The 52,205-nt window shown below is 57.2% G+C and carries 50 protein-coding genes and 1 pseudogene; 29 read left to right on the top strand and 22 right to left on the bottom strand.

What is annotated here, in order from left to right:
• Positions 1-120: pseudogene (locus ABJI08_RS04780) on the top strand (IS30 family transposase); the annotation flags it as partial.
• Between the two features lie 90 nt (positions 121-210).
• Here ABJI08_RS04780 and ABJI08_RS04785 read toward each other — a convergent pair.
• The 3 genes from ABJI08_RS04785 to ABJI08_RS04795 all read right to left on the bottom strand — a co-directional run bounded on the left by ABJI08_RS04785 (position 211) and on the right by ABJI08_RS04795 (position 5,462).
• Entirely contained in the window at positions 211-843 is a 633-nt protein-coding gene (locus ABJI08_RS04785) for a LysE family translocator (protein WP_348400686.1), read from the bottom strand.
• A 157-nt stretch (positions 844-1,000) separates the two neighbouring features.
• Entirely contained in the window at positions 1,001-2,893 is a 1,893-nt protein-coding gene (gene prpE / locus ABJI08_RS04790) for a propionate-CoA ligase PrpE (RefSeq protein WP_348400687.1), read from the bottom strand.
• 289 nt (positions 2,894-3,182) lie between these two features.
• Positions 3,183-5,462 (bottom strand): NADP-dependent malic enzyme, encoded by a 2,280-nt coding sequence (locus ABJI08_RS04795; RefSeq protein WP_348400688.1) that lies wholly within the window; start codon positions 5,460-5,462, stop codon positions 3,183-3,185.
• Positions 5,463-5,582: 120 nt separating this feature from the next.
• Between ABJI08_RS04795 and ABJI08_RS04800 the strand changes: the two genes are divergently transcribed.
• Genes ABJI08_RS04800 through upp form a run of 6 tightly spaced genes read left to right on the top strand, consistent with a single transcriptional unit; the run spans position 5,583 to position 10,366 of the window.
• Positions 5,583-5,834 carry a hypothetical protein gene (locus ABJI08_RS04800; protein WP_348400689.1) on the top strand — a complete coding sequence of 84 codons (252 nt, stop codon included), beginning with the start codon at positions 5,583-5,585 and terminating at the stop codon, positions 5,832-5,834.
• A complete protein-coding gene (locus tag ABJI08_RS04805; protein WP_348400690.1) occupies positions 5,831-6,238 on the top strand; it encodes a cytidine deaminase in 408 nt (135 codons plus the stop codon). Before ABJI08_RS04800 ends, ABJI08_RS04805 begins: the two co-directional genes overlap by 4 nt.
• Before the next feature lie 3 nt (positions 6,239-6,241).
• On the top strand, positions 6,242-7,546 hold the full coding sequence (locus tag ABJI08_RS04810; protein WP_348400691.1) for a thymidine phosphorylase: 1,305 nt from the start codon (positions 6,242-6,244) through the stop codon (positions 7,544-7,546).
• Positions 7,546-8,754 carry a phosphopentomutase gene (locus ABJI08_RS04815; protein ID WP_348400692.1) on the top strand — a complete coding sequence of 403 codons (1,209 nt, stop codon included), beginning with the start codon at positions 7,546-7,548 and terminating at the stop codon, positions 8,752-8,754. The genes ABJI08_RS04810 and ABJI08_RS04815 overlap by 1 nt, the downstream gene beginning before the upstream one ends.
• Positions 8,751-9,737: an adenosine deaminase gene (locus tag ABJI08_RS04820; RefSeq protein ID WP_348400693.1), complete on the top strand. Its 987-nt coding sequence runs from the start codon at positions 8,751-8,753 to the stop codon at positions 9,735-9,737. The genes ABJI08_RS04815 and ABJI08_RS04820 overlap by 4 nt, the downstream gene beginning before the upstream one ends.
• Positions 9,734-10,366, top strand: a complete 633-nt coding sequence (gene upp, locus ABJI08_RS04825; protein WP_348400694.1) for a uracil phosphoribosyltransferase — start codon at positions 9,734-9,736, stop codon at positions 10,364-10,366. The genes ABJI08_RS04820 and upp overlap by 4 nt, the downstream gene beginning before the upstream one ends.
• A gap of 232 nt (positions 10,367-10,598) precedes the next feature.
• On the opposite strand, the gene ABJI08_RS04830 is transcribed toward upp, so the two are convergent.
• A complete protein-coding gene (locus tag ABJI08_RS04830) occupies positions 10,599-11,120 on the bottom strand; it encodes a hypothetical protein (protein WP_348400695.1) in 522 nt (173 codons plus the stop codon).
• Between the two features lie 289 nt (positions 11,121-11,409).
• Between ABJI08_RS04830 and ABJI08_RS04835 the strand changes: the two genes are divergently transcribed.
• Complete coding sequence (locus ABJI08_RS04835) at positions 11,410-12,063, top strand: SPOR domain-containing protein (RefSeq protein ID WP_348400696.1); 654 nt, start codon at positions 11,410-11,412, stop codon at positions 12,061-12,063.
• A gap of 13 nt (positions 12,064-12,076) precedes the next feature.
• Here ABJI08_RS04835 and ABJI08_RS04840 read toward each other — a convergent pair whose 3' ends face one another.
• Both ABJI08_RS04840 and ABJI08_RS04845 read right to left on the bottom strand, forming a co-directional pair.
• Positions 12,077-13,084, bottom strand: a complete 1,008-nt coding sequence (locus ABJI08_RS04840; protein ID WP_348400697.1) for a hypothetical protein — start codon at positions 13,082-13,084, stop codon at positions 12,077-12,079.
• 120 nt (positions 13,085-13,204) lie between these two features.
• Positions 13,205-14,833, bottom strand: a complete 1,629-nt coding sequence (locus ABJI08_RS04845; protein WP_348400698.1) for an AMP-binding protein — start codon at positions 14,831-14,833, stop codon at positions 13,205-13,207.
• Between the two features lie 158 nt (positions 14,834-14,991).
• On the opposite strand from ABJI08_RS04845, the gene ABJI08_RS04850 reads away from it, so the two are divergent.
• The 3 genes from ABJI08_RS04850 to ABJI08_RS04860 all read left to right on the top strand — a co-directional run bounded on the left by ABJI08_RS04850 (position 14,992) and on the right by ABJI08_RS04860 (position 17,536).
• Positions 14,992-15,909: a DMT family transporter gene (locus ABJI08_RS04850; RefSeq protein ID WP_348400699.1), complete on the top strand. Its 918-nt coding sequence runs from the start codon at positions 14,992-14,994 to the stop codon at positions 15,907-15,909.
• A 185-nt stretch (positions 15,910-16,094) separates the two neighbouring features.
• Positions 16,095-16,709, top strand: a complete 615-nt coding sequence (locus tag ABJI08_RS04855) for a Hint domain-containing protein (RefSeq protein ID WP_348400700.1) — start codon at positions 16,095-16,097, stop codon at positions 16,707-16,709.
• A 191-nt stretch (positions 16,710-16,900) separates the two neighbouring features.
• Positions 16,901-17,536, top strand: a complete 636-nt coding sequence (locus ABJI08_RS04860; RefSeq protein WP_348400701.1) for a Hint domain-containing protein — start codon at positions 16,901-16,903, stop codon at positions 17,534-17,536.
• Between the two features lie 64 nt (positions 17,537-17,600).
• Here ABJI08_RS04860 and ABJI08_RS04865 read toward each other — a convergent pair whose 3' ends face one another.
• The 8 genes from ABJI08_RS04865 to ABJI08_RS04900 form a co-directional block, all read right to left on the bottom strand.
• Entirely contained in the window at positions 17,601-19,796 is a 2,196-nt protein-coding gene (locus ABJI08_RS04865) for a 3-hydroxyacyl-CoA dehydrogenase NAD-binding domain-containing protein (RefSeq protein ID WP_348400702.1), read from the bottom strand.
• Positions 19,793-20,278: a cupin domain-containing protein gene (locus tag ABJI08_RS04870; RefSeq protein ID WP_348400703.1), complete on the bottom strand. Its 486-nt coding sequence runs from the start codon at positions 20,276-20,278 to the stop codon at positions 19,793-19,795. Before ABJI08_RS04870 ends, ABJI08_RS04865 begins: the two co-directional genes overlap by 4 nt.
• On the bottom strand, positions 20,278-21,489 hold the full coding sequence (locus ABJI08_RS04875) for an acetyl-CoA C-acetyltransferase (RefSeq protein WP_348400704.1): 1,212 nt from the start codon (positions 21,487-21,489) through the stop codon (positions 20,278-20,280). Before ABJI08_RS04875 ends, ABJI08_RS04870 begins: the two co-directional genes overlap by 1 nt.
• Before the next feature lie 13 nt (positions 21,490-21,502).
• Complete coding sequence (locus ABJI08_RS04880) at positions 21,503-22,141, bottom strand: glutathione S-transferase (protein WP_348400705.1); 639 nt, start codon at positions 22,139-22,141, stop codon at positions 21,503-21,505.
• Between the two features lie 312 nt (positions 22,142-22,453).
• Positions 22,454-22,666, bottom strand: a complete 213-nt coding sequence (locus ABJI08_RS04885; protein WP_348400706.1) for a hypothetical protein — start codon at positions 22,664-22,666, stop codon at positions 22,454-22,456.
• A gap of 28 nt (positions 22,667-22,694) precedes the next feature.
• A complete protein-coding gene (locus tag ABJI08_RS04890; RefSeq protein WP_348400707.1) occupies positions 22,695-24,470 on the bottom strand; it encodes an acyl-CoA dehydrogenase C-terminal domain-containing protein in 1,776 nt (591 codons plus the stop codon).
• Between the two features lie 18 nt (positions 24,471-24,488).
• Positions 24,489-24,890: a MerR family DNA-binding transcriptional regulator gene (locus ABJI08_RS04895; protein ID WP_348400708.1), complete on the bottom strand. Its 402-nt coding sequence runs from the start codon at positions 24,888-24,890 to the stop codon at positions 24,489-24,491.
• A gap of 267 nt (positions 24,891-25,157) precedes the next feature.
• Entirely contained in the window at positions 25,158-25,535 is a 378-nt protein-coding gene (locus ABJI08_RS04900; protein ID WP_348400709.1) for a MerR family DNA-binding transcriptional regulator, read from the bottom strand.
• A gap of 117 nt (positions 25,536-25,652) precedes the next feature.
• On the opposite strand from ABJI08_RS04900, the gene ABJI08_RS04905 reads away from it, so the two are divergent.
• The 3 genes from ABJI08_RS04905 to ABJI08_RS04915 are packed head-to-tail and all read left to right on the top strand — an operon-like array spanning position 25,653 to position 27,917.
• The gene (locus ABJI08_RS04905; RefSeq protein WP_348400710.1) at positions 25,653-26,075 is read left to right on the top strand and encodes a PaaI family thioesterase; all 423 of its coding nucleotides are present in this window, start codon (positions 25,653-25,655) and stop codon (positions 26,073-26,075) included.
• Positions 26,075-26,596: a PaaI family thioesterase gene (locus tag ABJI08_RS04910; RefSeq protein ID WP_348400711.1), complete on the top strand. Its 522-nt coding sequence runs from the start codon at positions 26,075-26,077 to the stop codon at positions 26,594-26,596. The genes ABJI08_RS04905 and ABJI08_RS04910 overlap by 1 nt, the downstream gene beginning before the upstream one ends.
• A complete protein-coding gene (locus ABJI08_RS04915) occupies positions 26,589-27,917 on the top strand; it encodes an MATE family efflux transporter (RefSeq protein ID WP_348400733.1) in 1,329 nt (442 codons plus the stop codon). Before ABJI08_RS04910 ends, ABJI08_RS04915 begins: the two co-directional genes overlap by 8 nt.
• A gap of 131 nt (positions 27,918-28,048) precedes the next feature.
• On the opposite strand, the gene arsC is transcribed toward ABJI08_RS04915, so the two are convergent.
• From arsC to ABJI08_RS04930, 3 genes are read right to left on the bottom strand one after another with little or no spacing between them, the layout of a single operon-like run.
• Positions 28,049-28,387, bottom strand: a complete 339-nt coding sequence (gene arsC / locus ABJI08_RS04920; protein ID WP_348400712.1) for an arsenate reductase (glutaredoxin) — start codon at positions 28,385-28,387, stop codon at positions 28,049-28,051.
• Positions 28,384-29,442, bottom strand: a complete 1,059-nt coding sequence (locus ABJI08_RS04925) for a quinone-dependent dihydroorotate dehydrogenase (protein WP_348400713.1) — start codon at positions 29,440-29,442, stop codon at positions 28,384-28,386. Before ABJI08_RS04925 ends, arsC begins: the two co-directional genes overlap by 4 nt.
• Positions 29,439-29,780, bottom strand: a complete 342-nt coding sequence (locus ABJI08_RS04930) for a DUF952 domain-containing protein (protein WP_348400714.1) — start codon at positions 29,778-29,780, stop codon at positions 29,439-29,441. Before ABJI08_RS04930 ends, ABJI08_RS04925 begins: the two co-directional genes overlap by 4 nt.
• Positions 29,781-29,891: 111 nt before the next feature.
• Here ABJI08_RS04930 and ABJI08_RS04935 point away from each other — a divergent pair, with 111 nt between their 5' ends.
• The 4 genes from ABJI08_RS04935 (at position 29,892) to ABJI08_RS04950 (ending at position 33,442) form a co-directional block, all read left to right on the top strand.
• Positions 29,892-31,451, top strand: a complete 1,560-nt coding sequence (locus ABJI08_RS04935; RefSeq protein WP_348400715.1) for a bifunctional metallophosphatase/5'-nucleotidase — start codon at positions 29,892-29,894, stop codon at positions 31,449-31,451.
• 64 nt (positions 31,452-31,515) lie between these two features.
• Positions 31,516-31,821, top strand: coding sequence for a DUF1992 domain-containing protein (locus tag ABJI08_RS04940; protein WP_348400716.1), 306 nt, complete (start codon positions 31,516-31,518; stop codon positions 31,819-31,821).
• Positions 31,821-32,498, top strand: a complete 678-nt coding sequence (locus tag ABJI08_RS04945; RefSeq protein ID WP_348400717.1) for an SOS response-associated peptidase — start codon at positions 31,821-31,823, stop codon at positions 32,496-32,498. The genes ABJI08_RS04940 and ABJI08_RS04945 overlap by 1 nt, the downstream gene beginning before the upstream one ends.
• Positions 32,499-32,620: 122 nt before the next feature.
• Positions 32,621-33,442, top strand: coding sequence for a bifunctional allantoicase/(S)-ureidoglycine aminohydrolase (locus ABJI08_RS04950; protein ID WP_348400718.1), 822 nt, complete (start codon positions 32,621-32,623; stop codon positions 33,440-33,442).
• Positions 33,443-33,453: 11 nt separating this feature from the next.
• Here the strand turns inward: ABJI08_RS04950 and bhcR are convergent, their stop codons facing one another.
• Positions 33,454-34,254: an HTH-type transcriptional regulator BhcR gene (gene bhcR / locus ABJI08_RS04955; protein ID WP_348400719.1), complete on the bottom strand. Its 801-nt coding sequence runs from the start codon at positions 34,252-34,254 to the stop codon at positions 33,454-33,456.
• A gap of 199 nt (positions 34,255-34,453) precedes the next feature.
• Here bhcR and bhcA point away from each other — a divergent pair, with 199 nt between their 5' ends.
• The 6 genes from bhcA (at position 34,454) to ABJI08_RS04985 (ending at position 42,209) form a co-directional block, all read left to right on the top strand.
• Entirely contained in the window at positions 34,454-35,644 is a 1,191-nt protein-coding gene (bhcA, locus tag ABJI08_RS04960) for an L-aspartate--glyoxylate aminotransferase BhcA (protein WP_348400720.1), read from the top strand.
• A complete protein-coding gene (bhcB, locus tag ABJI08_RS04965) occupies positions 35,644-36,612 on the top strand; it encodes a beta-hydroxyaspartate dehydratase BhcB (protein WP_348400721.1) in 969 nt (322 codons plus the stop codon). Before bhcA ends, bhcB begins: the two co-directional genes overlap by 1 nt.
• 5 nt (positions 36,613-36,617) lie before the next feature.
• On the top strand, positions 36,618-37,781 hold the full coding sequence (gene bhcC / locus ABJI08_RS04970) for a 3-hydroxy-D-aspartate aldolase BhcC (RefSeq protein ID WP_348400722.1): 1,164 nt from the start codon (positions 36,618-36,620) through the stop codon (positions 37,779-37,781).
• 83 nt (positions 37,782-37,864) lie between these two features.
• A complete protein-coding gene (bhcD, locus tag ABJI08_RS04975; RefSeq protein WP_348400723.1) occupies positions 37,865-38,830 on the top strand; it encodes an iminosuccinate reductase BhcD in 966 nt (321 codons plus the stop codon).
• Positions 38,831-38,902: 72 nt separating this feature from the next.
• Entirely contained in the window at positions 38,903-39,910 is a 1,008-nt protein-coding gene (locus ABJI08_RS04980) for a glyceraldehyde 3-phosphate dehydrogenase NAD-binding domain-containing protein (protein ID WP_348400724.1), read from the top strand.
• Positions 39,911-39,929: 19 nt separating this feature from the next.
• Complete coding sequence (locus ABJI08_RS04985; protein ID WP_348400725.1) at positions 39,930-42,209, top strand: NADP-dependent malic enzyme; 2,280 nt, start codon at positions 39,930-39,932, stop codon at positions 42,207-42,209.
• A 252-nt stretch (positions 42,210-42,461) separates the two neighbouring features.
• Here the strand turns inward: ABJI08_RS04985 and ABJI08_RS04990 are convergent, their stop codons facing one another.
• On the bottom strand, positions 42,462-44,234 hold the full coding sequence (locus ABJI08_RS04990; protein WP_348400734.1) for an SLC13 family permease: 1,773 nt from the start codon (positions 44,232-44,234) through the stop codon (positions 42,462-42,464).
• Positions 44,235-44,376: 142 nt separating this feature from the next.
• Here ABJI08_RS04990 and ABJI08_RS04995 point away from each other — a divergent pair, with 142 nt between their 5' ends.
• Positions 44,377-45,117, top strand: a complete 741-nt coding sequence (locus ABJI08_RS04995) for a YebC/PmpR family DNA-binding transcriptional regulator (protein WP_348400726.1) — start codon at positions 44,377-44,379, stop codon at positions 45,115-45,117.
• 53 nt (positions 45,118-45,170) lie between these two features.
• Here ABJI08_RS04995 and ABJI08_RS05000 read toward each other — a convergent pair whose 3' ends face one another.
• Together ABJI08_RS05000 and ABJI08_RS05005 are read right to left on the bottom strand one after the other, a co-directional pair.
• A complete protein-coding gene (locus ABJI08_RS05000; protein WP_348400727.1) occupies positions 45,171-46,247 on the bottom strand; it encodes an acyltransferase in 1,077 nt (358 codons plus the stop codon).
• A gap of 56 nt (positions 46,248-46,303) precedes the next feature.
• Positions 46,304-47,185 carry a LysR family transcriptional regulator ArgP gene (locus ABJI08_RS05005; RefSeq protein ID WP_348400728.1) on the bottom strand — a complete coding sequence of 294 codons (882 nt, stop codon included), beginning with the start codon at positions 47,183-47,185 and terminating at the stop codon, positions 46,304-46,306.
• 85 nt (positions 47,186-47,270) lie between these two features.
• On the opposite strand from ABJI08_RS05005, the gene ABJI08_RS05010 reads away from it, so the two are divergent.
• The 3 genes from ABJI08_RS05010 to ABJI08_RS05020 all read left to right on the top strand — a co-directional run bounded on the left by ABJI08_RS05010 (position 47,271) and on the right by ABJI08_RS05020 (position 49,981).
• Positions 47,271-47,873: a LysE/ArgO family amino acid transporter gene (locus ABJI08_RS05010; RefSeq protein WP_348400735.1), complete on the top strand. Its 603-nt coding sequence runs from the start codon at positions 47,271-47,273 to the stop codon at positions 47,871-47,873.
• An 87-nt stretch (positions 47,874-47,960) separates the two neighbouring features.
• Complete coding sequence (locus ABJI08_RS05015) at positions 47,961-48,866, top strand: DMT family transporter (protein ID WP_348400729.1); 906 nt, start codon at positions 47,961-47,963, stop codon at positions 48,864-48,866.
• Between the two features lie 56 nt (positions 48,867-48,922).
• Entirely contained in the window at positions 48,923-49,981 is a 1,059-nt protein-coding gene (locus ABJI08_RS05020; protein WP_348400730.1) for a DUF1036 domain-containing protein, read from the top strand.
• A gap of 7 nt (positions 49,982-49,988) precedes the next feature.
• Here ABJI08_RS05020 and betI read toward each other — a convergent pair whose 3' ends face one another.
• Positions 49,989-50,573: a transcriptional regulator BetI gene (betI, locus tag ABJI08_RS05025; protein ID WP_348400731.1), complete on the bottom strand. Its 585-nt coding sequence runs from the start codon at positions 50,571-50,573 to the stop codon at positions 49,989-49,991.
• 142 nt (positions 50,574-50,715) lie between these two features.
• Between betI and betB the strand changes: the two genes are divergently transcribed.
• Positions 50,716-52,167, top strand: a complete 1,452-nt coding sequence (betB, locus tag ABJI08_RS05030; RefSeq protein ID WP_348400732.1) for a betaine-aldehyde dehydrogenase — start codon at positions 50,716-50,718, stop codon at positions 52,165-52,167.
• The last annotated feature ends 38 nt before the right edge of the window (positions 52,168-52,205 follow it).

Below are 52,205 nucleotides of genomic sequence, written 5' to 3' on the forward strand. Positions count from 1 at the left end.
GGCTTTAGCCAAGCCAAACTCAGCGCCGTCGCTCGCCAGCTCAACGAGCGACCTCGAAAGACCTTGCATTACCAAACGCCAGCGGAGAAATTTGAAGCTTGTGTTGCAGCGATCAATTGAAACCACAGGGACAATACGGTCTTTGGAATTGTTTAGCAGAATGCCAGGTTTCGAGAACTGCCTTGCACAGGTAAGCCCTGCTGCAAATTTTTAATCAGCGGGACGTTTGAGAAACAGCCCAGCCACTCCAGAGGAGGCTAAGAAACTACCACCAACCCGGTTCATCCAGCGAAGCATTGATAACTGCCCGACAAAGCGGCGCAAGACATTTGTTCCAAATGCAAACGCTAACCCATTCAACGTTGCTAGAACTGAAAAGGTTATCACCAAAATAGTTGCCTGCCATACATAGCTACTGTCGGGTCCGATGAACTGCGGAATAAAGGCTGCCGAGAAAGCAATGCTTTTTGGGTTCAGTAATGTAACGAAGAAACCATCTCGTAGACCATGCAAAGTTGAGCTGCGCTTCTTTTGAACTGTAATATTTGGTGGTGTCGGTTCAGCAATGAAGAGCTTGATCCCCAGATAAATGAGATATGCCGCGCCAACTATTTTTGCGACAGTAAAAGCCGAAGCAGAGGCTAGGAGGATCGCTCCGGCCCCTGCAAGAGCGGCAGTTGATCCTATGAGTGTGCCAAGCCCTATGCCCATAGCGAGTGGTACTGAGACATGTCGCCCGTCAGATAGTGATCTGGTGATTACCAGCGCGATGGTCGGGCCTGGAATTGCGAGAGCGATAGCGCTAGCACAGGTAAAAAGCAGAAATGAAATAGGGTCAAACATCTCTCAACCCTAGAGATCAAACCAAAAAGCATCAATTACGAATGAGCTGCCGTTCGTGCATTGTGCAGCATCGGTAATGTTGGACTCTCAGCTGACATTGCCACCACATAACAAAGGCCCCGCCGCAGTGGCGAGGCCCCTTTTCATATCCGCCAGATCAATCTTTGGCGTAGCCGATGGTTTGCAGGGCGACTTTGATTTCATCAAGGATCGCGGGATCATCGATGGTGGCGGGCATTTTGTAGGCTGTGCCATCTGCGATATTGACCATGGTGCCGCGCAGGATCTTGCCCGAGCGGGTTTTGGGCAGGCGATCCACCACCACGGCCAGCTTAAAGGCTGCCACGGGGCCGATCTTTTCGCGCACCAGCTTGACCACTTCTTTCACCACATCCGCGTCATCGCGGTTGGCGCCTGAATTCAGGCACATAAAGCCAACCGGCATCTGGCCTTTAAGCTGGTCGGTCACGCCAATCACCGCGCATTCCGCAACGTCGGGGTGGCCCGCAAGCACCTCTTCCATGCCGCCGGTGGACAGGCGGTGGCCCGCGACGTTGATCACGTCATCGGTGCGCGCCATGATGTAAAGATAGCCATCATCGTCCATCATGCCCGCATCGCCGGTTTCGTAGTAACCGGGGAAGGCGTTCAGATAGGATTTCTGGAACCGGTCTTCGGCGTTCCAAAGCGTCGGCAATGTGCCGGGGGGCAGGGGCAGCTTGATGGCGATGGCGCCCAGTGTGCCTGCTTCGACCGGGTGGCCAGCATCATCCAAAATGGTCACTTCGTGGCCGGGCATTGGCACTGTCGGCGATCCCAGCTTGGTTGGCAGTTCTTCGATACCCAGAGGATTGGCCGCGATGGCCCAGCCGGTTTCGGTCTGCCACCAGTGATCCACGACCGGTGTCTTAAGCTGATCCTGCGCCCAGAGAATGGTGTCCGGGTCAGCCCGTTCCCCCGCCAGATACACCTGCTTGAGGCAGGACAGATCATATTTCTTGACGTATTCGCCTTTGGGGTCTTCGCGTTTGACCGCGCGAAAGGCCGTAGGGGCGGTGAAGAACGATTTGACGTTATGTTCGGAAATCACCCGCCAGAATGTGCCTGCATCCGGGGTGCCAATGGGCTTGCCTTCGAACACGATGGTGGTGTTTCCGTGGATCAGTGGCGCATAGCAGATATAGGAATGCCCGACGACCCAGCCCACATCCGAAGCCGCCCAGAACACATCGCCCGGATCGACATTGTAGAGGTTCTTCATGGTCCAGTTCAGCGCAACCAGTTGACCGGCGGTATGGCGGATCACGCCTTTGGGCTGCCCTGTGGTGCCTGACGTATAAAGGATATAGGCGGGATGGTTGCCTTCGACCGGCAAACAGTCGGCAGGTTCAACACCGTATTGGAACCCGTGCCAGTTCACATCTCGACCCTCGATCAGGTCAGCGACTTCCTGTTCGCGCTGATAGACCACGCAAAAATCTGGCTTGTGCGTTGCCAGATCAATCGCGCCGTCCAGCAGGGGTTTGTAATGCACAACCCGACCCGGCTCCAGACCGCAGGACGCGGCGATGATCGCCTTGGGGGTGGCGTCGTCAATACGCACGGCCAGCTCGTTGGCGGCAAATCCGCCAAACACAACCGAATGCACCGCGCCAATGCGCGCGCAGGCCAGCATGGCCTCAAGCGCCTCGGGGATCATCGGCATATAGATGATCACCCGGTCGCCTTTTTCGATACCCTTTTTGCGCAGCGCCCCGGCCAGCGTGGCCACACGGTTGCGCAATTCTACATAAGAGATTTCACGCTTGGTGTGCGTGATCGGGCTGTCATAAATGATGGCAGTCTGTTCGCCCCGTCCAGCCTCGACATGGCGATCAACGGCGTTCCAGCAGGTGTTCACCTTGGCATCCGCATACCATTCGTAAAGGTTGTTGCCTTTGTCAAAAAGCGCCTTGCTTGGGGCTTCGTCCCAATCTATCGCTTCAGCGGCCTGCATCCAGAACGCCTCGGGATCGTTTTTCCAGCTTTGGTAGACGGCTTTATATGACATTGCATTCTCCTCCGAAATACTTGTGAATGTGTTACGCAAGCAGGACCTGATGCGGCAAGTGACATTGCGCTAAGCGCGGCAGATTATCGCAAAATATTTGCAAGAATTTTGTGTTAGCGCCTGCAAATTTTTGCAAAGTCGATATTTTGCACGTAGTTTCTCGGATATTTTGTGCATTTTGCAATATTGCAAATATTTTAGGTGCAAACCGGTCAATCAAAAAAAGAGGGCGAGATTCGCCCTCTATTCGGTATTTGTTTTCTGACGGTCCTGGGCCGGTTTGGCGGCCTTAGCCGTAATGTGTGACCGGCGTTCCGGCAATTGCCGCCATATTCAAAAGGCCACGTGCCGTGATGGACTGGCTGACAATATGAGCGCGGTTGCCCATTCCCATCAGGATGGGGCCAACTTCAAGACCACCAGAGCGCATCTTGAGAATGTTGCGCACGCCAGAGGCCGCATCAGCATTGGCAAAGATCAGCACATTTGCCTCGCCCTTCAGACGGCTTCTGGGGAAAATTCGCGCCCGCAGTTCAGGGTCAAGCGCCGTATCGACGTTCATTTCGCCTTCGTACATGAAATCGCGCGGCTTGCTGTTCAGGATTTCGATGGCGTCGCGCAGGCGTTTGCCGGACCCTTCGCTGTGATTGCCGAATTGCGATTGCGAACACAGCGCGATATTAGGTTCCAGCCCGAAACGGCGCACATGGCGTGCTGCCCCGACGGCGATGCGGGCAATATCTTCGGGCTTTGGCAGTTCCAGAACCTGGGTGTCGGCGATAAACAGCGGCCCGTCTTCGAGGATCATCAACGACAACGCCCCTTGTGGGCTGTGCGTCGCATCACCCAGAACCTGATTGACGTAATTCAGGTGCCAGCGGTATTCGCCGAATGTGCCGCAGATCATGCTGTCGGCTTCTTCGCGATGCACCATGATTGCGCCAATGGCGGTGGTGTTCGTGCGCATGATGGCCTTGGCAAGATCGGGGGTGACTCCCTCACGCTCCATCAGCTCATGATACGAATTCCAATAGTCAAAATAGCGTGGATCATTCTCCGGGTTCACAACGGCAAAGTCGCGATCAGGGCGCACTGAAAGCCCCATACGTTCACACCGCGCCTCGATCACTTCGGGGCGGCCGATCAGGATCGGCGTCTCTGTGGTTTCTTCCAGGACGGCCTGAGCCGCGCGCAATACGCGTTCGTCTTCGCCTTCGGCATAAACAATCCGGCGCGAAGCCTTGCGTGCGGCATGAAAGACCGGGCGCATCAACAGGGCGGATTTGAACACCGACTGGTTCAGCTTGTGCACATAGGCGTCCAGATCATCGATCGGACGGGTGGCAACGCCGGTTTCCATGGCCGCCTTGGCCACTGCGGCAGACACCACGCCAACAAGGCGGGGGTCAAACGGTTTGGGGATCAGGTATTCCGCGCCAAATGTAAGCTGTTCGCCTTTATAAGCGGCGGCAGCCTCGGCACTGGTGGTTGCGCGGGCCATCTCGGCAATTCCGGCCACACATGCCAGCTCCATCTCGTCGTTGATGACCGTCGCCCCGACATCCAGCGCGCCGCGGAAAATGAACGGAAAGCACAACACGTTGTTGACCTGATTGGGGAAATCGCTGCGCCCGGTTGCGATGATCGCGTCAGGGGCAACTTTGCGCGCTTCTTCGGGCATGATTTCCGGCGTTGGATTGGCCAGCGCAAACAGGATTGGCTGTTTTGTCATCCGGGCGACCATTTCCGGTTTCAAAACACCGGGACCGGACAGGCCAAGGAACATGTCAGCGCCATCAACCACATCATCAAGCGTACGCAGATCGCTGTCTTGCGCAAACTCGGCTTTCTGTGGGGTCATATCCTCGGTGCGGCCTTTGTAAACCAGACCATGAATATCGCACAGCCAGACGTTTTCGCGTTTCACGCCCAGTTTGAGCAGCATGTTCAGGCAGGCAATCCCCGCCGCCCCGCCACCAGTGGACACGATCTTGATATTCGCAAAGTTTTTCCCGGCAACTTTCAGAGCATTGGTCGCAGCGGCGCCCACAACAATTGCAGTACCGTGCTGGTCATCGTGAAACACGGGAATGTTCATGCGTTCGCGACACAGTTTTTCGACAATAAAACAATCCGGCGCCTTGATGTCTTCCAGATTGATCGCGCCAAATGTAGGACCCAGCGCACAGACGATGTCAGCCAGCTTTTCCGGGTCAGTTTCATCCACTTCGATGTCAAAGCAATCGATATTGGCGAATTTCTTGAACAGAACCGCCTTGCCTTCCATCACGGGTTTGCTGGCCAACGCGCCGATATTGCCCAGACCCAGCACGGCGGTTCCGTTCGATACCACAGCCACCAGATTGCCGCGCGATGTATATTGCGCTGCATTGGCCGGGTCTTCTTTGATCTCAAGACAGGCTTCGGCCACGCCGGGAGAGTAGGCCAGGCTAAGGTCGCGCCCGTTGGCCAAAGGCTTGGTTGCGCGGATCTCAAGCTTTCCCGGCTTCGGGTTGGCGTGGTAAAACAGAGCGGCCTGGCGCAGTGTTTGGTTGCTGTTTTCGGACATGTCGGACCTCGATGGAAAAGTTTGTTTAGCGTTAAACTAAATTTCGCCCCGGGGAAATGGGCTTTGTTGACGCGACGTGATCCTCTTGCAAATTCTGCATCGCCACTCCAATGTTTCCGGATGAGCAAGGGTGAGACAGACGTACAGGTCAGGGCTGAGATACGCCTGCCGACGCAGAAAGTGCGCGCGGATATCCCCTTTTACACGGAAACGCTGAAAATGCGCATGACTATAACGTGTTCTGACGATAGCCCGGTAACGGCGGTCTGGTCGCAATGCCAGAGCAGCCAATTCACTGACCCAGTCGAAAGCATCGACCGGTCGGAAGTGACTTCGCCCTATGTGTTTACGACGTCCTTGGAGGGATCATGAGTCTGGAAAAAGCCGCTTTTGGTGTGCGTGAAAACGCCTATGCCCCGTATTCACGTTTCAAAGTCGGTGCGGCGATTCGATCTGCGGACGGGACGATATATGCGGGTTGTAACGTGGAAAACATCGCTTATCCCGAAGGCACCTGTGCCGAGGCTGGCGCGATTGCTGCCATGGTAGCCGCCGGTGAAACGCGGCTGACCGAAGTGTTTGTCGTTGCTGACAGTATGGTGCCGGTGTCGCCCTGTGGCGGGTGCCGTCAGAAGCTGGCTGAATTTGGAACCGGGGATGCCAAGGTGACGCTGGCCAATCTGGACGGGGTGCGCGAAACCACAACACTGGCCGCGCTCTTGCCGGGCGCATTTGGGCGCGACCACATGGCCGAAGATCACGGAGATCGTGATTAGGTCATGGATGCGCGCGCGATCATCGCCAAGCTGCGGCGAGGCACAGAGCCTGACCGGGACGAGCTGACATGGTTTGCCGCAGGTTTGGCAGATGGATCGGTCAGCGATGCGCAGGCCGGGGCGTTTGCAATGGGCGTCTGTCTGCGCGGTTTGGGCGAAGAGGGGCGTGTGGCGTTGACACTGGCGATGCGCAACAGCGGCGATACGTTACGCTGGGACCTGCCCGGACCGGTTCTGGATAAACATTCAACCGGCGGGGTAGGTGATTGCGTGTCCCTGGTGCTCGCGCCCGCGCTGGCCGCATGCGGCGCCTATGTGCCGATGATTTCCGGGCGTGGGTTGGGTCACACCGGTGGGACACTGGACAAGATGGAAGCGATCCCGGGCCTGCGCACCGGCTTGGACGAAGCGCGGTTTCGTCAGGTGGTCGATGTGGCCGGATGTGCCATTGTCAGCGCCACGGCCGACATCGCGCCCGCCGACAAACGCCTGTATGCCGTACGCGACGTAACCGCGACCGTCGAAAGCCTTGATCTGATCACGGCGTCGATCCTGTCCAAGAAACTGGCCGCCGGGCTTCAGGGGCTGGTGTTGGATGTCAAAGTTGGTTCGGGCGCGTTTATGAAAACGCCGGACGACGCACGCGATCTGGCCGAGGCGTTGGTGACAACCGCCAACATGGCCGGATGCCCCACGAGCGCTATCATTTCAGATATGAACCAGCCGCTGGCCCCGTCATTGGGCAACGCATTGGAAGTGGCAGACGTCATGGATGTCCTATGTAACAACAAAGGCGGACCGCTGGCCGAGCTGTCCGTTGCGCTGGGCGGTGTTTTGCTGGCAAATGCCGGGCTGGCCAGCGATCTGGAAGACGGCGTGGCGCGCATGGTGGCGACACTGTCCGAAGGGCGCGCGGCAGAGGTGTTCGGGCGCATGGTGGCCGCAATGGGCGGCCCGGTGCAGTTCGCTGACAACTGGCGCCGCTTTCTGCCCGAAGCCACCATTATTCGCGAAGTGCCCGCACCCCAAAACGGCATCGTGACGGCCATCAACGGCGAGGCGCTGGGGCTGGCAGTGGTCGCGCTGGGCGGCGGGCGTCAGGTCGAAAGCGATATCGTGGACCCATCGGTCGGCTTGTCCGAAATTGTGCGGCTTGGAGACCGGGTTCAAAAGGGACAGCCGTTGTTGCGACTTCATGCAGCGCGCGAAGACCTTGCGCAAAAAGCGGCGCAGGCCGTAACGCAGGCCATTGTCATTGGCGACCAGATGCCGGACATACCACCGCTGGTGCATGAAAGGATACGCTGATGGCGCGCGCATTTCTGGTGGTGATGGATTCTGTGGGCTGCGGCGGTGCGCCGGATGCAGACCGCTTTTTCAATGGCACCCTGCCGGATACCGGCGCCAATACACTTTCCCATATCGCGCGCGCCTGTGCTGCGGGTCAGGCTGAGGACGGGCGCAGCGGGCCGCTGCATGTGCCACATCTTGATGCGCTCGGACTGGGAGCCGCGACACGCCTTGCCTCTGGTGCTGAAACACCCGGCCTTGACGCCGAACCAACCGGGCTCTGGGGGGCGGCGACGGAACATTCATTGGGCAAAGACACGCCCTCGGGCCATTGGGAGCTGTCCGGGCTGCCGGTGCCGTGGGACTGGACTTATTTTCCCAACACAACCCCCAGCTTTCCCGCCAAAGTGACGAACCGTGTTTGCGCATTGTCCGGGGTGGACGGCATCTTGGGGAATTGCCATGCGTCGGGCACGGTCATTATTGACCAACTGGGCGCTGAACATGTCAGAACCGGCAAACCGATCTGTTACACATCAGCCGACAGTGTGTTTCAGATCGCGGCGCATGAAGACCATTTTGGGTTGGACCGGCTTTTGGCGCTGTGCCGCGATCTGGCCCCGATGCTTCACGCGATGAAGGTCGGACGCGTGATTGCGCGCCCGTTTATCGGGGACGCAGACACCGGGTTTTCCCGCACCACCAACCGCAAGGATTTTGCAATTGAGCCGCCGGAGCCGATCCTGACCAACTGGGTGCAAAATGCGGGTGGAAAAGTGCACGGGGTCGGCAAAATTGGTGACATCTTTTCGATGACCGGCATCGATGATTGCGTCAAAGGCAGCGATGCGGATCTGATGCAGCATTTGCATAAATGGGCCAGTGTGGCCGAAGAAGGTAGTCTGACCTTTGCAAATTTTGTGGAGTTCGACAGCCTATACGGCCACCGCCGCGATATTTCCGGTTATGCGCGCGCATTGGAATGGTTTGACCGCGAAATCGGAGTTTTCATGGATCAACTGCGTTACGGCGATCTGTTAATCCTGACCGCCGACCATGGCAATGACCCCAGCTGGAGCGGCACCGATCATACACGCGAACGGGTCCCGGTCCTGTGTGCCGGGGCGGGCGCGGGGCAGGCAGGACTTGTTGATTTCGTCGATGTCGCCGCCACCATCGCAACCCATCTGGGCATTACCCCCCCGCGCGGAAGGAGTTTTCTGTGAGCGTCACTGACCTGCCAAAAATCGAATTGCACCTGCATCTCGAAGGCGCCGCCCCTCCGGATTTCATCCGCCAGCTTGCCGGTGAGAAAAAGGTCGATCTGAGCGGTATTTTTGACGCGGATGGCGGCTATGCTTTCGACAATTTCGTGCATTTCCTGCAAGTCTACGAAGCGGCGACCAGCGTGTTGCAGACGCCTGAGGATTTTGCCCGCCTGACCCGCGCCATTCTGGAACAAAGCGCGGCGAACGGCGTGATCTATACCGAAGCGTTTATCAGCCCGGATTTCTGCGGTGGCGGCGATGTGGCGGCGTGGCGCGAATATTTGCACGCTATACAAGAGGCCGCGACCCGTGCCGAAACCGATCTGGGCGTTGTGATGCGCGGGATTGTGACGCCGGTGCGCCATTTTGGACCGGACAAAGCCAAACGATCCGCGCTGTGTGCGGCGGAAACCGCAGGCGACTGGATCGTCGGGCTGGGCATGGGCGGTGACGAAGGGCAGGGCCATCAGGGCGATTTTGCCTATGCGTTTGACATGGCGCGAGAGGCCGGGCTGCACCTGACCACGCATGCAGGTGAATTTGGCGGACCCGAGAGCGTCTGGGAGGCCATTCGCGACCTGAAGGTGGAACGCATTGGCCACGGTGTGCGTGCCATCGAAGACCCGGCGCTGGTGCAGGAACTGGCCGCGCGTCAGATCACGCTGGAATGTTGCCCGGGGTCCAACGTCGTTCTGGGGCTGTACCCGGATTTTGAAGCACACCCGTTGCGCGCGCTGCGCGATGCTGGTGTACCGGTGACGGTGTCCACAGATGACCCGCCGTTTTTTCACACCACCATGCGGCGCGAATATGACATGATCGCACAGGCGTATGGCTGGGAAGACGATGATTTTCGCGCGCTGAACCAAACTGCGCTCAAGGCGGCCTTTTGTGACGAAGCCACCCGAACGCGCATCAGCAAGACACTGGAGACCCCATGAAAGACCACCTGACGATTGTCGATCACCCGCTTGTGCAGCACAAGCTGACATTGATGCGCCGCACCAAGACATCGACCAGCGAATTCCGCCGCCTTTTGCGCGAAATCAGCCAGCTTTTGGCCTATGAAGTCACGCGTGAGCTGCCGATGACAACCAAAAGCATCGAAACGCCGCTTGTCACCATGGATGCTCCGGTGCTGGACGGGCGCAAGCTGGCGCTTGTGTCGATTTTGCGGGCGGGCAACGGCTTGCTGGACGGTATGCTGGAACTGATCCCATCGGCGCGTGTCGGGTTTGTCGGCCTTTACCGTGACGAAGAGACTTTGAAACCGGTGCAGTATTATTTCAAAGTGCCTACCGAGCTGGATGAACGCCTTGTGATTGCCGTGGATCCAATGCTGGCCACTGGCAACAGTTCGGCCGCCGCGATTGACCTTTTGAAACAAGCCGGCGCAACGAATATTCGGTTTTTGTGCCTGTTGGCCGCCCCCGAAGGCGTGGCCCGCATGAAAGAGGCGCACCCGGATGTGCCCATCGTCACGGCGTCGCTGGATGAGCGTCTGAATGAAAAGGGTTATATCCTGCCCGGTCTTGGGGATGCGGGCGACCGTATGTTCGGGACGAAATAAACAAAATTGTCAGACTTCAACGGTTTACTCATATTGGTAGATGCGTCTAGACTGCCCCTACATCTTGTGGGGGCAATATGAAACTGACCAGAGTATTCGCGTTTGGCATAATCGCGGCATCTTTGGGATTGAGCGTGGTTCATGCGCAATCCTTAAGCTCCTTGGAAGCACCGGCAGAGTTCCCGCCGTCGAGCTACAAGGGAAAGCAATATGTAGACAGCCGCGGCTGTGTCTATATCCGTGCCGGTGTGGACGGAAATGTGACTTGGGTGCCGCGTGTGACGCGGGATCGCAAGGTAATCTGCGGCTTTAAACCGACCTCAACCGCCGGTGCAACGCGCGCGGCACCCCCGCCCAAACTAGACAAAAACGTTGTGCAGATTGCACCGGCAGCGGCGCCAACGGCCGGTACGGCATCGTCTGCGACGTCGACAACTGCCAAATCATCGACGACAAAGTCGACAGCGGCCGCTGCACCACGTGCGACAAGCCAACCTAAGACGACGACACAGACCACAACACAGACCGCGCCTCGCAAGACAACGACGACCAAATCGACTGCCAAAGCGCCCTCTGCGGCACCTGCGCCAACAACATATTCTTCGGCAAAACCTGCAACGACGACGACAACAGCGACCACTGCGGCAAAACCAGTGTATAAGTCGACCACGCGCACGCAAACCGCTGCGCCTTCGGGGGCACCCGCGCCGACAACGTTTTCGTCGTCAAAGCCGACAACAACGTCGACCGCCACCACCTCTACTACGGCGGCAAGGCCAACTTATAAGTCGACCACCCGAACCACGTCCACGGCGCCGTCTGGCGCGCCTGCTCCAACGACTTTCTCGTCGACCTCACAACCGACGACGCAGACCACAACCCAGCCCCGCCGCACAACGTCTCAGGCGCCGCGCGCTGCAGGTGGATTGTCGCCCTGTCGCAATGGCACCGCCACCCACAGGGGGCACACGGTACGCTGTGGACCACAAAGCCAAAGCCCTGTCACGCATGGCTCTGGCAGCCCATCGGCTCCGTCGCCCAAAATGCAGTTCGACCAGCAAAGTTCACTGGGCCGTGGCTCGCCGGGGCAGATTGTTCGCGTCGGAGAGGTGCATCCAGACACGCGAGTTGTACCGCTGCATGTTTATGAAAAGAACCTGCATACCAATGTCGCGACCGACATCCCCGATGGGTACCGTCTGGCGTTTGACGATGGCCGCCTGAACCCACGCCGGGCCGAGATGACCTTTTCCGGGATGGCGCAATCAAATCGCATCTGGACTCAGAAAGTGCCGCGCAAGATGGTTGACCGGCGCACTGGCGAAGAGATTGTGATGCCTGCGACAACGACCTATGGCACGTCAACCACGTCCGGGTCTCAGCAAGTGGCGCGCAGCTCTTATTCCCCTGCGACGGCCCCGGTTGTGTCAACAAAATCCGAACCAACCCAAAAAGCGTTGCGCCTGTCCGGAACGCCTTATGTTCAGGTGGGCACCTATGGGTCTGCGCAACAGGCACAGGCGGTTGCAAAAGAGGTTCAGCAGCTTGGTCTTCCGGTGCGCATTGGTAAATATACCCGTCAGGGAACCACCCAGCGCATGGTTCTGGCCGGTCCGTTTGCCAGCTCAAACGCAGCCGGAAGCGCATTGAGCAAAACCCGGAGAGCCGGGTTCAGCGACGCGTTTTTGCGCCAGTAACAGTCATATAGGGTCAGGCGTCGCAGATACCCTGAAGCGCCACCCAATCCCCATCACTCAACACCTCTTGCGGCGCGGTCGTAAACGGATCAGCCTCAATCAGCGGCAGGGTCTCTTCGCCGGACGGATCAAGCGCATAGGCATAAGGGCTTATTCTGAGGCGATTGCTTTCAAACGCTGCGATCAGCGCGCTGTCGTCGGGGCGCACCTGATCCTGCAACACAATGTTTTCGGCATGCGCCCGCAACGTGTCTTCGGTCAGTTCACCAGTTGTCAAAAGCCGGAAACTGGCTGAAATGCCAGCGCCTTGTAGGACACTGCGCAGTGGATCACCCGCCCGCAGTATCTCAGCGACAATAAACCCGGCGGCGACATCGGGTTCTTCAAAGTCTTCCACAGCACTGCGATTAAGCAAGACCACACCGCCGGGCAGGGCCACGGCGCGTTTCACGCCACTGGGCACAATCACCAGCTGACGCAAACCCAGACGTTTTTCCAGTTTTCCCAATGCCGGCACCGCCAGAAGGCCCTGGCAGGATTGCCCGGTCAGCCGCACTGAATGGGCGCGCAACGCGCTGCCAATGTCCTGACGTTTGGCATCTGGAACAACTGACAACGCATGGTTCAGCAAGGCACCGGGCAGCCAGAAAATGGCCAAAGCCGCGATGCCCGCCACGGAGGCAGACAGAATGCCCCACCGTAACCGCCCGCGTTTGGGTCCGGACCGCGACACAGCAGAGCGCAACTTTTCGATGGCCTCGATCATCTCGGCCTCATCACCCGAGATTTCAAGTGTTTCGCCTGCGTCGCCATCCGGGAAGAAAATTGCCGGGCGTTCACCGGGATTTTGGCGGCGCACCGCCGGAATGGACCAATGTGTCAGGGCACGATCCTGCATATCGGAAATCACCAATGTGGCATCTCCGATGGACACAATAACGTCCTTGCGTTGATCTTCGGCAGAGGCGCGCCAAAGGCCGGTGGCCTCAAGCCTCTGATATTTCTCTAGTGCGGTGGTCATGGAGGGCCTGCTCTGCCTCTTCTTGACAGACACCTAGCATGGTTGGACGGGCCGGGGCAACGCACCCTCGCGTTATCGTTTAACCGGATTTGAAGGGGAACTGCGCGCATGGCGAAATGTTCAAATCGACCTGGCCTGTTTTCGCAATTCAAACTTCTGAATTTTCCCGGTCGAAGTTTTGGGCAACTCCTGAAACACAACTTTCTTCGGCGCCTTGAAACCTGCAAGGCTTTGCCGGGCAAAGGCGATGATCTCGGTCTCATCTGCTGCGGCGCCTTCCAGCAATTCGACAAAGGCGCACGGGACTTCGCCCCATTTGTCGTCGGGTTTGGCAACAACTGCCGCCAGATTGATCGCCGGGTGGTGCATCAACACGCCTTCGACCTCGACCGAGCTGATGTTTTCGCCCCCCGAGATGATGATATCCTTGGCACGATCGGTGATCTGCACATAGGTGTCGGGGTGCTGAATGGCGATGTCACCGGAATGAAAATACCCGCCGGAGAACGCCTTTCTGGTGGCGTCAGGGTTCTTCAGATAGCCTTTCATGACACCGTTGCCCCGGATCATGATTTCCCCCTGCGTTTCGCCGTCCATCGGGATCTGCGCCATCGTTTCATCCAGCACCGTCACATGTTCCATAAACGGCATGGCAACACCCTGACGTGCCTTGATACCAGCACGATCATTGCTCTCCAGATCGTCCCAACGTTCTGCATCCCAAAGGCATTCTGTGGCCGGGCCGTATACTTCCGTCAGCCCGTAGACCTGCGTGATGTTAAAGCCCAGCGGTTCAATACGCGCCAGCGTGGCCGGGGCAGGTGGCGCGCCTGCGGTGAACACTTCGACGATGTGATCCACCGGGCGGCGCGTGTCTTCTGGCGCGTTGACCAGCATGTTCAACACTATGGGCGCACCGCCAAAATGGGTCACACCTTCGTCTGCAATGGCATCAAAGATATTGGCGGCCGTGATGTCACGACAGCACACAACCGTGCCCCCCACCATGGGCATCATCCAAGTGTGGCACCAGCCGTTGCAATGAAACAGCGGAACAATGGTCAGATAGATCGGATGCAGCGTGATGCGCCAGCTGATCACCTGACCCATGGCGTTCAGGTATGCGCCGCGATGGTGAAACACCACGCCTTTGGGCGCGCCGGTGGTGCCGGATGTATAGTTCAGCGAAATGCTTTCCCATTCGTCCTGCGGCATAACCCAGCTGAACCCGGGCTGCGCATCCGCCAACAGGGTTTCATATTCGGGGTAACGCCCAGAGGCCGGGTGGCCATTGTTAGGGTCTGCGACCTCAATCAGAATGGGCGCATCGCCCTGCATTTCCTCACATGCGGCTTCGGCAAGCGACAGGAATTCGGTATCGACCAACACGGCTTTGGCGCCACCATGGTCGAAAATATAGGCCACAGTACTAACGTCCAGACGGACATTGATACAGTTCAAAACCGCGCCACAGGCGGGCACGCCAAAGTGAGCTTCGGCGGCGGCCGGGATATTGGGCAACAGTGTCGCCACCACTTCGCCGGGCTCAACCCCAAGCGTGCTCAGCGCTGCGGCCAATCTGGTCACGCGGTCATGGTATTCACGGTAGGTCTTGCGATGTGTGCCATAGACAACCGCCATGTGGTCGGGAAAAACCGTCAACGCCCTCTGCAGCCCCGACAAAGGGGTCAGAGGCACATAATTCGCCGCGCATTTTTCAAGCCCTGCCTCATCCTTCATCCAGCCCATGCGCGCCCCTCCATTGCGTATCCGGTTGATTCCAGGAGCGGTCCGCGCGCCCCGTTTGGCGGTATGAAAGGCGACATTTGCAAATGATGCAACTGATCTGATGCTTGCAATCGCGCTGCGATACTGTTTCCTCTCAAAACAGGTGAGGGAGTGAAGCGATGAGCACGTCGCAACAACCGGGTGTCGGTACGCCAGAGAACCGTCCAACCGCGGCCGCGTTGTCGATGCTGTCGGCGATGGCCCTAATCGGCCTGATCGACAATTTCATTGCGCGTATTTCCGAGAGCATCGGGCTTTGGCAGTTTGTGATGCTGCGATCCTTGTTGATGATGCCTCTGTTGATCCTGATGTCGCGGATTGGATTGGGGCGTCTGCGCCCGATCCGCTGGAAACCGGTCATCGCACGCGGGATCATGTTGTCGACGTCGATGTTTTTGTATTTCGGGGCGCTGGGCCTGATGCCCATTGCCGAAGCGCTGGCCGGATTGTTCACTTCGCCGATTTTTGTTTTGCTGATCAATGCGATCATTCAACGCAAACGTATTGGCCCGTGGCGTATTCTTGCGGTTGTGATCGGGTTTTGTGGCATCCTGATGGTGTTGCAACCGGGTGCGCGCGGGTTTAGTCCAGTCATGATAATGCCGGTAGCCGCCGGGTTCTTTTACGCAATTTCCTCGATCGCGACCCGAAGCTGGTGCGCTGGCGAAAGTGCCACCATTTTGTTGGGGGCCAATATGGTATTGCTGGGCGGTATGGCGACGCTGGTGCAGGTTGGTCTGACTCTGTGGAGGATCGAGGATGGCAGCTTTCTGGCACGCAGCTGGGTCTGGCTGTTTTGGGACGTGCTGCCATTATTGATGCTGCAGGCGGTGGGGTCGTTGGTGGGCGTGTTCTTTATCATTCGGGCCTATCAGCTTGATGAACCATCCAACGTGGCAGTGTTTGAATATTCGATCATGATATTTGCCCCGGTCTTTGCGTGGGTGTTATTTGGTCAGGGTGTTGGCGTCTTGCAGCTTGCCGGGATCGCTATGATTGCATCTGCTGGCGTGATTATTGCCGTTCGGTCACGATAGCGGAAACAACTATCCCGTGACGCCCGGATCACATCGCATCAGGCAACAATGCCGCAAAAGCTCCTGAATTGAGGCTCATTTGTTGCGAATTTTACTCGCTTATTGGTTGAAGTGGATAAATGGCACCCGCAGCCCAAAGGACTGACATGATTGGAAAGCAACCTGGCGACCTTCGCCGGGATATTGTGACAAGGCGCAAACCAGCACCCGATGACCTTGTGTTGACCGGGGCGGGATGTGGTCTGATTCAGGGCACGCAAGTCGGCACGCGCGATGGCTGGGTGCCGGTTGAGACGCTGGTGCCGGGTGCTGAAGTGCTGACTTTTGATGCGGGTTTTCAGACAATGACGTCGCTGATCCGCGATGTGGCGTGGGATGCAGACAGACTGTGCCCCCGCACACTTTGGCCGCTCAATGTGCCTGCCGGAACTCTGGAAAACCGCGACGATCTGTTGGTGATGCCGCATCAGGGGGTGTTGATCGAATGCGAGGATGTTTCCGATCCCTGGGGCGACCCTTACGCAATTGTCCCCGGAGCCGCGCTGGACGTGCTGGCGGGGGTGGAACGTCAGGAACTGTGCGGCGAAGTCGAGGTGTTTTTGCCTGTTTTTGAGGAAGATCAGGTGGTGTTTGCCAATCACGGATTGCTGCTGTTCTGTCAAAGTCACTGGGGCGTGCGCGACGGGAAAGTGCCAACACATGCGACGGCGTCGAATTACAACATGTTGCCTATTGCCACAGCCAGAGTTTTGCTTGAAATGGGCGTCATGTCGGACGATGTCCTGATCGCAAACGAATGAACGCATTCGCTTAACTTCTGATCAGTTTCCAATATTTCGGCAGATTATTCGTCCGACTTACTAAACCAAGGGTTGGGGTGAGCAAGGTTTTGCACCTATGGGTTGACATTTTCTGACCCAACGTCACCCTAGTCCTATATCGCGCTAAATTAATTCTGGCGAAACCGAGAGAACAGCGCTGGGAACACCCTGTGGCATCGAAACGTATTGATTGTGAGTTTGCATTTGTAGGTCTGGGTTGTGCCAATTGCGGTGCAGACGGTCTTTTGGGCGGAACCGAAGTTGCGTTGGCCCAAGGCAGCCGCGATGTTGCCTCGCTTGTGGTCGGGGACCAGGTTCTGACCCTTGAACATGGGGTGCAACATTTGCAGGATATTCAGGCGACCGACATCTGGCGCCATCCCGGAACCTGCCCCAACAATGTGCTACCCTCGTATTTTCCACCGGGCGCCATCGGAAACCGCGTGCCTTTGGTGTTGCAGGATGAAACCATGGTGGCGCTGTCTTGCCCGTCTTACGCCGAGAAAACCGGTCAGCCCATTGCGCTGATCCGTGTTGCCGATATGGATGGGTTCAACGGCGCAACTCGCTTTCAACCAGACGCACCGGCCCGGCTCTTTGTGCTGAAATTCGCGCATGAACAGGTGATTTCGGTGGCCGGTGGTGCGCTGGTTGAATGCCCGTCTGCACACGGGTTTCTGGCGCTTGGGGAACCGGATATGGGCCGGCGGGTGACAGAAACAGACAAGGGTTATCCGAAACTGACCCGCGATCAGGCTGATGTTTTTCTGAGCTGTCTGGAACAGGATCTGGCGGAAAAGACCTGAAGTCCCAAATCAAAAAGGCGCGCCATGATGGCACGCCTTTTCTATGCTTTAGCTAGCGCCTCGATCAGGCAGCTTTTGCCTCGGGTCCGAAACGGCCATAGAAAGTCTGACCTTTGTCCGCCATTTCGCGCAGCAATGGCGGACAAGCAAACCGATCTCCGAATTTGTCCGCCAATGCGTCGCACCGTGCGGCGGCCCATGGCGCGCCGACAATGTCGAGCCAGCTGAACGGCCCACCTGACCAAGGCATAAAGCCCCAGCCCAGAATGGCGCCAACATCCCCTTCGCGGATGTCTTCCAGCACGCCGGCCTCCAGCGCTCGCACCGCCTCCAGAACCTGCGCGAATATCAGACGGTGCTGCACTTCGATCAAGTCTGGCTGTTCGTCCAGCGGTGGGAACTTGTCATCGAAACCCTTCCAATAGCCCAACCGTTTGCCATTTTCGTCATAGTCAAAGAACCCGGCCTTGGCTTTGCGGCCAAAGCGGCCTTCGTCGACCATCCAGAATGTCACGTCATCGGCCACCGACCTAGGATAGGCATCGCCCATGGCTGCCATCGTGGCCTTGGCAATCTTGGCTCCCAGATCCAGCGAGGTTTCATCGACCAGCTGAATGGGTCCAACCGGGAAGCCCAACAGCTGTGCGGCATGATCCAGCAACGGGCGCCCAACCCCTTCGCCCGCCATCATCACACCTTCGTTGATATAGGGGATGATACAGCGGTTGGCATAAAAGAACCGCTCATCGTTGACGACAATTGGCGTCTTTTTGATCTGACGCACATAGTCCAGCGCCTTGGCCACTGCGCGTGGTCCAGTTTCCTTGCCCTTGATGATTTCGACCAGCATCATTTTCTCGACAGGCGAAAAGAAATGGATGCCGATGAACTGATCCGGCCGCACCGACGCCTTGGCCAGTTCGCTGATCGGCAAGGTGGAGGTGTTGGAGGCAAAGATGGCATCCTCGGGGATGATCGCCTCGACCTTTTTGGTCATCTCGGCTTTGACGCCCGGGTCTTCGAACACCGCTTCGATGATCAAATCGACATCGGCCAAAGCCGTCAGATCGGTTGTGGCGTTGATCTTGGCCAGCAATGCGTCTTTCTGCTCGGGCGTTGCCTTTTTGCGTTTGATGCCCTTGTCCATATAGGTCTCGGAATAGGCTTTGCCGCGGTCCGCCGCATCCTGCGACTGATCGATCAGCACCACATCCATGCCTGCCCGGGCCGACACCAGCGCGATACCCGCGCCCATCATGCCCGCGCCCAGAACGCCAACTTTCTTGCAGCGTTGATCAGGTACATCAGGCCGGTTGGCGCCTTTTTCCAACGCTTCCTTGTTGATGAACAACGACTGGATCATGGCCGACGATGACGGGTTCATCAGAACGTTCACGAACCAGCGCGCTTCGATCTTAAGCGCAGTGTCAAACGGCACCATCGCGCCTTCATAAACCGCGCTCAGCAATGCCTTGGCGGCGGGGTACACGCCCCAGGTGTTGCCATTGACCATGGCGCTGGCCCCGACAAAAGTCATGAAGCCAGCCGGGTGATAAGGCTCGCCGCCGGGCATTTTGTACCCCTTGGCATCCCATGGCTTCACCAGATCGGCGTCTTTGGCGTTCAGCACCCAGTCGCGCGCGGCCGCAACCGGATCAGCGACTATCTCGTCAATAATGCCTGCCGCTTTGGCTTTTTTGGGATCAACCATTTTTCCCTGTAACAGGAACGGTGACGCCGCCATTGCCCCCATCTTGCGCACAAATCGCGTGGTGCCGCCCATGCCCGGAAATATACCGACCATGATCTCGGGCAGGCCGATCTTGGCCTTGGGATTGTCGGCACAGAAAATGCGATGCGTTGCCAGCGGCAGCTCCAGCCCAATGCCAAGCGCGGTGCCGGGCAGGGCGGTGACAATTGGTTTGCCACCCTTATCGGTCTTGGGGTCCATTCCGGCCCGTTCAATTTTGCGCAGGAACGTGTGGCCCCGCATGGTGAAATCAAACAGCGCCTGCGCCGGAGCGTCCCCGGCATTTTCCCGGATCGACCCCAAAACGTTCAGGTCCATACCGCCCGCAAACGTATCCTTGCCCGACGTGATCACCGCGCCCTTGATGGCGTCATCGGCAAGAACTTCGTCAATAAAGCCTTCCAGAACCCCAAACGCATCCACGCTCAGCACGTTCATGCTTTTGTCGGCCACGTCCCATGTGATGATGGCAACACCGTCGTCGCCCACGTTCATTGTGAAATCAGTCATGTTTTGTCTCCGATCTGATCAGCCGTCAGCGGGCTGCCATCTTTTCGCGTGAAGGAATAGCCGTCGGTATCCACGTTCACCTTCATGTCGATATCGCTGTAAAAAGCGGTTTCTGTCGGGGTGCGCGTGCCAACCACCAAAAAGGCCGCTGGCACGTCAGTTTTGTTGATCAGGTGATGACCATTTGCATCCCGTGCCGGAAAAGATGCGCAATCACCAGGGTGCCTCACGTGCGCGCCGTTGTCATCCACCAGAACAAGTTCGCCTTCGGTCATGATCAAAAATTCATCCTGCTTCATGTGATAATGGCGTAGCGAGGATTGCGCGCCCGGCGCAAGCCGGACGAGGTTGACCCCAAATTGGGTGATCCCGCTTGCATCTCCGACGGCTTGACTGGAACGGCCCTCAAAGCCATCCGCGAGCTTGCCCGGATAGGAGCACCGAGATGTGGAAGCGATCTGTGACAAATCCAGTTTTGGCATCAGACGCGCTCGATTATTGTGGCGGCGCCCATACCGGACGCGATGCACAAGGTGGCCAAGCCCACCTCTTTGTCCGAGCGTTCCAGCTCGTCCAGAAGCGTGCCGATGATGATGGCCCCTGTGGCGCCCAACGGGTGCCCCATCGCGATCGAGCCGCCATTGACGTTGACCAGCTCAGGATCAACGTCAAACGCCTGCTGGAACCGCAAAACGACGCTGGCAAAGGCTTCGTTCACCTCAAACAGATCGATGTCGGAAATCGCCAAGCCGCTGTCGGCCAGAATTTTCCGGGTGGCAGGCACAGGGCCGGTCAGCATGATGGTGGGATCGGTGCCGATTTTACAGGTCTGGCGAATGCGCGCACGCGGCTTGATGCCGAACTTTTTGCCGAACTCTGCGTTGCCAATCAACACGCCCGCAGACCCGTCAACGATGCCCGACGAATTGCCCGCATGGTGAATATGGTTCACCTCTTCGAGATGTGGATATTTCATCAGGGCAATTTTATCAAAGCCGGGCATGTGTTTGCCCATGTCTTCAAACGACGCCTTCAGCGCGCCAAGGGATTGCATATCCGTGCCCGGGCGCATGTATTCATCATGGTCCAGAATGGACAGACCGTTCATGTCACGCACTGTGATGATCGACTTGTCAAAACGGTTGTCATCCCACGCAGCCTTAGCCCGGCGCTGAGATTCCACGGCCAGCGCATCTGCCTGATCCCGAGAAAACCCGTATTCGGTGGCAATGATGTCTGCCGATATGCCTTGCGGCACAAAATACTGGTCCATTGCGACGGTTGGATCAACCGCAACTGCGGCGCCGTCTGAGCCCATCGGCACACGGCCCATCATCTCGACGCCGCCTGCGATATAGGCGTCACCAGCACCGCCACGCACCTGGTTTGCGGCCAGATTGACCGCTTCCATACCCGAGGCACAGAACCGGTTGATCGCCAGCCCGGGAATGGATTCATCCAGATCCGACGCCATCACAGCTGTGCGCGCCAGACAACCGCCCTGTTCCTTGACTTGAGTAACATTGCCCCAAATCACGTCTTCGACGGCGTGCCCGTCCAGACCGTTTCGCTCTTTCAGGGCGTTCAGCACATTGGCCGACAAGCGTACCGATGTGACTTCATGCAGGGCGCCGTCCTTGCGCCCTTTGCCGCGCGGCGTGCGTACCGCGTCATAGATATAGGCTTCGGTCATGGTCTTCTCCTTGTCAGGCGCGGTCCGCAGGGGAACCGGGCATCAGGTCGTAGGGATGTTTCCATCCCGGCGTGTCTTGAATATTGCTCAGCCAACGATCGATATTAGGCCAGTCAGCGCGCGAAAACCCAAAGGGTTCGGGATAGAACAAATACCCGCAGCAAGAGATGTCCGCATTGGTCAGCCGGTCCGCGACAATCCAGTCGCGCCTCTCAAGATGGGTGTTCAGAACGTCATAAGCCGCCTTGAGGCGTCCCTGATTGAACGCGATGACATCAGCGTTGCGGTGTTGTTCAGGCAGGAAATTCATCAGGAAACGCGTCATGCCAGCCTGGGAAGATAATTTGTGGTTGTCCCATAGTACCCACCGGAAAATCTCGTAGTTTTCGTCACGATCCGCACCACCGAATTTGCCTGACTTTTCAGTGATATACGCCTGAATAGCGCCTGACTGGCTGGTGCGAAAATCGCCATCCACCAAGACCGGTGCCTCGCCCATTTCGTTGACATCGCCGCGATACTGAGGCGTACGGGTTTCGCCGCCAAAAAAGTCAACTTTGACTGGCGCCCAGTCAAGTCCTGACAGCTCCAGCGCCAGCGCGGCTTTGTAGGAATTGCCGCTTTCTCCAAAGCAATAGAGATTGATCGTCATGGGTGCCTCCCTGTGGCAAATGTCGCGGCGGGGGTTTCACACCCCCGCACCCCCGTGGAGTATTTCTGGCAAAATGAAGTCAAAGTGTTTCACAAGTTGTTAAGGTTAATGCGGTTTCCTCTGAGATGCGGAACAGGCTGGAGAGCCGATGGCCGCGCAAGGTGAAGCCCTGCTGTCTGACCTGCGTTCCGCCTGGCGGTCGGGTAAGATGGCAGGGAAATTTGCGTCTTCATTTTGCCAAAAATACTCTCGCCGAAGGCGTCCTGACCCGGCCTCAAGCGCGGAATAAAAAGTTGGCCCGATCATTCCCGCCTACCTCTTTCTTCTTTCCAGTTCGGTATTGAATTGGCGCAGCCGGTGCGCCAGCCCTTCGGCGTCGGTTACCGCGTCGAAGTTTTCGAACAGAAAAGACAATGCCTCACCTTCGTCCAACCCGGCTTCAGACGCAAAGCTGCGCAGTTTTCGATAGCCATCTTCGGTCATGGCAACCGGAAAGCGGCGGGTCAGGCGAAATCGTTTTGGCATAGGTCCTCCCTTACTTTTTCTGACTGGTTCAGAAGGCTTCGGCGTCAAGCGCCATAACTGTGTCCGCACCAGATTGAATGCGCGTCAGGTGCATGCCCGTGGCGGGCAGGCGACGCGCCATATAATAGCGCCCCGTGGCCACCTTGGTTTCATAAAACGCCGTGTCGCTGGCGCCACTGGCAAGCGCTGCGTTGGCCGATTTGGCCATACGCGCCCACATCAGGCCAAGGCAGACATGGCCGAACAGGTGCATGAAATCATAAGATCCAGACAGCGCATTGTTCGGGTTCTTCATCCCGTTTTGCATAAAGTACATGCCAGCGGCTTGAAGGTCCTTGGAGGCGGCCTTGAGCGGGTCGATGAAATCTTTCAACCCGTCGTCATCGGCGTTTTCCTTGCAGAAGGATTTGACCAGATCAAAAAACGCCATGACGTGTTTGCCACCATCCTGCCCAAGCTTGCGCCCAACCAGGTCAAGCGCCTGAACACCGTTGGCACCTTCATAGATCATGGCGATCCGGGCATCGCGGGTGAACTGGCTCATGCCGTGTTCTTCGATGTATCCGTGCCCGCCATATATCTGCTGGGCAAGAACGGTCATGTCATAGCCTTCGTCCGTCAGAAAGCCTTTGATGACGGGTGTCAGCAAGCTGACCAGCCCGTCGGCGTCTTTGTCATCGGCGCGGTGGGCGGCATCGATCATATTTGCGCCCCAAAGAATGAATGCGCGCCCGCCTTCGATAAAGGATTTCTGGTCCATCAGCGAACGACGAATGTCGGGATGCACAATCAGCGGATCAGCCGGGCCATCCGGGTTTTTTGCACCAGTGACATCGCGCCCCTGCAGGCGGTCTTTGGCATAAATCACGGCGTTTTGATACGCCGCTTCGGCCGCTGCCAGACCTTGCATGCCCACACCCAGACGCGCTTCGTTCATCATAGTGAACATGGCACGCATGCCTTTGTGCTCTTCGCCCAGCAAGTAGCCTTCGGCGTCGTCATAGTTCATCACACAGGTCGAATTGCCGTGGATGCCCATTTTCTTTTCGATATTGCCCACGGACACGCCATTTCGCGCGCCGATGGCCCCGGCGTCGTCAACTTTGAACTTGGGCACGATGAACAGCGACACGCCTTTGATGCCTTCCGGCCCGCCGGGTATCTTAGCGAGCACCAGATGTATGACATTGTCGGCCATGTCGTGATCCCCGGCAGAGATAAAGATCTTTTGTCCGGTGATTTTGAACGTGCCGTCGTCCTGCGGTTCAGCTTTGGTCCGCATCAGGCCCAGATCGGTGCCGCAATGCGGCTCGGTCAGGTTCATGGTGCCGGTCCATTCACAGGAAACCATTTTCGGCAGCCATTTGTCTTTTTGTGCGTTCGTTCCATGCACAAGGATCGCCGAGGCGGCCCCGTGTGTCAGGCCCTGATACATGGTAAAGGCCTGGTTTGAGCCGGAAAACAGCTCGCCCACGGCGGTGCCCAGCACATAGGGCATGTTTTGCCCGCCATATTCCTCTGGCATGTCCAACCCGGGCCAGCCACCTTCTTTGACCTGCTCAAATGCCGCCTTAAAGCCGGTGGGCGTGTAGACCACGCCGTTTTCCAGACGGCAGCCTTCCTGATCGCCGACGGTGTTCAGCGGAGCCAGCACATCGCCGGTCAGCTTTCCGGCCTCTTCCAAAACGGCGCCGGTAAAATCGGCTTCCAGCTCGTCATAGCCGGGGATGTCGGAACCGGACACATTCAATACGTCGTGCAGTACAAACTGCATGTCTTTCACAGGGGCGGTATAGGTTGGCATGTCTCTTCTCCCTTGAAACTATTCGGCGGCTTTTTTGTCGTTGGCAAAAGAGTCGAGAATGCGCTCGCCCCATTTGAGCTGTTCCTTGAGGTCATCGATGGCCTCGTTCAGCTCGTCGCGCTGTTCTTCCATGTCCTGCAGGCGCAACTGGGCCACCTCATAGGTGCGTTTCAGCTGTGTCGCTTGCTGGTCGCCCATGTCGTAGAGATTCAGCAACTGCCGGATTTCTTCGAGGGAGAAGCCAAATCGCTTGCCGCGCAGGATCAGCTTCAGGCGGGCCCGGTCCCGTTTGGTGAACAGGCGCTTCTGGCCTTCTCGCACCGGGAACAACAGTTCCTTGGCTTCGTAAAACCGCAAAGTGCGCGGGGTCACGTCATACGTGTCGCACATCTCGCGGATGGTCATCAAAGTTTCGCTCATCGTTTCATCCTTGGCATCATCAGACAGGGGACAAATTGGAATGTGCTTACAAAGATACAATAGTGCTTGACGTTGACGTAAGTAAGACGTCACGTCACTTGGTGATTAACGGGTTCACGAAGGAATGATGAGCCGGAACAGGGTGCTTTTGGGCGGTTTCGCCTTAAAAATATATTGATCAGGGGAGAGGTGTGGTTTGCGATGCGCAGCCGGATATCACGCAGCCGCGCCCTTTTGTGACGTGACGTTGCAACGAGACAGGCGGCTTCAGGCGGATTTTTCCAGCAACTCGACCGTTTCGTCACGCAGTTCTTTCAACTCTTGCATGGCCGTATCCAGCTGTGCGCGCTGTTCTGTCAGCTCTTCGTACTGGCGGTCTGCCATCTCGATAAAGGCCTGCATCTGCGCCTGCGTGCCTTCGTGTTCATAGATCAGCAACCACTGACGGATGTCTTCCAGCTTGATGCCGAATTTACGTCCCCGCATGATCAACGTCATACGCGCTACTTCGCGGGATCCAAAGAATCGCGACCGGCCTTCACGGTCCGGCTGCAGCAGCTCGATATACTCGTAATACCGCAATGTCCGTGGTGTGACGTCAAAGCGGGCGCACATTTCCTTGAAGGTCAGGCGTGTATCGGACATCGTGCAGTTCTCCCTTAGGGGAAAACTTAAGTTGCATTCACGACAAGGGCAACCGCCCCCTTGCCCCTGACAGGCATTGACGCCCATAAATACGCCAGAGCACACCCGGAGCAGACCATGAATCCTGACAAGGCCAGAATTGCCGAGCAATTCATCAATGCCATTCCTCATTGTAAGGCGTTGAATATGACGCTGACCGACATCGGCGATGGGGTGGCCGAGATGAGCCTGCCGTATGATCTGCGCATTGTGGGCGACCCGGAAACCGGCGTCGTGCATGGCGGGGCGGTTTCGGCGCTGATGGACACGTGCTGTGGTGCCGCTGCAATGAGCCATCCCAAATCGCCTTCATCGACGGCGACGATTGACCTGCGTATTGATTATATGCGCCCCGCGACGCCCGGACAGACTATTCGCACCCGCGCCGAATGTTATCGCATCACCCGCAGCGTGGCGTTTGTGCGGGCCACGGCGATGGATGATGATGACACCAGCCCGGTTGCAGCCGCAACCGGTGCCTTTACCGTGGAACTTAAATAATGGCGCGCAAACCCCCTGAACCGGTGCAGGTTGTCAAACAACGACGTGACGCTGCGATGAACGCTTTGGTGCATGGTGTGCCTTATATCCAGTTCCTTGGCATTGAGTTTGAACGCCGCGGAGATGAGCTGACTGCAATCCTGCCATTTGACGAAAAGCTGATTGGCAATCCGATATTGCGGGCGATCCATGGCGGGGTCACGGCTGGATTTCTGGAAACCACTGCTGTGATCGGGCTGGCGTGGTCTGTATTGTGGGACGACATCGAATCCGGTCGGATCGATGCCGAGGCTCTGACGTTGGGACATTTGCCGCGCATGCCCAAGACAATTGATTTTACCGTCGACTATCTGCGCTCCGGCCTGCCACGGGATTCTTATGCCCGCGCTCGGGTCAACCGGTCGGGACGTCGCTATGCTTCGGTGCATGTCGAAGCATGGCAGGATCAACGCGCAGTTTTGTTTGCGCAGGGCACAGGCCATTTCCTGATGCCTCAGCGTGTCCCTGACAAAGATGCCTGAATTCGCTCCGGTCACGCACCGCCGAATCCTGCGCAACGCGTTGCCTATCGTGTTGGCCAATGCCACCGTTCCGATTTTGGGCGCTGTTGATACAGGCGTCGTCGGACAAATAGGAGAGGCCGCACCAATTGGTGCAGTGGGCATCGGTGCGATCATCCTTTCAGGGCTTTACTGGGTGTTTGGCTTTTTGCGCATGGGCACAACCGGGCTGACCAGTCAGGCCCATGGTGCCGGACAGTCTGGTGAAGTGACCGCCTTGCTGGTGCGGGCCCTCATCATCGGGCTGGCAGGCGGCGCGTTGATTATTCTCTGTCAGAGCCTTTTGTTTCAGGGCGCGTTTTATGCCTCGCCCGCCAGCCCCGAGGTCGAAGGCTTGGCACGCGAATATCTGACAATCCGCATCTGGTCGGCACCCGCCGCGATTGGGCTGTACGGTTTAACCGGGTGGCTGATCGCCCTTGAGCGGTCACGTGCGGTGCTGGTCATTCAGGTCTGGATGAATGGTCTGAATATTGTTTTGGACCTGTGGTTCGTGCTTGGTCTGGGCTGGGGTGTTCAGGGGGTGGCCATTGCCACGTTCCTTGCGGAATGGAGCGGGTTTGCGCTAGCGCTTTGGATGTGTCGCGACGCGTTTCAGCAACCGGCATGGCGCGATTGGTCGCGCGTGTTTGACCGCGCCAGCCTGATACAAATGGCCGCCGTGAACCGCGACATCCTACTGCGCTCGCTCATGCTCCAGGGCATTTTCATTTCCTTCCTGTTTTTGGGCGCGGATTTCGGCGACGTCACGCTGGCCGCCAATCAGGTTCTGATGCAATTTCTTCAGATCACCGCCTATGCGCTGGATGGGTTTGCCTTTGCGGTCGAGGCGTTGGTTGGTCAGGCGCTGGGCGCGCGTGATCGTTACGGCCTGCGCCGCGCCGCGCTGTTGTCGAGCTATTGGGGGCTGGGCTGTGTTGTGGTCCTGTCGCTGGTCTTTGCGCTGACAGGAGGCATGATCATCGACATTATGACGACAGCGCCCGATGTGCGTCTGTCGGCGCGCGACTACTTGCCCTGGATGGTGGCTGCACCGTTGATTGGCGTCGCAAGCTGGATGCTGGACGGGATCTTTATTGGTGCCACGCAAAGCCGCGAAATGCGAAATATGATGCTGCTGTCCTTGCTGGTCTATGTCGCGGCGGTGTTCGCGTTGGTTCCGGTCTGGGGCAATCACGGTTTGTGGGCGGCTTTGTTGATCAGCTTTGTTGCGCGCGGTGTCACACTGGGCTGGCGCTATCCCAAGCTAGAAGAACTGGCCGATCCGGTCCCGGCAAAGTGAGGGGAACGCGATAGTCTTAGCGCGATACGCCGGATCATAGCCACAGGCGCGGCCGTGCTTGGTCGCTAAAACGAGACCGACGCAATACCGACGTGATACCGACGCACCACCGATACCCCGAAACCGGACCCTTAAAGGATGCCCAAAACCGCTTCGGGTGGGCGTCCCATGGCCGCTTTGCCTTTGGCCAGAACAATCGGGCGTTCGATCAGTGCCGGGTGTTCGGCCATCGCTTGAAACAGGCGTGCGTCGTCATCATCCTTGGTCAGTCCCAGTTCGCGAAACAGCGCATCCTTGGCGCGCATCATCCCGATCACAGGGCCACCCAACAGCGCGTGAACTTGCTTGATTTCGTCAAGGCCTGGCGCGTCGTCCAGATAGCGGCGAATTGTGACGTCGCCCTTTTCTTCAACCAACGCAAGGGTTTGGCGTGATTTTGAACAGCGTGGATTGTGCCAGATGATTGTCATAGCCACTCTTCCCGTTTGCTGCCAACCGCGTCGGCAACGTTTTTAAAACCATCTCGCTCTAACAAAGCATCAAGCCCTTGGACAATGTCCTGAACCATCGACAAGCCACCATAGACAAGCGCCGTATATAGCTGAACCGCCGAGGCGCCCGCGCAAATCTTGGCAAAGGCGTCTTCTGCGGTGCTGATCCCGCCCACGCCGATCAACGGTATTTTGCCATCGGTCAACTGTGACATGCGCGCCAACACCTTGGTAGAACTGGAAAAAAGCGGCTTGCCCGAAAGCCCGCCAGCCTCGTCTCGATGCGCGCTGGCCAGCCCGTCGCGCGACAAAGTGGTGTTGGTTGTGATAATCCCGTCAATGCCGGTGTCAAACGCCACTTCTGCGATTTCAGCAAGCTCAGACTGTGAAAGGTCCGGTGCAATTTTGAGGAACACCGGTATTCTGGTCTCCAGCCCATTGCGCACATCCAGCACGCCGGTCAGCAACGCCGTCAGCGCCGATTTTCCCTGCAAATCCCGTAGCTTCTCGGTGTTGGGAGAGCTGACATTGACGGTGGCAAAATCCAGATGTTGGCCACAACAGGCCAGCACTTTGGCAAAATCAGCCGCGCGATCTTCGCTGTCTTTGTTGGCGCCAAGGTTCAGACCGATGACAGCCTGCTTTGGCCGGTCAGACAATCGCGCCGCAATGGCGTCCATACCGTCATTGTTGAAACCAAACCGATTGATTGCCGCCTGATCTTCGGTCAGCCGGAACAGGCGTGGTTTCGGATTGCCGGGTTGTGGGTGCGGCGTTGCGGCACCCACCTCGTAAAAGCCAAAGCCAGCCCGCGACAAGCCATTGAGAACAGTGGAATTTTTGTCAAACCCGGCTGCGAGACCAACTGGGTTGGGCAGCGATATCCCAGCAAGATTTGTCTTGAGCCGCGATGACGTTAATTTGCCCGGAGCAGGCGCCAACCCCAACTGCAGCGCGCGCAAGGCCCAGCCATGGGCCGCCTCGGGGTCGATGCTGTGCAACGCCTTCATACCTATGGATTCAAGCACCTTCATATGCCGAGTCCCGCCGGGAACTGATGGGTGTCATCAACAAGCGGCAATGGCTGAGCCCAACTGACATCAGAGATACGCAATTCTCTGAAAAGATGCGGGAAAAGCGCGCCGCCTCGTGATGTTTCCCATTTGAGATCATCACCCAGCGTGTCAGTTTCGACGCCCAGCAGGAACAGATCATCTGCCCCGGCAAAGTGTTTCGCGGCGGTTTCCGCAGCTTGCTCCGCGGTGGAAAAATGAACAAACCCATCGGCAATGTCGACCGGGGCGCCATTTGTCTGGCCGTTGCTGCGCAATTCTGCCCATTCATTGGCCCGGAATATTTTAAAAATCAGCATATGTTGGACATGCAACGCAGCGACCGCAAGGTCAAGCGGTCTAAGCCTTTGACAGCCGCCCCGTTTGAAGGGCAACCTTTCGATATAAATGCCAACAGAGAGGGGATTCTCATGATTGCTCGTTTTATGACGGGGGCGGCGGCGCTGGCTGTAACGGCCGGAATGGCTGCGGCCGACTATTCGCTGACCATCCTGCACACCAATGATTTCCACGCCCGGTTTGAACCGATTTCAAAATATGATTCCGGATGCGGAGAAGAATCCAACGCCGAAGGCAAATGCTTTGGCGGGTCGGCGCGGCTTGTCACGGCCCTGGCGGATGCGCGGGCGCGGTCGAACAATTCCATCCTTGTGGATGGCGGGGACCAGTTTCAGGGCACGCTGTTTTACACCTATTACAAGGGCAAGCTGGCCGCCGAAATGATGAACAATATGGGCTATGACGCGATGACCGTGGGCAACCACGAATTCGACGATGGCCCCGAGGTGCTGCGCGGCTTTATGGATTCTGTGGATTTCCCTGTTTTGATGTCCAATGCGGATGTCAGCAAGGAAGAATTGCTTGCCGACTCGCTGATGAAATCGACGGTGATCGAACGCGGCGGGGAAAAGCTGGGCCTGATCGGGCTGACGCCTCAGGACACGGATGAGCTGGCCAGCCCCGGGCCAAATGTTACGTTCTCTGATCCGGTTGCCGCAGTACAAGGCGAAGTGGACAAGCTGACCGAAATGGGCGTGAACAAGATTATCGTGCTCAGCCACTCTGGCTACCGCGTGGATCAGCGCGTTGCCGCAGAGACCACAGGCGTTGACGTAATTGTGGGCGGGCATTCGAACACGTACCTGTCCAATACGTCTGATAAGGCGCAGGGACCCTATCCAACCATGGTGGGCGAAACCGCCATCGTGCAGGCCTATGCCTATGGTAAATTTCTGGGTGAGCTGAACGTCACGTTCAATGATGCCGGTGAAATCACCGAAGCTATGGGCGAGCCGATCATCATGGATGCGGCCATCTCAGAACATGCGGACACCAAGGCGCGCATCAAAGAAGCTGCCGCACCGCTCGAAGAAATCCGCAACCGGGTTGTGGCCGAGACCGCTGAACCAATTGATGGCGAACGCGGCTCTTGCCGTGCGCAAGAATGTGCAATGGGCAACCTGATCGCGGATGCAATGCTGGACCGTGTCAAGGATCAGGGCGTCGAGATCGCCATCCAGAACGGCGGCGGCATTCGTGCCTCTATCGATCAGGGGGAAGTGACCATGGGCGAAGTGCTGACAGTGCTGCCGTTCCAGAACACGCTGTCCACCTTTGAAGTCAAAGGCGCAACTGTTGTCGAAGCCCTGGAAAATGGCGTGAGCCAGCACGAAGAAGGCGCGGGCCGCTTCCCACAAGTCGCGGGTTTGACCTATGCGTTTGATGCGGCGCAACCTGCTGGCAGCCGTGTCAGTGACGTGATGGTTGGCGGTGCGGCGATTGACCTGGAAAAAGTCTATGGCGTTGTGTCTAACAATTATGTGCGCAATGGCGGCGACGGGTACAAAATGTTCCGCAGCGCGATGAACGCTTATGATTTTGGGCCGGACCTTGCAGATGTGACGGCTGAATTCATGGCCGCGCAGGGCGCATTCAAGCCGTATCTTGATGGACGTATCGTGGCAAAGTGATTGTCTGACTTGACCTTTAAGGCCTCCACCGGAACACTGGTGGGGGCTTTTTCTTGGGGTTCACATGGATCACCCGTTGTTCGACCTGATCACCAGACGCATTCGCGAGGCTGAGGAAGCCGGCGAATTTGACAACCTGCCGGGAGCGGGCAAACCTTTGCCCCGGGTGAATGATCCCGAAAACGCGCTGATCAATCGGTTGATCCGGGAAAACGGCGCGGTGCCGGAATTTGTGTCTTTGTCGCGCGAGCTGACCCGGATGCGACAGGAACTGCGCGACGTTGACGACCGCACCAGACGGCGTGATATTCTGAAAGAGATGTCGATGATGGAGGCCAGGATTGATCTGGCCCGAAAGCGGTATCGCTGATGTGCGGCCGGTTTGCTGTCACTTTGCCGACAGATGCTATGGCTCAGCTTTTTGCGGCGTCCCCGGCCAATAATTTGCCGGACGTCCCGAATTTCAATGTGTGCCCCACAAATGATGTTCACGTTGTTCTGGGGGCTGATGCGCGGCAGGCGCGCCGTTTGGCATCTATGCGCTGGGGGTTTATTCCGCGCTGGTACAAAAAGCCCAATGACGGTCCTTTGCTGATTAACGCCCGGGCCGAGACTCTTGCGGAAAAGCCCGCATTTCGTGCGGCCTGTCGCGAGCGTCGGTGTCTGATCCCTGTCAGTGGGTTTTACGAATGGACCAAGGATGACGACGGGGTGCGATGGCCATGGTATATTCAGGGGCCTGAAACGCTGGCGCTGGCGGGCGTTTGGCAAGTTTGGGAACAACAGGACGCGCGGCTGGTCACATGTGCCATTGTCACAACCGGCGCAAATACATCGATGTCGCGCATTCACCATCGGATGCCGGTTGTAGTTTCCAAGGATGATTGGGGGCTGTGGCTGGGCGAAAACGGCCATGGCGCCGCCTCGTTGATGACGTCCGCTGACGAAAACCTGTTGCAGTTTCATGCGGTTGACCGCGCCGTCAATTCCAACCGGGCACATGGTGCACAACTAATCGAACCCGCCCCTAATGCGACGGGCAAATAGCAATATCAAAGTATTTTCAATTTTTTCAGGATAATGCTTCAACGTCTGACGGCGCGCTTTGCTGTTGGCCTGCGCTTCTGGAAACGGTTTGATAGGGGCAACACAATTAGATTGGTGCCGGTATGTCGAAGTCTCCTTATTATGCTCCTCAAGGCGGGTTGCCGCCGCAAACACAACTTTTGACAGACCGGGCGATGTTCACCGATGCCTATGCGGTCATCCCGCGGGGCACCATGACGGACATCGTGACGTCCAACCTGCCTTTGTGGGACAACACCCGCGCGTGGGTGATCGCACGCCCGATGAGCGGGTTTGCCGAATCATTTTCACACTACATTACCGAAGTGTCGCCGGGCGGAGGCAGCCAGAAACCAGAGCTGGATCCGCGCGCGCAGGGCGTTGTTTTTGTAGTAGAGGGCACATGCCAGATCACAATTGAGGGCGCCACTCATACGCTAAACGAAGGCGGCTATGCGTTTTTGCCTGCGGGGTGTGACTGGCAATTGCGCAATTTGTCGGACGCGCCGGTGCGCTTTCACTGGGTCCGCAAGGCTTATGACGCCGTGCCGGGGATTGATGCGCCCGAGGCATTTGTGACCAACGAGAAAGATGTTTCGCCCAATGCGATGCCGGACACAGACGGCAAATGGGCGACCACGCGCTTTGTCGAACCTGACGACATGCGGCACGATATGCACGTTAATATCGTGACATTTGAACCCGGCGCGGTGATCCCGTTTGCCGAAACACATGTCATGGAACACGGGCTTTATGTGCTGGAGGGCAAGGCGGTCTATCGGCTCAATCAGGATTGGGTTGAGGTTGAGGCCGGGGATTACATGTGGTTGCGCGCATTTTGCCCGCAAGCCTGTTACGCGGGTGGGCCGGGACGGTTCCGTTATTTGCTCTACAAAGACGTCAACCGGCACATGAAGCTGGGCTAACCAAGGCGCAGTTATGACGCACCCAAGGCGCGGCTCAGGTCATGCGCCGCGTCGCGCACCAGCGCGCCAATAGTCTGGATACGCGCTGTGTCCAGCCGATGTGTCGGGCCGGAGATGGAAATGCCGGCGACAGCCTCTCCAAACAGATTATAGATTGGCGCCGCGATACAACGCATGCCTTCGGCGCGCTCTTCGTCATCAAAACTAAACCCGCGATCCCGGGTAAGAGCGAGATCAGCGCGCAACTGAGACTGTGACGTCAAAGTTTTGGGGGTGAAGCTTTCAAGATCGTCTTCGCCAAACAACCGCGTGTCGTCCATCGAGGCCAAAAGCGCCTTGCCGATACCAGAGGCATGCATCGGCGACAGCGTACCGGGCGGGAAAAATGCACGGATGGTTTCGTGCGTTTCAACCTGACTGAGAAACAAGACCTGCCCATTCTTTTCGATGCCCAGATTGGCGGTCTCTCCGGTTTCTTCCATCAGCATGCGCATTACCGGACGGGCGCGTTCGACGACGCTTGACCGTCTGAGAAAAGCCGACCCGATGCGAAACGCGCCCGGGCCAACGTGCCAGGTCTGATCGCCGGGATCGGTGTCCGCCATGCCGCGCAACTGCAGCGTGGTCAGCACCCGATAGATGGTTGCCGGGCTTTGTTTGAGAGAGGCAGCAACTTCGGACAGCGTTAAGCCGCCCTGATCAGCCAGCACCTCCAACACATCAAGGGCACGGTCCAGCGCCTGAATACGGGTCTTGTCCGAGGAATCATTGAAGCCCTTAGGGCGTCCCCGATGGCGTGGATTATCAGGCATATCGCATGTCGATCCGGTTGGGAGAAATCACTTTCAAATCTATTTTGAAAAATGATTTTTCACAATGAAAAAATGTAATACTCTGAAAAGTAACAATAATAGTTGATTTATTGCTGTGCGAAATCGTTTTTCAAAAAAATTGCCATCCATGATCCGCGCCCGTAGTTTGACACTCAACCAAGCCAAGGAGGGCACAAAAATGAGTTTTCAGAACCCGGTTTTCATTCCCGGTCCGACCAATATGCCCGAAGAGTTGCGCCGCGCGGTGGACATGCCGACGCTTGATCACCGCTCGTCGATGTTTGCAGATATGTTGCATCCTGCACGGGCAGGTGTGCGTCAAATCCTGAAAAGTGATCAGGTCGAGATTTTCTTGTTCCCCTCAACCGGAACCGGCGGATGGGAAACCGCGATCACCAACACGCTTTCCCCCGGCGACACAATTTTGGCGGCGCGCAACGGTATGTTCAGCCATCGTTGGATCGACATGTGCCAACGCCACGGTCTGAACGTAAAGATTGTCGAAACTGAGTGGGGGCAGGGCATTCCGACTGCCCGCTTTGAAGAAATTCTGACCGCAGATACCAACCATGAAATCAAGGTTGTGCTTGCGACCCATAACGAAACCGCAACCGGTGTGAAATCTGATATTGCCGGTGTGCGCGGTGCGCTTAATGGGGCTAACCACCCTGCGCTGTTGTTTGTCGATGGTGTAAGCTCGATTGCCTCAATGGATTTCCGGATGGACGAATGGGGCGTTGATATCGCCGTCACCGGATCGCAAAAAGGCTTTATGCTGCCTGCCGGACTGGCGATTATCGGATTTTCGCCGAAGGCCATGCAGGCGGTTGAAACCGCGACATTGCCACGTACGTTTTTCGACATTCGCGACATGGGCCGCAGTTACGAGGCCAACGGGTATCCCTATACGCCAGCGGTTGGGTTGCTGAACGGGTTAAACCGGTCGTGTGATATGCTGCTGAGCGAAGGGTTGGAAAACGTTTTTGCCCGCCATCACCGGATTGCCGCGGGCATACGTGCGGCAGTCGACGCATGGGGACTTGATCTGTGCGCGGCGTCGCCTGATCTTTATTCCGATACTGTCAGCGCCATTCGAACGCCCGAAGGGTTCAATGCGACCAACATCGTGACACATGCTGCTGACACCTATGGCGTTGCCTTTGGGGTTGGGCTGGGTGACGTGGCGGGCAAGGTTTTCCGCATCGGCCATCTGGGTATGCTGACTGACGTTCTGGCGTTGTCAGGCATCGCCACTGCAGAGATGTGCATGGCTGATCTGGGGTTGGATATCCGCCTGGGCTCAGGCGTGGCGGCAGCGCAGGAAATCTATCGGACCAGCGCCGCCAGCCCTTTAAAAGAAGCTGCGTGATGAAGGACATTGTCATGGATATTCCAAGACTAGAGGACATGCTGAACGCGCGTGACCGCATTGCGCCTTATGTCCACCGAACTCCGGTTCTGACGTCGCGGTTCATAAATGAACTCACTGGGGCCGAGCTGTTCTTTAAATGCGAAAACTTTCAGAAAGCCGGCGCATTCAAGGTGCGGGGCGCGTCAAACGCGGTGTTTGGGCTCAGCGAAGATCAGGCCGCGCGCGGTGTTGCGACCCATTCAAGCGGCAACCACGCCTTGTCGCTCAGCTATGCAGCGGGTCGGCGGGGCATTCCGTGCCATGTCGTGATGCCGCGCACCGCGCCCGAGGCCAAGAAGGATGCGGTTCGCGGATATGGCGGCGTGATCACAGAATGCGAACCGTCGACAAGTTCGCGCGAAGAGGTGTTTGCAAAAGTTCAGGCACAAACCGGGGCTGAATTTGTACATCCCTATAATGACCCACGAGTAATTGCGGGGCAGGGCACGTGCTCAGCTGAGCTGATTGAACAGGTTCAGAAACTGGACGCTGTGATCGCGCCAATTGGCGGTGGCGGGATGGTGTCGGGCACGTGCCTGACGCTGTCAAACCTGGCGCCTGATGTGAAAATTTATGCGGCGGAACCGGAACAGGCAGACGATGCCTATCGCAGTTTCAAAGCGGGGCATATCATTGCCGATGACGCGCCCAATACGGTGGCGGATGGTCTGAAAGTGCCTCTGAAGGAGCTGACCTGGCATTTCGTGTCACGCCATGTGAGCGATATGTTCACGGCCAACGAACAGGAGATTATCGATGCCATGCGCCTGATCTGGGCGCGTATGAAGATCGTGATGGAACCAAGCAGTGCAGTGCCTTTGGCCTGTATTCTCAAAAACCCGGATGTGTTTCGCGGGCAACGTGTGGGCGTGATTGTCACGGGTGGTAATGTGGATTTGGGCAAACTGCCCTGGAACAACGGGTGAGCGGGATGAAAGATATGACCAATCTGGATCAATTCGAAGTAGGGTATGACATTCCGGCCAAGCCGGGCATGGATGCGGCTGATATTCAGACGCCAGCCTTGGTGCTGGATCTGGACGCGCTGGAGCGCAACATCAAAAAGATGGGTGACTATGCCAAGGCGCATGGGATGCGCCACCGAGTGCACGGCAAAATGCATAAATCCGTGGATGTGGCCAAGTTGCAGGAACGCCTAGGCGGCGCTGTTGGCGTTTGCTGCCAGAAGGTGAGCGAAGCAGAAGTATTTGCGCGCGGTGGCATCAAGGACGTTCTGGTATCCAATCAGGTGCGTGATGCACAAAAGCTGGACCGGCTGGCACGTCTGCCCAAGTTCGGCGCGCGCACAATTGTCTGTGTAGATGATCTGGCCAATGTGGCGGATCTTTCAGCTGCGGCCACGCGGCACGGAACTCAGTTGGAATGCTTTATCGAGATCGACTGCGGCGCGGGGCGGTGCGGTGTGAATTCGTCAGAAGCGGTTGTAGAGATTGCGCAGGCAATCGAGGCTGCAGACGGGCTGAAATTCAGCGGTATTCAGGCTTATCAGGGCGCAATGCAGCATCTGGACTCCTATGCGGCTCGCAAGGCCAAGCTGGACGTGGCGATTGGCATGGTTCAGGACGTTGTGGATGCGCTTAAGGACGTGGGAATTGCCTGTGATCTGGTATCTGGTGGCGGAACCGGTTCCTATTATTTCGAGAGCAATTCCGGCGTCTATAACGAGCTGCAATGCGGGTCATACGCCTTTATGGACGCGGATTATGGCCGCATTCTGGATGAGAATGGTCAGCGGATTGATCAGGGCGAATGGGAAAATGCGCTGTTCATTCTGACAAGTGTGATGAGCCACACCAAGGCTGACAAAGCCATCGTGGATGCGGGGTTAAAGGCACAATCCGTGGACAGTGGGTTGCCCACTGTATTTGGGCGCGACGATGTCGAATACCTGAAATGTTCGGATGAACACGGGGTTGTGGGCGATCCTCAGGGTGTCTTGCAGATCAATGACAAACTGCATCTTGTGCCCGGGCATTGTGACCCAACCTGCAACGTACATGATTGGTATGTTGGGGTACGAAACGGCAAAGTTGAAACCGTCTGGCCCGTGTCAGCGCGTGGTCGCGCGTATTAATTTCGAACCGGGTTTTGTCGGTTTGACCGGGTGGGGGAACAGCCCCCACCTGAAGCATTTCAAGAACAATAAAGGAGCGGGTCATGTGGATTGTGCCTGAACGTGAGATTGCGGGTCTGGTGTCGCGCGCGGACGCGTTTGATGCCGTAGAGCAGGTATTTGCAGCTATGGCCGCAGGGGAGGCGTATAACTTCCCGGTGGTGCGCGAGGCGATTGGCCATGAAGACGCGCTTTATGGATTTAAGGGCGGATTTGATCGCCCCGGGAGCGCGCTGGGGCTAAAGGCCGGAGGATATTGGCCACACAATCTGGAAAAGCGTGGCTTGATCAACCATCAATCCACGGTTTTTCTGTTTGATCCGGATACCGGCAAACCCGAGGCAATGGTTGGGGGCAACTTGTTGACCGCACTGCGTACAGCGGCGGCGTCGGCGGTTTCGATCAATCATCTGGCGCGCAAAGATGCCAGAGTTCTGGGCATGGTCGGTGCAGGTCATCAGGCGACATTCCAGTTGCGCGCTGCCCTGGAACAGCGGGATTTTGATAGGGTGATCGGCTGGAACCGCCATCCGGAAATGTTGCCGAATATCGCCAAAGTGGCCGAGGAAGCAGGTGTTCCGTTTGAAGCGGTTGATCTGCCCGGCCTTCGGGATGCGGATGTGATCATCACCATTACGTCCTCTTTTGCACCGTCTCTTATGGCGGAACATGTCGCGCCGGGCACTCATCTGGCGTGCATGGGCACGGATACAAAAGGCAAACAGGAAGTTGACCCTGCATTGGTCGCGCATTCCCGCGTCTTTACGGATGAGATCGCGCAATCTGTTAGCATCGGCGAAGCACAGCACGCCATTGCGTCTGGCGATCTGGCCGAGGCGGACATTGCCGAGATTGGCGCCGTGATCAATGGCACACATCCCGGTCGCGCGGATCAGGACCAGATCACCCTGTTTGACGGCACGGGCGTCGGGCTTCAGGATCTGGCGGTCGCGGCGCGCGTGGTCGATCTGGCCAAGGCGCAGGGTGTCGCGATCGAAGTGGACGTCTGAGCGGCTTTTGGGGGTGGTCTTTCCCATTTAAACCCGTTCAATTGACCGCGACAGTTGTGCGGGGCAGGCAAGATGACAGATCGCAAAACAAGGGTATTTGTAAACGGGTTTGGCCGGATCGGGCGCACGCTTTTGCGCATTCTGGCCAAAGGCGCGCACGGGGATATCGATATCGTTGGCATCAATGATATCGAGCCGCTTGATACCTGTGCATATCTCTTTGAGTTCGACAGCGTTTTTGGCGCGTATCCCGGTCAGGTTTCGACAGAAGATCAGGTTCTGCATGTGGATGATATGCACATCCCGTTTTTCGCGCAGACAGATATTTCCACCCTGGACCTGAGCGCGGTTGACGTCGTGCTGGAATGCACCGGCATGGCCGGGGTGCGTTATGTGGCAGAACGCGGGCTGGCGGCGGGTGCGGGATCGGTATTGATCTCGGGGCCATCAGGTGACGCTGACAAGACCGTGGTCATGGGGGCCAATGAACATCTGATAGGTAATCATCGGATTATTTCGAATGCGTCCTGCACAACAAACGCGCTGGCGCCGCTTTTGCGCATACTGGATTCAGAGTTCGGACTGGTGAGCGGCCAAATGACAACGGTGCATTGCTACACCGGCTCTCAACCGACCGTGGACAAGCCACGCGGCGATTTGGCGCGCAGCAGAGCTGCGGCCTTGTCTATGGTGCCAACAACCACATCCGCGCAACGCTTGATTGATCTGGTTTTGCCGCATCTGCAAGGCCGGGTTGAAACCAGAGCCATTCGCGTTCCAACCGCCAGTGTTTCTGCAATTGACCTGACAATACAAACAGTTAGTACGGTCACGGTGGATCAGGTTAATGCCGTTCTCAGGGCTGAATCTGAACGTGACGGGCTGATTGGCTGGACTACCAAACCTCTGGTGTCGACAGACCTGCGTGCACGTCCTGAATCGCTGATTGTCAGCGGTGTGGAGACCTCTGTTTCGGTCGGCGGGCTGTTGCGGGTTTTTGGTTGGTACGATAATGAATGGGGCTTTTCCAACCGCATGTTGGACATGGCCAAAATAATGGGACGCCGGGTGCCGGCATAGGGGATTTCGGGAGTATAGAATGGACAATGATGATAAGGCTCGCGCAACTGAGCGCGAAGCAGCGCTGAACTATCACGAATTCCCTAAGCCGGGTAAGCTGGAAATCCGGGCGACCAAGCCGATGACCACCGGGCGTGACCTGAGCCGGGCCTACAGCCCCGGTGTGGCAGATGCCTGTCTTGAGATCGAAAAGACGCCTTCGGATGCGTCGCGCTACACTGCCAAGGGTAACCTGGTCGGCGTGGTGTCCAACGGAACGGCTGTTTTGGGCTTGGGGAATATTGGTGCTCAGGCCAGCAAACCGGTGATGGAAGGCAAAGCGGTTCTGTTCAAGAAATTCGCGGGAATTGACTGCTTTGATATCGAAGTCAACGAGAGCGACCCTGAAAAACTGGCCGATCTGGTCTGTCGTCTGGAGCCTACTTTTGGCGCGATTAACCTTGAAGATATCAAGGCGCCCGACTGTTTTCTGGTCGAACGTATTTGTAAGGAACGGATGAATATCCCGGTCTTTCACGATGACCAGCACGGTACCGCGATTGTAGCGGCGGCGGCGGCCTATAACGCGTTGATCGTGGCCAAGAAAAACGTCGAGGACATCAAGGTTGTTGCACTGGGCGCGGGGGCTGCCGGGATTGCCTGTCTTAAAATGCTCATGACCATGGGTGTGCAGCATGAAAACATCCTGATGCTGGACAGCAAAGGGGTTGTTCACACACAGCGCAATGACCTGACAGCGGAGAAATCCGAGTTCGCGCAACCGACAGACAAACGCACAACCTTGGAAGCGATGGAAGGAGCGGATTTGTTCCTGGGCGTGTCTGGTCCGGGATTGCTGACCAAAGAGATGGTCGAGCAGATGGCAGAGGATCCGATCATCTTTGCTTTGGCCAACCCGACGCCAGAGATTATGCCGGAATTGGCCCGCGAAGCCGCGCCCGGCGCGCTGATTGCGACAGGGCGGTCCGATTATCCCAATCAGGTCAACAATGTTCTGTGCTTCCCGTTTATTTTCCGAGGCGCGCTGGATGTCGGTGCCACTGAGATTAACGATGAAATGAAACTGGCCTGCGTGGAAGCCATTGCCTCTTTGGCGCGTGCAACCACAAGTGCAGAGGTCGGGGTGGCCTATCGTGGTGAGCGGTTGTCATTTGGGCCTGACTATCTGATTCCAAAGCCATTTGACCCACGCCTGATGCCAACCATTGCGGTTGCGGTTGCGCGCGCGGCCATGGACAGCGGTGTCGCCAGCAAAGACCTGGATCTTGTCGCGTACGAAGAACGCCTGAAATCTTATGTGTTCCGATCCACTATGATCATGCGTCCGGTCTTTGATGCGGCAAGTCGCACCCGGAGACGGATCATTTTCGCAGAGGGTGAAGACGAACGCGTGTTGCGTTGTGCTCAGGCGATGATGGAAGACACGGTTGATACGCCAATCCTGATTGGACGGCCCGAGGTTGTTGAGCTGCGTTTGGAACGTGCCGGGTTGAAAATTAAACCGGGTAAGGACTTTGAACTGATCAACCCGGAACAGGACGACCGGTTCCGCGATTACTGGACACATTATCATAACAAGCTGCGCCGCGAAGGGGTGAGCCCGGATTCGGCCAAGGCGATTATGCGCACCAATACGACCGCGATTGCGGCCATTGCGGTGGATCGCGGAGACGCCGAAAGCATGATTTGCGGCACCTTTGGTGAGTATCGCTGGCATCTGCGTTATGTCACGCAAATGCTTGGAAACAAACAGCTTCACCCAATTGCATCGTTGTCTCTGATCCTGTTGGACAAGGGCGCATTGTTCTTGGCCGACACGCATATTCATATCGAACCGAATTCAGAGCAGGTCGCGGAAACAATAATTGCTGCGGCGCGGCACGTGCGGCGGTTTGGGGTTGATCCGAAAATTGCGCTGTGTTCGGGAAGTCAGTTTGGTAATCTGGACAGCCACTCTGGTCGGGTGATGCGCGGTGCATTGGAGGTTCTGGATCGCGATGAGCAGGACTTTGAATACGAAGGCGAAATGCACACGGATGCGGCGCTAGACCCTGAGTTGCGGGAACGTTTGTTCCCCGGTGGACGGCTTAATGGGGCAGCGAATGTTCTGGTTTATTCCAACACGGATGCAGCCGGGGCCACCCGTAACATCCTGAAATCCGTGGCAAATGGGCTTGAGGTTGGTCCGATCCTGATGGGCATGGGCAACCGGGCGCATATTGTGACACCGTCAACCACCGTGCGCGGTTTGCTGAACACCGCAGCCTTGGCCGGGATGGATGTATCTTCTTACGGGTGATGAAAATACGCGCCGCGCAAACAGGTTTTGACCGTCCGCGCGGCGCGCCTATTTTAGCTTGAAAACCCGGATCGGTACGCCGTCGGTATTACGTCGGTATTGCGTCGGTGTCGTGAATGCGATCCCGCGCAAAAGCGACTTGAAGATACTCTTCGCCGAAGCGAACATTTTTAGGATCTGACGCGGATCAGGAATGTTTGCCTTGCCGATGTCTGCCGTGCCGTGCTGCGAGTTCCTCTCGACCAGTCCGGGTTACAAAGGCCAGAATACCAGAATAGATGGGATCGACACGGCGACCACCAGCACCTCTAAAGGCAGGCCCATGCGCCAGTAATCGCCAAACTGATAGCCGCCGGGGCCAAGGATAAGCGTGTTATTCTTGTGACCAATGGGAGTCAGAAATGCCGAGCTGGCGGCCACGGCGACGGCCATCAGGAACGGATCAGCAGACACGCCCAGAGATTGCGCCATCTGAATGCCGACCGGCGCTGCAACAATGGTGGTGGCGGTATTATTCAGCACGTCAGACAGCGTCATCGTGACCAGCATCAGCACCGTCAACACAGCCCAGGCAGGCAGGCCAGAGGTCAGCGAGACCAGCGCATTGGCGATCATGACCGTGCCGCCGGAACTGTCCAGCGCCGCGCCCAGCGGGATCATCGAGCCAAGCAGGACAACCACCGGCCATTCGATATGCTTGTAGATTTCCGAAATCGGTACAATCTTGGCCAGAACATATGCCACCACCACAAGGCCTAGCGCGATAGGCAGATAGATCAGGCCCAGTGACGCGGCGATAACCGCGCCCAGAAACAGACCGATGGCCAACCAGATTTTCGAGTTGGCCGTAACCACCAAACCGCGATCAGCCAGCGGCAGGCACCCCAGCCAGTCGGTGACATCCGCGCCGCGATCCTTTTGCACGAGCACCAAAAGGATATCACCGGGTTGAACAACGGTTTTGCGAATCTGGCTGCGAATGCGTCTGCCCTGGCGTGAGATGCCCATCAACAAAGCACCCTGACGCCATGCCAGCCCCAGTTTCTGCGCCGTCTTGCCCGCGATGCGCGCGGTTTCCGAGGCGACTATCTCGATAATATCCAACCCGTCGCCCGCAGCGTTCAGTTGTTCTTCGCGCTTTTCATCAGAAAAGCTGAGTGACAGGGCGGCGCGAAATTCATCCAGCGCGTCCGGGGTGGCCTCGAGCACCAGCGTGTCGCCTTGCTGCAAAATGTTGTTACGCGCCGCGCCATAAAGCCTTTGACCATTGCGGATCAGACCCAGCAAAGCGACATCGCTTTCTTCGGCTTGTGCGTCCAGTTCGGCCAGCCGTTGGCCGATGATTTTGCTTTCGGCGGGGACTGTCAGTTCGGCGATATACTGGCCCAGATCAGACACCCGTTTGCCTGCATCTTCGCGATCGGGGATCATGCGCCAGCCGATCAGCGCGACAAAGGCCAGACCGGCAATTGCGGTGATGCCGCCCACCGGGGCAAAGTCAAACATGCGGAAGGGTTCGCCAAGCGCTTCTTCACGGATTGAGGCAATAATGATGTTGGGCGGTGTGCCGATCAGCGTTGCCATGCCGCCCAGAATGGTGGCAAAAGACAGTGGCATCAATGACTTGGCTGGGCTTCGATCAGCCTTGCGCGCAGTTTGGATGTCGACGGGCATCAACAGCGCCAGCGCGGCAACGTTGTTCATAAAGGCCGAAAGAACGGCCCCGATTGTGCCGATCATTGCGATATGTGCGCCCAGTCTGCGGCTGCTGTCGACCAGCGTTCGGGTGATCAGAAACACCGCGCCCGAGCGCACCAATCCGGCAGACACCACCAGCACCAGCGCAACAATGATCGTGGCCGGGTGGCCAAATCCGGCAAACGCATTTTTGACCGGCACCACCCCCAGAACCACCCCAAGCATCAGGGCGGTGAATGCGATCAGGTCATAGCGAAATCGCCCCCAGAGCAGCATGACAAAGACACCGCCAAACAGACTGAAAAGGATGATCTGGTCGATGGTCATATGGGCCTCGGTGTCGTTGCCGGTGTTTTTCCTGATCCAACCGCAGCGGCGCGCGGAAAGCAAGCGCTTGCGGGTCTTGGCCGGTGTGCCGTATAGAAGCGCTGATACCGCAACCAAGCGAAGAGATTACCGGAGGCGAAACATGGCTGGCCATAGTAAATGGGCAAATATTCAGCACCGCAAAGGCCGTCAGGATGCGGCGCGCAGCAAGCTGTTTTCGAAATTGTCAAAAGAGATCACGGTGGCCGCCAAGATGGGCGACCCCGATCCCGAAAAGAACCCGCGTCTGCGTCTGGCTGTCAAAGAAGCCAAATCGCAATCTGTGCCAAAGGACGTGATTGATCGCGCGATTAAGAAATCCGTGGCGGGCGACGGCGACGATTATGAAGAGATCCGCTATGAGGGCTATGGCCCCAATGGCGTGGCGGTGATTGTCGAGGCGATGACCGACAACCGCAACCGCACCGCGTCGACTGTGCGCTCAACCTTTTCCAAGAATGGCGGCAATCTGGGTGAAACCGGATCGGTTGGCTTTATGTTTGAACGCAAAGGCGAAGTGACTTATCCGGCGGGTGCCGGGGATGCGGACACAATCTTTGAAGCCGCCATCGAAGCGGGCGCCGAAGACGTGGAAAGCAGCGAAGATGGTCACATTATCTGGTGCGAAGATTCCGATCTGAACGACGTGTCCGGCGCGCTGGAAACTGCGTTAGGCGAAAGCGACTCGACCAAGCTGGTCTGGAAGCCGACAACCTCGACCGAGATGGATCTTGAGGGCATGCAGAAGCTGATGAAGCTGATTGATGCGCTGGAAGATGACGATGACGTGCAACGCGTGACGGCCAACTTTGAAGCCAGCGACGAGGTTATGGAACAGCTCTGAGGGCAGTTTCCAGAGAGAACAGAGGGGCGCGCCGGTCTGGCAGCGCCCCTTTTTTATGCGCCGCTGGGTTGGGCGGCCAGCTTGCGAGCGCGAATTTTGTCCTGTGGCAGGCCAAGGAACACGAAACCGGTCAGCGGCCAGCGCAGCAGCAGGTGTTGTACAAGCATCGGGCCAGCGGTGCCCAGAACCAGCCCGACCAACACGATCCCAACAAGCGGGATCGGTTCACCTGCGGCGTGCCAGGCTTTGGTGGTGAAGGCGGTAAAGAACACGTGGAACAGGTAGATGGCATAGGAATACGCGCCGATGCGGGCCAGAGGGCGTACATTCAGGCGCAGCATGATCAGGCCGAAACAGGCGGAAAACCCGAGATAGATCGCGATCAGGCGGCGGGACAATCCGGTGATCTCAAGCGTGCCATCCGCGATTTTCCAGCCAATAAGCAACCCAACGATCAGCAGCATTGCGCCAAACGGGCGGGCTGCGGGATGGGTGCGCAGACGTTGGCGCAGCGCCGGGGTTTGGGCCAGCAGGTAGCCGGACATGAAGAACGGCAAAAGGAACACCGCATTCACGATTGAGAACCAGTTGATCATGGGGAAGGGCAGCATGGCAAAGCCCCACCACAGAATGCCAAACACGCCGAGGCCAAACGCAACAGCCTTGTGACGTGCGCCGCCGGTCAGGCAGGTCGCCAGCACAAAGCAGGTCATGATCAGGAAGCTGGCCTGAAGGAACCAGAAATGCGCGTAGGAGCTGATGAAGATCATCGGATAGGCCATCTGATCTGATCCGGTCACGGCGCGTGCCAGCCAGAACAGCGAACCGACGGCGGCCATTGGCAACAAAAGACGCCGGGCTTTCTTGCGGATCACTGTGCCAGCGGTCGAAAACTGACCGGTGGCACCTGCAAACACCATGCCAGAGATAAAGCTGAAGATGGGCATGCGCATGTCTTGGGTCGTGTGGCTGATAATGCTGACAGGATGATCCAGCGCCAGCTCGAGACCATAATTGGGCGAGATGCCAACGACGTGGTGCAATACAAGGATGAAACACACGATGGCGCGCACTGTGTCAACTTCCAGACGCATGGCGGCGGCGGTGGTTTTGTCGGGTGTCAGTGTCATCAGAATTCCATCATTAACGTGGGTTTGTCGCGGTTGTATCCTGCCATACCGGCGAATTACGGGCTGATAAGTGCCAATTTCGTGGCCGCGCGCACGCTGCGGGTCAATGGTTTGAGTGCGCCCGACACAATCCGGCTGGCCTGCCAATATAGGGCGACATCGTGATAGGCATCTCCGAGCAAGGGCACCAGACGTCCGGCTGCAATGTGATCTTTTACCAGAATTTCAGGGTTCATACCCCAGCCCATCCCAAGAAGGCTGGCCTCAATAAACCCTTGTGATGACGGGAGGCGATGGCTGGGCGGCGCGGGGGCGGCCCCAAGATGCGCCATCATCCAGTTTTGTTGCAGATTGTCTTTGGCATCAAAACGCAACATCGGCGCGCGCGCGATGGTATCTGCAGTCACGCCGTCGACAAAGTGGCGTGCAATAAATGCCGGGCTGGCGGTGGCCAGATATCGTATAGCCCCCAAGGCATGGCTGTCACATCCCGCGACAGGGGTTTCATGGGCCGTCACGGCTGCAGAAACTTCGCCACGGCGCAGCCAGTCTGCCGAAAAGTCCTGATCATCAACCACGAGATCGAACAACAGATCGGGCACCTGCGCGGCAGCAGGCAGGAACCAGGTGGCAAGACTGTCAGCGTTCACGGCAACGCGCAGGCGGGCCGCGCGCGGTGTCAACGCGGTCAGCTCGCGCGCCAGCCCCTGTTCCAGCAAGCCCACCTGATCCAGATGCGCGGCCAGCCGTCGACCGGTTTTTGTGCCGGTACAGGGCTGCCCGCGCAGCACGAGCGGCGTGCCGATGCGTTCCTCGAGCGATTTGAGCCTTTGCGAGATTGCCGATTGGGTCACCCCAAGTGCGGCAGCGGCGGCGTCAAAGCTGCCGGTGCGCAATATCGCAGAAAGGGCGGTGAGTTGGGCGTAGTCGACCTGCATTAGTTTTCCTAATGTATTGTCAAGATACTTAATTTGCATAATGGAACCCCACATCGTAGGCAAGGCGCAACAAGGAGATGTGCGTATGTTTGAGGCTGGCGTTGCGGGGTTTGCATTGGGATTCTCGCTGATCATGGCAATTGGTGCGCAGAATGCATTCGTCTTGCGTCAGGGATTGCGGGGGGAATTTGTGCTTCCGCTTGTGCTGACCTGTGCGATTTCGGATGCCTTGTTGATAACGGCGGGAGTCGCTGGGTTTGGCGCGTTGATTGCAGGCAGCTCTTGGGCGCTTGATCTTGTGCGATGGGCAGGGGCTGCATTTCTGATTGTCTATGGGGCAATGAATTTTCGCGCGGCCTGGCAGGGTGGTGACACGCTTCAGGACACGGGCGGTACGGCGGGCAGTTTGGGGGCGGCGCTGGGCACTTGCTTGCTGCTGACATGGGCCAATCCGCATGTGTATCTTGATACAGTTGTTTTGCTGGGTGGGATTTCGGCACAATATCAGGTGGCGTGGGCCTTTGGGGTTGGTGCTGCGATCAGCAGTTTTGTGTTCTTTTTCATACTTGGGTTTGGTGCGCGTTTGTTGCGGCCGGTGTTTACAAGCGCGCGGGCATGGCAATGGCTGGATGTGTTGGTGGGCGTGACCATGTGGGCGATCGCTGCAACGCTGATTGTGGGAGTCTGATCCGGCCGCTCGGACGAAATGCGCGGTCGGGTTACTTAACCTGTTCGCCATATCGACAGTCCCGATCAAACGTGATCAGGTGCACCCATGGTGGAAGAGACAGATTCACGCCCTGTTGCCGGTGTCTTGTGGATGTTGGTTACGGGGCTTTGCTTTGTGGCAGTGACGGCATTGGTAAAGCTGGTGGGTACGCGTGTGCCGGCCGCCGAGGCGGCGTTCCTGCGGTATGTATTGGGGTTGGTGTTTCTGATCCCGATGCTGCGCCCCTTATTCAGGTCTGGCATGACACGCCGCCAATTGGGATTGTTCAGCCTGCGCGGCGTTTTGCACACTGCGGGCGTTATCCTGTGGTTCTTTGCGATGGCGCGTCTGCCAGTGGCCGAAGTGACATCCATGAACTTTCTGGCGCCGATCTATGTCACGATAGGTGCGGCGTTGTTTCTGGGTGAAAAATTGGCGCTGCGGCGCATTCTGGGGGTTGTGACCGCATTGATCGGTGCGCTGATTATTCTGCGCCCGGGGTTTCGCGAACTTAATCCGGGTCATTTGGCCATGCTGTTCACAGCGGTGTTTTTCGCCGGAGGATATTTGCTGGCCAAAATTCTGAGTGACGAAGTGAGCCCGCTGGTTGTTGTGGGAATGTTGTCGATTTCGGTGACGATTGGGTTGGCACCGGCGGCGTGGCTGGTCTGGGTGCCGCCAACGGTGACAGAATTGGCGATCTTTTTCACCGTGGCGTGTTTCGCGACTGTAGGTCACTACGCCATGACGCTGGCCTTTGCGGCAGCCCCGGTGACAGTGACGCAGCCGGTCAGTTTTTTGCAGCTGATCTGGTCCGTTCTGATCGGGTGGCTGATGTTTGAAGAACAACCCGATATTTGGGTGATCGTCGGCGGGTTGTTGATCGTGTTTGCGATCAGCTTCATCACGTGGCGCGAGGCTGTGTTGAAACGACGTCAGATCACACCTTTGGTCGGACAGACCAAGCTGTGATTGCCTGAACCGCGCAGATGCGGCTAGTCTTGCTGAACGGCAAGGGGGACTCGGCAGTGAAGCTAATTCAATTCTTGGGACTGTGTTTGGTGCTGGCATTTGGGGCAGGCGGCGCCCGGGCCGGGTTAGAAGTGTGCAATGGCACCGACTTTAAGCAAAGCGTGGCGATCGCGTATAAAGATGGAGAGACATACACGTCAGAGGGCTGGTGGACCCTTGGGCCGGGCGCGTGCAAGACACCGGTCAAGGGCGACCTGAAGCGGCGGTATTATTACGTCTACGCCAGCGCATCAGGTCGTGAGTTTTCGCCAAAGGACAAGTATACATTCTGCACAGTTTCAGAAGTGTTCACCATTGTCGGGGATGATGCTTGCAACGCGCGCGGGTATGACCGAAAGGGGTTCGCCCGTGTGGATACTGGTAAGACGGCCAAAGAATTTACGGTCATGTTGAATGGTTCAGAATTCCAAGCCAAAGCAGCGCCTCAGGTGCCTGCGCACGAACAGATGGGCGCGATTGCGCGCGATATGTTGCCTTTGCGCGTTGCGGCCGAGCCAGGGTATTATGGCGAGCCTTATTCGCAGAATGGTATCTTTCAAGGCTGCAAGTCCGGCGATTCCGGTGCGTGGTGCGCGTTTCATGCTGAGGGTTGGAAGTTCTATGCCTATTATGGGGCAGGGACTCCGATCAGCCTGTTGGACAAGCTGGAATTTCTGCCAGTGGGTACCCCGGTCAGCTTTGCCGGGGACATGATGAGCTATGGTGATATCTCGGCCGAAGTCACCTTGCGTGAAGTTGCGTATTTTCCGGGATATGACAGGCATCAGGCAAAACGTATTGCGATGCAGGGCATGTGGCGCAATGTCGATGATCCGGACTCCGAACTTTACATCGAAGGTTCAGAATTATTGGACATCTACGGCGGTGAACGTATGGGCTGGTTGTATCTGCAGATCAGAGAGCGGTGTGACAATGGCCCCGACATTGGTCCGGTGTTGATCCAGACCGAGCCGGAAAACGGCGAAAGCTACTGCTATGTGATCGAAGACGCATCAGATGATCGTCTTGAATTGCTATACTTGGGCGATCCGACGCCGCTGGTGTATCGGCGTTAAAACCCGTTCATTCGTACCGTTGTAGCAAGAGGTTCGCGACCTTGCGCGCCTCGGTCCGGGCTCGCGAAGGATCGAGAGCGACGGCGGATTGCGCGGCTTCCAGCCAGACGCCATCCATATAGCTTTGCAACGCTTCACGTACGGTTTCGCGCCGGTTTTCAGGCAGCAGACTGCGCAACTCAGCGCGTACATGTGCGGTCACACGGGCGCGGTTGATGCGATGCAGGCGTGCGAGCGGCGGGACATACGGCGCGCTACCCCAAAACTGCACCCAGACAGAGCATTGTTCGATTGTATAAAGCCGGTCGGAAAAGTTGGCGTCCAGCACCGCAATCAGGCGATCGTGCGGGGTGCGGGCCACGGCGTAGCGTTCCAGCATCGCGTCTTTCAGTAATGTCATGAGGCGACGCATCGTTGCCTCCATCAGCTTTTCCTTGGAGCCGAAATAGTAATTGATTGAAGCAGCGGTTGCGCCGGCTTCGGCAGCGATTTCAGCCATCGTCACGACGGCATACCCGCGCTGATGAACAGCGGTAATTGTGGCTTCAATCAACTCCTGATGGCGAATGTCTCGGATACGTGTGCGGCCCATACGGGTATACTTGGACGGTCTGTCCGATGGGTGCAATATTGTTGAGCAAATAAAAAAATGAAATGATCATTTAAAAATTGAATGCCGGGTGCTAGGTTTGGACGGTCCGGGGTGCCGGAGAATCTATTCCAGGAGCGCAACCATGCAGGTGCAACCGACAGCAAGCCACTTTGTGGACGGAAAATATGTTGAAGACACAGCCGGTACGCCGATCGACATTGTCTATCCGGCCACTGGCGAAGTGATCGGGCGTGTTTATGCGGCCACACCGGCCATTGTTGAGCAGGCGCTGGTCAGCGCGGAACGTGCGCAAAAGGGCTGGGCCAGGATGACCGGGCGCGATCGTGGGCGCATTCTGACACGGGCGGCGGCGATTCTGCGCGAGCGCAATCATGAGCTTTCGGTGCTGGAGACCTATGACACCGGTAAGCCGTTGCAGGAGACATTGGTGGCAGATGCCACCAGCGCGGCTGATGCGCTGGAGTATTTTGGCGGGTTGGCGGGCAGCCTGACAGGCGAGCATATACCGCTGGGCGAAGACTGGGTTTACACAGTGCGCGAACCGCTGGGCGTGTGTGTCGGTATCGGAGCATGGAATTATCCGACGCAAATTTCCTGCTGGAAGGGCGCGCCTGCGCTGGCATGTGGCAATGCGATGATTTTCAAACCATCCGAAACCACCCCGATTTGCGCCCTGAAAGTGGCGGAAATCCTGATCGAGGCTGGATTGCCCAAAGGGCTTTTCAATGTTGTGCAGGGCATGGGCGAAGTTGGTGCCGCGCTGGTGGGGGATCCACGGGTTGATAAAGTGTCGCTGACCGGATCTGTGCCAACAGGCCGTAAAGTCTATGCCGCCGCAGCCAGTCAGCTGAAACACGTCACGATGGAGCTGGGTGGCAAGTCGCCCCTGATCATTTTTGATGACGCGGATGTGGACAATGCCGTAGGCGGCGCGATCAACGGTAACTTCTATTCTTCGGGGCAGGTGTGTTCCAATGGAACGCGTGTGTTTGTGCAAAAGGGCATCAAGGACGCGTTTCTGAAACGCTTGAAAGAACGTCTGGGGGATGCCGTGATTGGTGATCCGCTGGACGAAGCGACAAGCTTTGGTCCGATGGTCAGTCAGGCGCAGTTGGATATTGTTCTGGGCTATGTCGACAAGGGCGTTGCCGAAGGTGCGCGACTGGTCAGTGGTGGCAAACAATTGGCGCGGGACGGGTTCTTTGTTGAACCGACAGTGTTTGCCAATGTGACAGATGACATGTGCATTGCGCGCGAAGAGATTTTTGGCCCGGTGATGTCGGTGCTGGAGTTTGAGGACGAAGACGAAGTCATCGCGCGGGCCAATGACACCGAGTTCGGATTGTCAGCCGGTGTGTTCACGCGCGATCTGAGTCGGGCGCATCGGGTGATTGGTCAGATGCAGGCGGGCAGTTGCTTTATCAATTCCTACAATGATGCGCCGGTTGAGGCGCCATTTGGGGGCGTCAAAGCCAGCGGCGTCGGGCGTGAAAACTCTAAGGAAGCGATCAAGAACTTCAGTCAGGTGAAATCGGTTTATGTGCGTATGGGCGATGTCGAGGCGGCCTTTTGAGCGGAGCACGCGCCCTTTTGGCGGTCTCCCACCCACCC

Source organism: Shimia sp., from assembly GCF_039969785.1.
In the GTDB taxonomy this organism is placed as follows: domain Bacteria; phylum Pseudomonadota; class Alphaproteobacteria; order Rhodobacterales; family Rhodobacteraceae; genus Shimia.

Excerpts from the sequence above, each read along its gene's own strand:
- ABJI08_RS04785 (WP_348400686.1), bottom strand. The coding sequence starts at position 843 with ATGTTTGACCCTATTTCATTTCTGCTTTTTACCTGTGCTAGCGCTATC.
- prpE (WP_348400687.1), bottom strand. The coding sequence starts at position 2,893 with ATGTCATATAAAGCCGTCTACCAAAGCTGGAAAAACGATCCCGAGGCG.
- ABJI08_RS04795 (WP_348400688.1), bottom strand. The coding sequence starts at position 5,462 with ATGTCCGAAAACAGCAACCAAACACTGCGCCAGGCCGCTCTGTTTTAC.
- ABJI08_RS04800 (WP_348400689.1), top strand. The coding sequence starts at position 5,583 with ATGAGCAAGGGTGAGACAGACGTACAGGTCAGGGCTGAGATACGCCTG.
- ABJI08_RS04805 (WP_348400690.1), top strand. The coding sequence starts at position 5,831 with ATGAGTCTGGAAAAAGCCGCTTTTGGTGTGCGTGAAAACGCCTATGCC.
- ABJI08_RS04810 (WP_348400691.1), top strand. The coding sequence starts at position 6,242 with ATGGATGCGCGCGCGATCATCGCCAAGCTGCGGCGAGGCACAGAGCCT.
- ABJI08_RS04815 (WP_348400692.1), top strand. The coding sequence starts at position 7,546 with ATGGCGCGCGCATTTCTGGTGGTGATGGATTCTGTGGGCTGCGGCGGT.
- upp (WP_348400694.1), top strand. The coding sequence starts at position 9,734 with ATGAAAGACCACCTGACGATTGTCGATCACCCGCTTGTGCAGCACAAG.
- ABJI08_RS04835 (WP_348400696.1), top strand. The coding sequence starts at position 11,410 with ATGCAGTTCGACCAGCAAAGTTCACTGGGCCGTGGCTCGCCGGGGCAG.
- ABJI08_RS04840 (WP_348400697.1), bottom strand. The coding sequence starts at position 13,084 with ATGACCACCGCACTAGAGAAATATCAGAGGCTTGAGGCCACCGGCCTT.
- ABJI08_RS04845 (WP_348400698.1), bottom strand. The coding sequence starts at position 14,833 with ATGGGCTGGATGAAGGATGAGGCAGGGCTTGAAAAATGCGCGGCGAAT.
- ABJI08_RS04850 (WP_348400699.1), top strand. The coding sequence starts at position 14,992 with ATGAGCACGTCGCAACAACCGGGTGTCGGTACGCCAGAGAACCGTCCA.
- ABJI08_RS04865 (WP_348400702.1), bottom strand. The coding sequence starts at position 19,796 with ATGACTGATTTCACAATGAACGTGGGCGACGACGGTGTTGCCATCATC.
- ABJI08_RS04870 (WP_348400703.1), bottom strand. The coding sequence starts at position 20,278 with ATGCCAAAACTGGATTTGTCACAGATCGCTTCCACATCTCGGTGCTCC.
- ABJI08_RS04875 (WP_348400704.1), bottom strand. The coding sequence starts at position 21,489 with ATGACCGAAGCCTATATCTATGACGCGGTACGCACGCCGCGCGGCAAA.
- ABJI08_RS04880 (WP_348400705.1), bottom strand. The coding sequence starts at position 22,141 with ATGACGATCAATCTCTATTGCTTTGGAGAAAGCGGCAATTCCTACAAA.
- ABJI08_RS04885 (WP_348400706.1), bottom strand. The coding sequence starts at position 22,666 with ATGCCAAAACGATTTCGCCTGACCCGCCGCTTTCCGGTTGCCATGACC.
- ABJI08_RS04890 (WP_348400707.1), bottom strand. The coding sequence starts at position 24,470 with ATGCCAACCTATACCGCCCCTGTGAAAGACATGCAGTTTGTACTGCAC.
- ABJI08_RS04895 (WP_348400708.1), bottom strand. The coding sequence starts at position 24,890 with ATGAGCGAAACTTTGATGACCATCCGCGAGATGTGCGACACGTATGAC.
- ABJI08_RS04900 (WP_348400709.1), bottom strand. The coding sequence starts at position 25,535 with ATGTCCGATACACGCCTGACCTTCAAGGAAATGTGCGCCCGCTTTGAC.
- ABJI08_RS04905 (WP_348400710.1), top strand. The coding sequence starts at position 25,653 with ATGAATCCTGACAAGGCCAGAATTGCCGAGCAATTCATCAATGCCATT.
- ABJI08_RS04910 (WP_348400711.1), top strand. The coding sequence starts at position 26,075 with ATGGCGCGCAAACCCCCTGAACCGGTGCAGGTTGTCAAACAACGACGT.
- ABJI08_RS04915 (WP_348400733.1), top strand. The coding sequence starts at position 26,589 with ATGCCTGAATTCGCTCCGGTCACGCACCGCCGAATCCTGCGCAACGCG.
- arsC (WP_348400712.1), bottom strand. The coding sequence starts at position 28,387 with ATGACAATCATCTGGCACAATCCACGCTGTTCAAAATCACGCCAAACC.
- ABJI08_RS04925 (WP_348400713.1), bottom strand. The coding sequence starts at position 29,442 with ATGAAGGTGCTTGAATCCATAGGTATGAAGGCGTTGCACAGCATCGAC.
- ABJI08_RS04930 (WP_348400714.1), bottom strand. The coding sequence starts at position 29,780 with ATGCTGATTTTTAAAATATTCCGGGCCAATGAATGGGCAGAATTGCGC.
- ABJI08_RS04935 (WP_348400715.1), top strand. The coding sequence starts at position 29,892 with ATGATTGCTCGTTTTATGACGGGGGCGGCGGCGCTGGCTGTAACGGCC.
- ABJI08_RS04940 (WP_348400716.1), top strand. The coding sequence starts at position 31,516 with ATGGATCACCCGTTGTTCGACCTGATCACCAGACGCATTCGCGAGGCT.
- ABJI08_RS04945 (WP_348400717.1), top strand. The coding sequence starts at position 31,821 with ATGTGCGGCCGGTTTGCTGTCACTTTGCCGACAGATGCTATGGCTCAG.
- ABJI08_RS04950 (WP_348400718.1), top strand. The coding sequence starts at position 32,621 with ATGTCGAAGTCTCCTTATTATGCTCCTCAAGGCGGGTTGCCGCCGCAA.
- bhcR (WP_348400719.1), bottom strand. The coding sequence starts at position 34,254 with ATGCCTGATAATCCACGCCATCGGGGACGCCCTAAGGGCTTCAATGAT.
- bhcA (WP_348400720.1), top strand. The coding sequence starts at position 34,454 with ATGAGTTTTCAGAACCCGGTTTTCATTCCCGGTCCGACCAATATGCCC.
- bhcB (WP_348400721.1), top strand. The coding sequence starts at position 35,644 with ATGAAGGACATTGTCATGGATATTCCAAGACTAGAGGACATGCTGAAC.
- bhcC (WP_348400722.1), top strand. The coding sequence starts at position 36,618 with ATGAAAGATATGACCAATCTGGATCAATTCGAAGTAGGGTATGACATT.
- bhcD (WP_348400723.1), top strand. The coding sequence starts at position 37,865 with ATGTGGATTGTGCCTGAACGTGAGATTGCGGGTCTGGTGTCGCGCGCG.
- ABJI08_RS04980 (WP_348400724.1), top strand. The coding sequence starts at position 38,903 with ATGACAGATCGCAAAACAAGGGTATTTGTAAACGGGTTTGGCCGGATC.
- ABJI08_RS04985 (WP_348400725.1), top strand. The coding sequence starts at position 39,930 with ATGGACAATGATGATAAGGCTCGCGCAACTGAGCGCGAAGCAGCGCTG.
- ABJI08_RS04990 (WP_348400734.1), bottom strand. The coding sequence starts at position 44,234 with ATGACCATCGACCAGATCATCCTTTTCAGTCTGTTTGGCGGTGTCTTT.
- ABJI08_RS04995 (WP_348400726.1), top strand. The coding sequence starts at position 44,377 with ATGGCTGGCCATAGTAAATGGGCAAATATTCAGCACCGCAAAGGCCGT.
- ABJI08_RS05000 (WP_348400727.1), bottom strand. The coding sequence starts at position 46,247 with ATGACACTGACACCCGACAAAACCACCGCCGCCGCCATGCGTCTGGAA.
- ABJI08_RS05005 (WP_348400728.1), bottom strand. The coding sequence starts at position 47,185 with ATGCAGGTCGACTACGCCCAACTCACCGCCCTTTCTGCGATATTGCGC.
- ABJI08_RS05010 (WP_348400735.1), top strand. The coding sequence starts at position 47,271 with ATGTTTGAGGCTGGCGTTGCGGGGTTTGCATTGGGATTCTCGCTGATC.
- ABJI08_RS05015 (WP_348400729.1), top strand. The coding sequence starts at position 47,961 with ATGGTGGAAGAGACAGATTCACGCCCTGTTGCCGGTGTCTTGTGGATG.
- betI (WP_348400731.1), bottom strand. The coding sequence starts at position 50,573 with ATGGGCCGCACACGTATCCGAGACATTCGCCATCAGGAGTTGATTGAA.
- betB (WP_348400732.1), top strand. The coding sequence starts at position 50,716 with ATGCAGGTGCAACCGACAGCAAGCCACTTTGTGGACGGAAAATATGTT.